The 57,671-nt window shown below is 60.1% G+C and carries 44 protein-coding genes (1 of these 44 running past the window's edge); 15 read left to right on the top strand and 29 right to left on the bottom strand.

The genetic code is table 11. The annotated features are described in order from the left end of the window. The 3 genes from AC0ZT5_RS33500 to AC0ZT5_RS33490 all read left to right on the top strand — a co-directional run. On the top strand, window positions 1-766 hold the 3' portion of the coding sequence (locus AC0ZT5_RS33500; RefSeq protein WP_477400004.1) for an ABC transporter substrate-binding protein. The gene continues 173 nt to the left of window position 1, outside the view; the window shows 766 of its 939 coding nt (coding positions 174-939); the start codon falls outside the window, past its left edge; it ends in the stop codon at window positions 764-766. A gap of 58 nt (window positions 767-824) precedes the next feature. Further along, window positions 825-1,526 carry a thermonuclease family protein gene (locus AC0ZT5_RS33495; protein WP_488499930.1) on the top strand — a complete coding sequence of 234 codons (702 nt, stop codon included), beginning with the start codon at window positions 825-827 and terminating at the stop codon, window positions 1,524-1,526. 221 nt (window positions 1,527-1,747) lie between these two features. Beyond that, window positions 1,748-2,500 (top strand): GGDEF domain-containing protein, encoded by a 753-nt coding sequence (locus AC0ZT5_RS33490; RefSeq protein WP_488499929.1) that lies wholly within the window; start codon window positions 1,748-1,750, stop codon window positions 2,498-2,500. Window positions 2,501-2,521: 21 nt separating this feature from the next. On the opposite strand, the gene AC0ZT5_RS33485 is transcribed toward AC0ZT5_RS33490, so the two are convergent. The 4 genes from AC0ZT5_RS33485 to AC0ZT5_RS33470 all read right to left on the bottom strand — a co-directional run bounded on the left by AC0ZT5_RS33485 (window position 2,522) and on the right by AC0ZT5_RS33470 (window position 11,711). Continuing rightward, window positions 2,522-3,871, bottom strand: coding sequence for an HlyD family type I secretion periplasmic adaptor subunit (locus tag AC0ZT5_RS33485; protein ID WP_488499928.1), 1,350 nt, complete (start codon window positions 3,869-3,871; stop codon window positions 2,522-2,524). Beyond that, the gene (locus AC0ZT5_RS33480) at window positions 3,868-5,577 is read right to left on the bottom strand and encodes a type I secretion system permease/ATPase (protein ID WP_488499927.1); all 1,710 of its coding nucleotides are present in this window, start codon (window positions 5,575-5,577) and stop codon (window positions 3,868-3,870) included. The genes AC0ZT5_RS33485 and AC0ZT5_RS33480 overlap by 4 nt, the downstream gene beginning before the upstream one ends. A gap of 175 nt (window positions 5,578-5,752) precedes the next feature. Continuing rightward, complete coding sequence (locus AC0ZT5_RS33475) at window positions 5,753-10,765, bottom strand: beta strand repeat-containing protein (RefSeq protein WP_488499926.1); 5,013 nt, start codon at window positions 10,763-10,765, stop codon at window positions 5,753-5,755. Between the two features lie 307 nt (window positions 10,766-11,072). After that, window positions 11,073-11,711, bottom strand: a complete 639-nt coding sequence (locus AC0ZT5_RS33470; RefSeq protein WP_488499925.1) for a response regulator transcription factor — start codon at window positions 11,709-11,711, stop codon at window positions 11,073-11,075. Between the two features lie 341 nt (window positions 11,712-12,052). Here AC0ZT5_RS33470 and AC0ZT5_RS33465 point away from each other — a divergent pair, with 341 nt between their 5' ends. After that, on the top strand, window positions 12,053-14,221 hold the full coding sequence (locus AC0ZT5_RS33465; protein WP_488499924.1) for a tetratricopeptide repeat protein: 2,169 nt from the start codon (window positions 12,053-12,055) through the stop codon (window positions 14,219-14,221). Between the two features lie 213 nt (window positions 14,222-14,434). After that, entirely contained in the window at window positions 14,435-14,914 is a 480-nt protein-coding gene (locus tag AC0ZT5_RS33460) for a helix-turn-helix domain-containing protein (protein ID WP_488499934.1), read from the top strand. On the opposite strand, the gene AC0ZT5_RS33455 is transcribed toward AC0ZT5_RS33460, so the two are convergent. The 3 genes from AC0ZT5_RS33455 to AC0ZT5_RS33445 all read right to left on the bottom strand — a co-directional run bounded on the left by AC0ZT5_RS33455 (window position 14,892) and on the right by AC0ZT5_RS33445 (window position 19,632). Continuing rightward, the gene (locus AC0ZT5_RS33455; protein WP_488499923.1) at window positions 14,892-16,175 is read right to left on the bottom strand and encodes an adenylate/guanylate cyclase domain-containing protein; all 1,284 of its coding nucleotides are present in this window, start codon (window positions 16,173-16,175) and stop codon (window positions 14,892-14,894) included. The genes AC0ZT5_RS33460 and AC0ZT5_RS33455 overlap by 23 nt on opposite strands. Before the next feature lie 66 nt (window positions 16,176-16,241). Beyond that, window positions 16,242-17,591, bottom strand: a complete 1,350-nt coding sequence (locus AC0ZT5_RS33450; protein ID WP_488499922.1) for a tetratricopeptide repeat protein — start codon at window positions 17,589-17,591, stop codon at window positions 16,242-16,244. 259 nt (window positions 17,592-17,850) lie between these two features. After that, entirely contained in the window at window positions 17,851-19,632 is a 1,782-nt protein-coding gene (locus AC0ZT5_RS33445; protein WP_488499921.1) for a B12-binding domain-containing radical SAM protein, read from the bottom strand. 959 nt (window positions 19,633-20,591) lie between these two features. Here AC0ZT5_RS33445 and AC0ZT5_RS33440 point away from each other — a divergent pair. Continuing rightward, window positions 20,592-21,746, top strand: coding sequence for a sulfite oxidase (locus AC0ZT5_RS33440; RefSeq protein ID WP_488499933.1), 1,155 nt, complete (start codon window positions 20,592-20,594; stop codon window positions 21,744-21,746). Between the two features lie 843 nt (window positions 21,747-22,589). Here AC0ZT5_RS33440 and AC0ZT5_RS33435 read toward each other — a convergent pair. Next, window positions 22,590-23,372: an alpha/beta fold hydrolase gene (locus tag AC0ZT5_RS33435; RefSeq protein ID WP_488499920.1), complete on the bottom strand. Its 783-nt coding sequence runs from the start codon at window positions 23,370-23,372 to the stop codon at window positions 22,590-22,592. A gap of 670 nt (window positions 23,373-24,042) precedes the next feature. Next, a complete protein-coding gene (locus tag AC0ZT5_RS33430; protein WP_488499919.1) occupies window positions 24,043-24,201 on the bottom strand; it encodes a hypothetical protein in 159 nt (52 codons plus the stop codon). Between the two features lie 475 nt (window positions 24,202-24,676). Between AC0ZT5_RS33430 and AC0ZT5_RS33425 the strand changes: the two genes are divergently transcribed. Further along, window positions 24,677-24,952 carry a hypothetical protein gene (locus AC0ZT5_RS33425; RefSeq protein ID WP_488499918.1) on the top strand — a complete coding sequence of 92 codons (276 nt, stop codon included), beginning with the start codon at window positions 24,677-24,679 and terminating at the stop codon, window positions 24,950-24,952. Between the two features lie 108 nt (window positions 24,953-25,060). Here AC0ZT5_RS33425 and AC0ZT5_RS33420 read toward each other — a convergent pair whose 3' ends face one another. The 3 genes from AC0ZT5_RS33420 to AC0ZT5_RS33410 all read right to left on the bottom strand — a co-directional run bounded on the left by AC0ZT5_RS33420 (window position 25,061) and on the right by AC0ZT5_RS33410 (window position 26,516). Further along, window positions 25,061-25,273 carry a Flp family type IVb pilin gene (locus AC0ZT5_RS33420; protein ID WP_488499917.1) on the bottom strand — a complete coding sequence of 71 codons (213 nt, stop codon included), beginning with the start codon at window positions 25,271-25,273 and terminating at the stop codon, window positions 25,061-25,063. A 318-nt stretch (window positions 25,274-25,591) separates the two neighbouring features. Further along, a complete protein-coding gene (locus AC0ZT5_RS33415; RefSeq protein WP_488499916.1) occupies window positions 25,592-26,041 on the bottom strand; it encodes a universal stress protein in 450 nt (149 codons plus the stop codon). 232 nt (window positions 26,042-26,273) lie between these two features. Next, on the bottom strand, window positions 26,274-26,516 hold the full coding sequence (locus tag AC0ZT5_RS33410) for a hypothetical protein (RefSeq protein WP_488499915.1): 243 nt from the start codon (window positions 26,514-26,516) through the stop codon (window positions 26,274-26,276). A 102-nt stretch (window positions 26,517-26,618) separates the two neighbouring features. On the opposite strand from AC0ZT5_RS33410, the gene AC0ZT5_RS33405 reads away from it, so the two are divergent. The 3 genes from AC0ZT5_RS33405 to AC0ZT5_RS33395 all read left to right on the top strand — a co-directional run bounded on the left by AC0ZT5_RS33405 (window position 26,619) and on the right by AC0ZT5_RS33395 (window position 29,679). Then, on the top strand, window positions 26,619-26,918 hold the full coding sequence (locus tag AC0ZT5_RS33405; RefSeq protein ID WP_488499914.1) for a hypothetical protein: 300 nt from the start codon (window positions 26,619-26,621) through the stop codon (window positions 26,916-26,918). Window positions 26,919-27,114: 196 nt separating this feature from the next. Continuing rightward, entirely contained in the window at window positions 27,115-28,593 is a 1,479-nt protein-coding gene (locus AC0ZT5_RS33400) for an EAL domain-containing protein (RefSeq protein ID WP_488499913.1), read from the top strand. 843 nt (window positions 28,594-29,436) lie between these two features. Next, a complete protein-coding gene (locus tag AC0ZT5_RS33395) occupies window positions 29,437-29,679 on the top strand; it encodes a hypothetical protein (RefSeq protein ID WP_488499912.1) in 243 nt (80 codons plus the stop codon). A gap of 413 nt (window positions 29,680-30,092) precedes the next feature. Here AC0ZT5_RS33395 and AC0ZT5_RS33390 read toward each other — a convergent pair whose 3' ends face one another. After that, window positions 30,093-31,004, bottom strand: a complete 912-nt coding sequence (locus AC0ZT5_RS33390; protein ID WP_488499911.1) for an ankyrin repeat domain-containing protein — start codon at window positions 31,002-31,004, stop codon at window positions 30,093-30,095. Window positions 31,005-31,634: 630 nt separating this feature from the next. On the opposite strand from AC0ZT5_RS33390, the gene AC0ZT5_RS33385 reads away from it, so the two are divergent. Together AC0ZT5_RS33385 and AC0ZT5_RS33380 are read left to right on the top strand one after the other, a co-directional pair. Next, the gene (locus AC0ZT5_RS33385) at window positions 31,635-33,401 is read left to right on the top strand and encodes an adenylate/guanylate cyclase domain-containing protein (RefSeq protein WP_488499910.1); all 1,767 of its coding nucleotides are present in this window, start codon (window positions 31,635-31,637) and stop codon (window positions 33,399-33,401) included. A gap of 350 nt (window positions 33,402-33,751) precedes the next feature. After that, a complete protein-coding gene (locus AC0ZT5_RS33380; protein ID WP_488499909.1) occupies window positions 33,752-34,165 on the top strand; it encodes a thermonuclease family protein in 414 nt (137 codons plus the stop codon). A gap of 120 nt (window positions 34,166-34,285) precedes the next feature. Here the strand turns inward: AC0ZT5_RS33380 and AC0ZT5_RS33375 are convergent, their stop codons facing one another. Further along, a complete protein-coding gene (locus AC0ZT5_RS33375) occupies window positions 34,286-34,783 on the bottom strand; it encodes a sulfocyanin-like copper-binding protein (RefSeq protein WP_488499908.1) in 498 nt (165 codons plus the stop codon). 308 nt (window positions 34,784-35,091) lie between these two features. After that, window positions 35,092-36,465 carry a glycosyl hydrolase gene (locus AC0ZT5_RS33370; RefSeq protein WP_488499907.1) on the bottom strand — a complete coding sequence of 458 codons (1,374 nt, stop codon included), beginning with the start codon at window positions 36,463-36,465 and terminating at the stop codon, window positions 35,092-35,094. Window positions 36,466-36,896: 431 nt separating this feature from the next. Between AC0ZT5_RS33370 and AC0ZT5_RS33365 the strand changes: the two genes are divergently transcribed. After that, window positions 36,897-38,027 (top strand): glycosyltransferase family 2 protein, encoded by a 1,131-nt coding sequence (locus AC0ZT5_RS33365; RefSeq protein WP_488499906.1) that lies wholly within the window; start codon window positions 36,897-36,899, stop codon window positions 38,025-38,027. Between the two features lie 609 nt (window positions 38,028-38,636). On the opposite strand, the gene AC0ZT5_RS33360 is transcribed toward AC0ZT5_RS33365, so the two are convergent. From AC0ZT5_RS33360 to AC0ZT5_RS33340, 5 genes are all read right to left on the bottom strand, one after another. Further along, window positions 38,637-40,274, bottom strand: a complete 1,638-nt coding sequence (locus AC0ZT5_RS33360; protein WP_488499905.1) for a hypothetical protein — start codon at window positions 40,272-40,274, stop codon at window positions 38,637-38,639. Between the two features lie 343 nt (window positions 40,275-40,617). Next, on the bottom strand, window positions 40,618-41,088 hold the full coding sequence (locus AC0ZT5_RS33355; RefSeq protein ID WP_488499904.1) for a hypothetical protein: 471 nt from the start codon (window positions 41,086-41,088) through the stop codon (window positions 40,618-40,620). Window positions 41,089-41,462: 374 nt separating this feature from the next. Then, complete coding sequence (locus tag AC0ZT5_RS33350; protein WP_488499903.1) at window positions 41,463-43,484, bottom strand: phage terminase large subunit family protein; 2,022 nt, start codon at window positions 43,482-43,484, stop codon at window positions 41,463-41,465. After that, window positions 43,462-44,025, bottom strand: a complete 564-nt coding sequence (locus AC0ZT5_RS33345; protein ID WP_488499902.1) for a hypothetical protein — start codon at window positions 44,023-44,025, stop codon at window positions 43,462-43,464. Before AC0ZT5_RS33345 ends, AC0ZT5_RS33350 begins: the two co-directional genes overlap by 23 nt. A 36-nt stretch (window positions 44,026-44,061) precedes the next feature. Beyond that, window positions 44,062-45,273, bottom strand: coding sequence for a site-specific DNA-methyltransferase (locus tag AC0ZT5_RS33340; protein ID WP_488499932.1), 1,212 nt, complete (start codon window positions 45,271-45,273; stop codon window positions 44,062-44,064). A gap of 602 nt (window positions 45,274-45,875) precedes the next feature. On the opposite strand from AC0ZT5_RS33340, the gene AC0ZT5_RS33335 reads away from it, so the two are divergent. Continuing rightward, window positions 45,876-47,558, top strand: coding sequence for an adenylate/guanylate cyclase domain-containing protein (locus AC0ZT5_RS33335; RefSeq protein ID WP_488499901.1), 1,683 nt, complete (start codon window positions 45,876-45,878; stop codon window positions 47,556-47,558). Window positions 47,559-47,607: 49 nt separating this feature from the next. On the opposite strand, the gene AC0ZT5_RS33330 is transcribed toward AC0ZT5_RS33335, so the two are convergent. Continuing rightward, a complete protein-coding gene (locus AC0ZT5_RS33330; RefSeq protein WP_488499900.1) occupies window positions 47,608-48,009 on the bottom strand; it encodes an SPW repeat domain-containing protein in 402 nt (133 codons plus the stop codon). Window positions 48,010-48,241: 232 nt separating this feature from the next. Here AC0ZT5_RS33330 and AC0ZT5_RS33325 point away from each other — a divergent pair, with 232 nt between their 5' ends. Continuing rightward, a complete protein-coding gene (locus AC0ZT5_RS33325) occupies window positions 48,242-49,189 on the top strand; it encodes an AraC family transcriptional regulator (RefSeq protein WP_488499899.1) in 948 nt (315 codons plus the stop codon). Window positions 49,190-49,626: 437 nt separating this feature from the next. Here the strand turns inward: AC0ZT5_RS33325 and AC0ZT5_RS33320 are convergent, their stop codons facing one another. From AC0ZT5_RS33320 to AC0ZT5_RS33285, 8 genes are all read right to left on the bottom strand, one after another. Continuing rightward, the gene (locus tag AC0ZT5_RS33320) at window positions 49,627-50,544 is read right to left on the bottom strand and encodes an NADP-dependent oxidoreductase (RefSeq protein ID WP_488499898.1); all 918 of its coding nucleotides are present in this window, start codon (window positions 50,542-50,544) and stop codon (window positions 49,627-49,629) included. 80 nt (window positions 50,545-50,624) lie between these two features. Continuing rightward, window positions 50,625-51,143, bottom strand: a complete 519-nt coding sequence (locus AC0ZT5_RS33315) for a DUF3788 domain-containing protein (protein ID WP_488499897.1) — start codon at window positions 51,141-51,143, stop codon at window positions 50,625-50,627. A gap of 76 nt (window positions 51,144-51,219) precedes the next feature. Then, the gene (locus AC0ZT5_RS33310; protein WP_488499896.1) at window positions 51,220-51,930 is read right to left on the bottom strand and encodes an FMN-dependent NADH-azoreductase; all 711 of its coding nucleotides are present in this window, start codon (window positions 51,928-51,930) and stop codon (window positions 51,220-51,222) included. 43 nt (window positions 51,931-51,973) lie between these two features. Then, a complete protein-coding gene (locus AC0ZT5_RS33305) occupies window positions 51,974-52,519 on the bottom strand; it encodes a carboxymuconolactone decarboxylase family protein (protein ID WP_488499895.1) in 546 nt (181 codons plus the stop codon). Between the two features lie 34 nt (window positions 52,520-52,553). Next, window positions 52,554-53,261: a nitroreductase family protein gene (locus AC0ZT5_RS33300; RefSeq protein WP_488499894.1), complete on the bottom strand. Its 708-nt coding sequence runs from the start codon at window positions 53,259-53,261 to the stop codon at window positions 52,554-52,556. A gap of 126 nt (window positions 53,262-53,387) precedes the next feature. Beyond that, window positions 53,388-54,344 (bottom strand): AraC family transcriptional regulator, encoded by a 957-nt coding sequence (locus AC0ZT5_RS33295; RefSeq protein WP_488499893.1) that lies wholly within the window; start codon window positions 54,342-54,344, stop codon window positions 53,388-53,390. A gap of 642 nt (window positions 54,345-54,986) precedes the next feature. Then, on the bottom strand, window positions 54,987-56,555 hold the full coding sequence (locus tag AC0ZT5_RS33290) for an adenylate/guanylate cyclase domain-containing protein (protein WP_488499892.1): 1,569 nt from the start codon (window positions 56,553-56,555) through the stop codon (window positions 54,987-54,989). Window positions 56,556-56,630: 75 nt separating this feature from the next. Beyond that, a protein-coding gene (locus AC0ZT5_RS33285; protein ID WP_488499891.1) for an IS630 family transposase occupies window positions 56,631-57,577 on the bottom strand; the annotation gives its coding sequence in 2 pieces (ribosomal slippage) (window positions 56,631-57,236 and window positions 57,239-57,577; 945 coding nt in all). Window positions 57,578-57,671: the final 94 nt, after the last annotated feature.

Below are 57,671 nucleotides of genomic sequence, written 5' to 3'. Positions count from 1 at the left end.
TGCCACGCTGTCAGGGTCGAAGCGTCCACCGGTGCTGGCGCTTGCCGACAATTTCGCAGGCGGCGCCGGGGTTTATGCCGTGCGCCTTAGCGAAGCCGACAGTGCCGCGGCGGGCGCTGCGGGGCTCGCTGCCAAAGGCGGCAAGAAGTTCGTGTTACTTGTCGCGGAAGGCTCAAACGCCAGCGCCGTGGAGAAGCGGGTCGCCAACGGCCTCAGCATCTATGGTGCGACGCTCGCGGTCACTGTCCCGTATTCGGCCAGCGACGGTGGCGCGAAGGCCGTCGACGAAATGGGCTCGCTCGTGGATACTCCCGACGCCGTGATCGTCGCCAATGGCGACGGCAGCCCATCGCCTATCCTTGCCGCCCTCAGATCAAAGGGCATTCCGGGAAAGGCGATTTCCGTCGTCGGAACCAACCGGTGGCTGGAGCACCCCATGGATCCGCTGTTTGAGGGGGCATATATCGCCACGCTCGATCAGCGCGAAACCGGACCGATCGCCGACCGCTTCAGGGCGACATACAACTACCCGGCCGACGTCAATGTGGCCTATGCTTATGATATGGTTGCGCTGACAGCAGGGGTTGCCAGTGCGGTCGGGCCCGACGGCTTCAGCAAGCAGGTTCTCGAAAATCCAAACGGGTTTCGTGGGTCGACAGGTCTGTTTCGGTTTCGGGCTGACGGATCCAGTGAACGATCGATGCCGTTTTACCAGATTCAAAAGGGCGCGCTCAAACTGGTTGCGAAATCAACGTCGGGTTTCTGATCGGCTTAGGGAACCCGGTCAATCTGATGGACAGACTGGCTGATGGGTAGACGGGCTGATGGTTAGATTGGGCCGCAGCCGCCTGGTGATTGCGCTGGGAAGCCTCTTGCTTCTGGCCGGGGTGTTGCTGATCATTCAGGCTGGGGCTTTGCTTTCAGTCGATCGGCCGGTCCTTGCCCCTTCGCAAAATAGCGGTACGCCACCGACCCGAGTGGCTGCATCCATCGTCGATGCATACCGACGAGAACCCACGCGCAAGATTGCTCAAGACCTCATCGCTCCACCACAGCTTAATCCTGTGGATCTTGAACGGGTCGGGCCCCGTCCGCCGCTGACGGACCTTGGTCTGGCTGTGCCCCCAAAGACACCGATGCCGGACGATTGGCGGGAGGTGCTGCTCTTTCGTCCGGCTGCCGCAACGTCCGCGATCTTCGAATCCATGGGCCGGACAGTAATCATCAGCGGGGTGCAGGGCATCGACCTCGACAGAACCTGTTCGTTTCACGATGTCACCTGGCCTTGCGGCGAGCGCGCACGTGCCGCCTTCAATTCCTGGGTTAGGGGACGCGCGCTGAAATGCTTCGTGCCGCCGGACGTCGAGCGTTTTGCAATCGCCGCCCCGTGCAGGCTGGGCAAGCAGGACGTCGGCGCCTGGCTTGTTTCCAATGGTTGGGCCACGGCGCTGCCGAGTGGCGTCTATGGCAAAGCGCAAGTGACTGCCCAGGGCACGGGGATGGGCATTTTCGGTCCGCCACAATAGGCTGCGAGACTCAAAGAACCGGAGCGCAGCGTTCGCCGAGTCCGCCGTTGATTGTTCAGCGGCCGGCGGCATTCCATTGATTAACCTTTACGGCGCAAATTTCCGGGGCAAGCCGGTTGCTTGAACAGTATAGGGTCTCATAGTTCAAATTGTATGCTTCTCGGAAACTGAAAATGCTGTACGCCGGCTCTATGCTGGCTGATCTGACAGGAGATTAGCCAATGGCACAAACCACAGCGACCGCCTCCGCGCAGGCATGGAGAAGCGCCGCATGGCTGACCTTTCTAGGAACAGCCGGGAGCCTCGGTCTTTCCCTGGGCTTCAACTATCTGCTCTTGTTCAGCGACGCGTTCACGCCGTTCGGGCGCAGCATGATGACAGCCGTGCTGCTGCCCGTGGTCATTGGTCTGCCGCTTTTCGTACTAATCGGCTGGCAGCAGATCCAAATCCGCAGCTGCCGTCAGGAACTCAACAGGTCCGGAACCTATGACAGGTTGACAGGCTGTCTGAACGGGCCAGTCTTCACGTCGATGGTCGAAAGAAGAGCAACAAGGCCATCGGCGCCGGGACCACGCTCGGGCGCCTTCCTGGTCATTCATTCGGAACATCTACGTTCCATCAACCTGCGCTTTGGCCTTGAATGGGGCGACGAGGCTTTGCGGCTCATAGCCACAACCATACAATCATCAGTGCGCGCGGATGATCTGGTTGGACGCATAGGGACTTCGATGTTCGGGGTTTTCCTCTCAGGCGCGACCGAAGCAGAAGCGAAGGAAATCGGCGAGCGTATCCGCACGCGTGTCGCGCAAGTCTATTTCGCACCAAAGGGAACCGAGGATGCCCTGACCATCAAGGTCGGCGGTGTGATGTTTGAGAAAGAGATGGAGTTCGCGGACATGTTCCAGTTCGCCGAACAGGGGGTGTCAGACACCCAGGATGACGCCGGGTTTGAATTGAAGCATCTCAACAGTTGACACCCTCCGGGCAGCCTAAGGCTATTTTTCCCGCATCGCGCGGCGGAAGTTCTGCGTGATCGGCTCGGCGAGGTAAGAAAGCACGGTGCGAGCACCGGTCCGGATCATCGCCTCGCTCGACATGCCGGGCAGCAGCTTGCGGCCCTCCAGCTTGGCGAGTTCACTCTTGTCGATCAACACGGTTGCGGCGAAATACGGTGCCCCGCTGCGCTCCTCCACCATGCGGTCAGCAGACACGATCTCCACGACCCCGTCGAGCGGCGGCAGGTTGTAGCGAGCGAAGGCCGGGAAGCTGACGCGCGCGGGCTGCCCGGGGGCGATCGTCTCGACATCTTCAGGTTTGACCATAGCCTCGACCACGAGTTGTTGTCCGAGCGGCACGACTGTCATCAATGTCTCGCCGGGTTTCACGACACCGCCCGTCGTGTGGACCTTCAGGTCCATGACGATGCCGTCAACCGGTGCGACGACATTGGTACGGGTCAGCACGTCCTTGGCGGAACGCTCCTGTTGCCTGAGGTCAAACAACTCCGCCTCGACCTTGCTCAACTCCTCGACGGCCTCGTTCAGCCGCACTGTGCCGAGGTTCAAGATTTGCATGTCGATCTCGGCCATGGCGCTTCTGGCACGAGCGATTGCCGCGGTGTTGGTCGCGCGCTGCCCCTCGATCTCCCGCTGTTGTCGTTTGAGCAACAGGTTCCGCTCGCGGGTGGTCAGCCCTTTCTTGAGCAACCCCTCGAGGTCTTTGCTTTCACCCCCGATCGCATCGATCTGCTTGTCCTCGGTGACAATGAGCTCCTTCAGTCCATTTATCTCTTCCTGGATCTGGTTATGGCGCTGGCTGAGCATTTCCCGCTCGTCCTTCAAGTTGTGGTGCTTCGCCGCGAAGACGTCACGCTGTGCGGCCACAGCGTCCCTTGCGGCGGTGGCGGGGTTTGCGAGCAACGCCGGATCGAACTCGATCTCCGCCTTGCCGTCCCGCTCAGCCCTGAGACGCGCGGCCAGTGCGTCACGCGTTGCTATCCGGTTCTGGATCAGGTCAAGCTGTGTCTTTGCCTGTGTGTCGTCGAGCCGGACGAGGACCTTGCCCGCCTTGACGATATCGCCGTTGGCAGCGTTCAGCTCTGCGATGATGCCGCCCTCGAGGTGCTGGATGAGCTTGCGGTCGCCGGCGACCTTGATAACGCCCGGCGCCACCGCGGCGCTGTCCAGCGGTGCCAGCGCCGCCCAGCCGCCGGCGACGCCGAAGAACAGGAACATGATCGCGAACCCGGTGCACGTCACGCCCGTGAGGCGCAGGGGTACCGGTTCCAGCAGAGACGGTGGCGGGACGGGCAACGGCACGACGTTCAATTCTGGGGAATGGCTCATGCTTCTTTGACCACTTCGAGGGTTGGCTGGACTGCCATTGGCATCTGGGTCACCTTGCGGGCGCGGTTGGCAAGTTCGTTGAAGACATAGTCGCGCGGGCCGAAGAGGTCTTGCTGGCCCCGGTTGAGGACCAGCACCTTGTCGACCTTCTCCAAAATGCTTGGCCGGTGCGAGATCAAGATCAGAGTCGTACCTGCCGCCTTGAGGCCACCGATGACTGTAGCCAGGGCTTGCTCGCCCTCGTGGTCGAGATTGGAGTTAGGCTCGTCAAGGACAAGGAACACTGGGTCGCCGTAGAGCGCCCGCGCCAGCCCGATGCGCTGGCGCTGCCCACCGGACAGTGCCGCGCCACCTTCACCAATCTCGGTGGCGTAGCCCTTCGGCAGTCCCTTGATCAGTTCGTGGACGCCGGCCAACTCCGCTGCCTTGATCACGTTGTTGAAAACCGCGGGGTTGAGCGACGCAAAACGAGCGATGTTCTCGGCGACGGTGCCGGCGAAGAGCTCGATATCCTGTGGCAGGTAGCCGACGTGCCGACCCCGGTCCTCAGCCGCCCACTCAACGACGCTCATGCCGTCAAGCAAGGCGCGACCGCCGGTCGGACGCCAAGTACCGGTCAACACTCGCGCGAGGCTCGTCTTGCCGGCCGCGCTCGGGCCAACCAACGCCATCGCTTCACCAGGCTTGAGTTGGAAGCTGATCCCTCGCAGGATCGGTTCGCCGCCTTGTCTGGCGAGCATAATGTTCTCGGCCTCAAACTTACCCTTCGGGCGCGGTAACGGCAGGGCCGGTGTGGCCTCCGGTCGCTGACCGGCCATTGCAACGAGACGCTTGTAAGCAGCCCGTGCCCCGATCGTCGCCTTCCACGTGCCGATCGCCTGTTCAACCGGGGCCAATGCGCGACCCATCAGGATTGAGGCGGCGATCATGATACCGGGTGAAGCCTCGTTCTTTAGCACCAGATAAGCGCCGAGGCCGAGTACCGCCATCTGCAGGGCCAGCCGGAAAGAGCGCGCGAGGGCCGAGATGACGCTGGATCGGTTACTGGCGCGAGATTGTCCGCTGTTTGCCTCGTCCTGCTGGACCTTCCAGCTCTCGAGCAGAGGATTCAACATGCCCATGGCCTGGACGACCTCGGCGTTGCGGATGGTTTGCTCGGCCTGCAGGTAAGCCCGCGTCTGGGCGATTGCGGCTTCCGCCAGCGGCTTGCGGGTCAGGTACTCGGTGAGCAACGCCAACGCGAACAGCACGATACCGCCGCAGGTTGCCAACCAGCCCAACCAAGGGTGCATGAGGAAGATAGCGCCTAAGAAGATCGGTGCCCAAGGCGCGTCGAGGATCGGGTAGATACTCGGGCTGGTGAAGAAATTCCGCACCTGGTCGAGGTCACGCAACGCGCGGGCGGTGATCTGACCGGGTGCCGAGGCGGCGTATTCAACCGATGCGGTCAGCAAAACCGGTGCCAAACGGGCGTTCAGCCACGTCCCGACATTAGCCAGAAGACGCGCGCGCACTACCTCCAATGCCGCCATTGTCACGAGTGCCGTTGCCGCCATCAGCGACAACGCGACCAACGTCTCCAAGCTGTGGCTGCCCAAAACGCGGTGGTAAACCTGGAGCATGTAGAACGCGCCGGTCAGCATCAGAATGTTGATGCCGGCGCTGAACCAGATAAGCGGCTTGACAGCGCGCTTGGCCTCTTTCATCACCGCCTGTAGGGCAGAGGGACGTGGGGGTTTCATCATGATATCTGCCCTGTGTGCGGGGTTGACGCCTTGGCTGGTGCAGGTAGACGCCTTTGATTGAGCCGGTTTTACGCAGGGCGCGCGATTATCTACACAGAGATATGGGAGGCGGTGTGAACCGCCTCCCGGAGTAGTGTCAGGCGACGACGTCGACCAGCAGGTGCTGGACGCCGGTCGTGTCCAGATCGCCGTCCTGGATGTTGATCGCGAAGTCAAGGTGCGCGCCGATCTGCCCGGAAGTCGTCTGGATGAAACCGATGTCCGTGATCTTGAGGACGTCGTTGTCCGTGGCGCCCCACGTTTGCAGCGGGCCGGTCACCGGGCTGTTACCCTCGATGCCGACGGTGTTCGGGTTGTCGGTCGCCTTGGTCAGGTCGATACCGGAACCTGTCAGCCCGTTGCTGGACTGCATGATCTGCATCCCCTGGATTGAGAAGTTCTCACCGGCGGCGGCGTTGTTGTAGTCACCTTTCTCGATGATCACGAGACCGTCATTCTGGTCGAGTGTGAACTCCGTGCTGTACGGGGACGGCACCGTGTTGCCCTTGAAGAAGTCCGCGTTATCCACGACGACCGACCGCGTCGTGTGGACGTCGTCGGCGGTAGATGCCGTACCCTTGTCGTCGATCAAGTCGAGAACCACGATGAGGTTCTCGGCGTTGCCGATGCCGTCGAACTTGATGGCGATAGCGTCCACCTTGTCCGTCGGCGTGGTCTTCTCGGTACCACCACCGGGGGCGTTCGGGTTCACGTCCCCTAGGATGTTCTCGTTGAAGAACCGGAGGGTGAGCAGTTCGCCCTTCTGGATCGTGTCACCGGCAACACCGTTGGTCGACTGCGTCGCGGAGACCCAATCCTCGAAGGCGCTGGTGACGAACTGACCGTTGTCGAACGTGGTGTCCCCGGCGTTCGGGTTACCGTCGCCCGTGCCGTTGAAGCCGAAAGGCGAGCCGGCTGGGTTCGAGTTCGCCGTGAACTGCACGTAGAACCCGTTGGAGTCTGCCGGGTTAGGACCGGTGTCGGCGTGATCCAACTCCGTCACCACGATCTGCGGGTGGCCAGTGTTGCCGGCGGGTGCTTTCGCCAATAGCTCCGAGGAGTGGAAGACGTTGAAACTGAACCCGTCAACCACGTCGTTCAGGGCGATGGAGTAGGTGCCGGCATTCGCACCCGTCTTGAAGAAGGTCAGGGTACCCCCGGCCGTCGCATCCTGCACACCCGCCGTGATCGGATCCTTGTCGTAATGGAACGAGAAGGCGAACACTGCAGTGGAGGTATCTTCCGAAGTGAGAGACGTCGAGATGTTGGTGATGTTCGGGTTGGCGGCGTTGTCGACCGTCCCGACCAGTGTCAGCCGTTGAACACCGTTGCCGGAGTTGCCGTCAGAATCCCCAAAGTCCGAGCCACCGGCCGTGTAGAACGCCGCCAAGTGATTGTCGGCGCCGATGTCGAACGAGAAGAGACCGGTAGCCGGGGTGTTCACGATGTTGTGCAAGGTCTCGTGCTGGATACCCGCAATAGCAGGATCACCGTCGAACCCTTGGATACCGGAAGCGATCGGATCTTGATCAACGATCGTCGGGCCGTCGTCCTGGAACTGGACGGCGTCGCCGATGCCGGTCGAGCTGGTCGCCGTGTCGCCGTCGCCATCGGTGACCGTCACCACCGCCAGCAGTGCGCTGTCGGTGATCGATACCGAATCATCGGGATTGGTGGCGTCCGGATGGAGCAGCGAGGCGTACTGCGCCACGCTGACGACGCCGCTGGTGCTGTTGATGGCGACGGCGAACGCCGCCGCGCCGGCGGCGTTGTCGATGCGACCGACGACAAGACTGCCTTCCTTGAACAGGAAGATGCTATGTCCGTCGGTCGTGTCAAGGCCGGAATCCACGCCCGCCGCGGACACCGCCAGCGAGAAGGCCGTTGTGCCGCCCTCCTGATCGGCGCCAAACGAGCTTCCGGTCGAGCTCACCACCGCTGTCGCATCCTGGGCGAAGCCGGTTGGGCTGAGGTCGGTGCTGACATTGCTGACGCCGCTGAACAACGCGCTAACCGCCGCGGCAGTAGTGTCGTCGGCATCGGCCTGGACGCCCGCGGTTTCGTCATGCGCCACCGTCGCCGCGCCTTGGACGATCCCCGCCGTCGGGCCGTCGTCCTGGAACTGGACGGCATCGCCGATGCCGGTCGAGCTGGTCGCCTTGTCGCCGTCGCCGTCGGTCACCGTCACCACCGCTTGCAAGGCGCTGTCAGTGATCGACACCGAATCATCGGGATTGGTGGCGTCCGGGTGCTTCAGCGAGGCGTACTGCGCCACGCTGACGACGCCGCTGGTGCTGTTGACGGCGACCGCGAAGGCCGCCGCCCCCGCCGCCGAACCGATGCGGCCGACCACCAGGTCACCTTCCTTGAACAGGAAGATGCTGGTGCCGTTGGTCGTGTCGAGGCCAGAATCCACGCCCGCCGCGGACACCGCCAGCGAGAAGGCCGTTGTGCCGCCCTCCTGATCGGCGCCAAACGAGCTTCCGGTCGAGCTCACCACCGCTGTCGCATCCTGGGCGAAGCCGGTCGGGCTGAGATCGGTGCTGACATTGCTGACGCCGCTGAACAACGCGCTAACCGCCGCGGCAGTAGTGTCGTCGGCATCGGCCTGGACGCCCGCGGTTTCGTCATGCGCCACCGTCGCAGCGCCCTGCACGATCGCCGCCGTCGGTCCGTCGTCCTGGAACTGGACGGCATCGCCGATGCCGGTCGAGCTGGTCGCCTTGTCGCCGTCGCCATCGGTGACCGTCACCACCGCTTGCAAGGCGCTGTCAGTGATCGACACCGAATCATCGGGATTGGTGGCGTCCGGGTGCTTCAGCGAGGCGTACTGCGCCACGCTGACGACGCCGCTGGTGCTGTTGATGGCGACCGCGAAGGCCGCCGCCCCCGCCGCCGAACCGATGCGGCCGACCACCAGGTCGCCTTCCTTGAACAGGAAGATGCTGGTGCCGTCGGTCGTGTCGAGGCCGGAATCCACGCCCGCCGCGGACACCGCCAGCGAGAACGCCGTTGTTCCGCCCTCCTGATCGGCGCCGAACGAGCTTCCGGTCGAGCTCACCACCGCTGTCGCGTCCTGGGCGAAGCCGGACGGGCTGAGATCGGTGCTGACATTGCTGATGCCGGCGAACAACGCGCTAACCGCCGCGGCAGTGGTGTCGTCGGCATCGGCCTGGACGCCCGCCGTCTCGTCATGCGCCACCGTCGCCGCGCCTTGGACGATCCCCGCCGTCGGGCCGTCGTCCTGGAACTGGACGGCGTCGCCGATGCCGGTCGAGCTGGTCGCCTTGTCGCCGTCGCCGTCGGTCACCGTCACCACCGCTTGCAAGGCGCTGTCAGTGATCGACACCGAATCATCGGGATTGGTGGCGTCCGGGTGCTTCAGCGAGGCGTACTGCGCCACGCTGACGACGCCGCTGGTGCTGTTGATGGCGACCGCGAAGGCCGCCGCCCCCGCCGCCGAACCGATGCGGCCGACCACCAGGTCACCTTCCTTGAACAGGAAGATGCTGGTGCCGTTGGTCGTGTCGAGGCCGGAATCCACCCCTGCGGCGGACACCGCCAGCGAGAAGGCCGTCGAGCCAGCGCCATCTGTACCCGTAGAGCTTCCGGTCGAGTTCACCACAGCGGTCGCGTCCTGGGCGAAGCCGGACGGGCTGAGGTCGGTGCTGACATTGGCAACGCCGGCGAACAACGCGCTAACCGCCGCGGCAGTGGTGTCGTCGGCATCCGCCTGGACGCCCGCGGTCTCGTCATGCGCCACCGTCGGAGCGCCCTGCACGATCGCCGCCGTCGGTCCATCATCCTCGATCACGATCTGCTGACCGACCGACGTCGAGGCAGAGCCGGCTCTATCGATGCTGAAGCCGCCGATGTCGAAAGTGTTGTTGTCGTTGCTGGGATCGCCATCCGCGTTGCTGATGTTTTCGATCAGCACGCGGTCGTGGGTTCCACTTGTGGTCCACCGCACCTGGTCGCCGGTGCTCAGGCCGGTGATCGTCAAGGTGCCGTCGGCGTTGACCGTGGCGACCGGAGTAAATTGCGTATTTCCTGACTTGACGACGACGTTGACGACCGAGCCCGAGGTGATGTTGACGTGCGTGTCGTTGGTGAGCCCGTCGACGAAACCCACCCCCGGTTCGGAGGCGGTGTTGAAGGCAGAGATCTTGACGGTGACGGGCCCGATGCCCGGATTGGTCTGGTTGACGGTGAAGGACGCGCTGCTCGCATTGACGACGTCCGTGAAGTCGATGTTGGCTTCCACGTCGGCCTCGTTCTGGTCCAGATTTGGCACCAGGAAGTTCGTGTTCGCGCCCGTGACGTAGGTGATGAACGCGCCCTCATTGGGGTTGATCGCGTTGCCGTTGACGCCGAAGGAGGTGGTGCTGCCGGCCTGGCTGATATTGAGCACATCCTTGGTCGTGATGTTTCCGCCCTGCGATTGATTGAGCGGGTCCTTCCCGATCACCACGATCTGGGTGGAGGTCGGATCACCAAAAGTCATGAACAGGTTGCTGCCGGAGGGCGCCCCGGTGAAGCTGAAGTTGAGCGACTCGGTCGCCGCGAGCTTGAGGGTGGTGCCGAGATCGACAGCGTCATCTGGGTCGGCGGTGTCGCCATGGAAGATCGGCACGTAGGTGACGATGTTGAAGGTCACCTGGTCGCTGGTCGCGCCGGCATTGATTACGTCCTGCTTGAAGATGACGAAGGCAATCGCATCGGCACTGCCGTTGCCATCGCTGTCATATCTGCCGATCACGGTGTCGTTTGCACCAGCGTAGAGCAGAATATCCTTGCCGCCGACGGTATTGAGCCCGCTGTCGTCGCCGTCGAGGACACCGCCGCTGCTGTCGGTGAACGTGGTGCCGGTGAGCTGAGAGCCGCCCGTGGCGTTGACAGTGACCGAGTTCGTCTTGGTCGCGACGCCGATGCTGTCCGGGAACGTGTGGTCGGTCAGCCCGAGAGTCGTCTCGAGATAGGTCCGGAACGCAAGGGGCAGGGATGAGTACGCTACATCGGTGTCAGTAAAGCCGTCGCCGCTGTCGCCGGTTTGCAGCCCAGTGGTCTGGTCGTTGACGGCCTCGTCGTTGAGAATAAAGCTGATGGTCATTGCTGTGCTCCCCTATCACGTGATGGGGGCCCAGCCCCCAGATGCCGATGCACCCACCCCAGCGCATCCCCTGGCCCATTGAATCTGCGGCCTTCAATCCTTCAATTTGCCGCCAATGAAGTGGGCGCGTCCATTCCCGGTTCGATAGGGTTATGATGAATGTCCGTACCTGATCGAACGATATATATCCTTCGATAGATCAGGTCGGCGCAGGCGGGGCAGGCGATCGCTCTGGCATCGAGGCCGATACGTCAGGTGGCTTTGCGGTCTGTTGCCGCACCGTGTCGATGCCAGCAGAAAGCAGTGATCAGAGCAGGCCGGTTCCTGGACGCTCGGCAGCCTTGCCATGCGCCACCCAGGCCAGTTCAGCCCGGCCGTCGAGATGCAGCTTCTCGTAGACATGATGCAGGTGCATCTTCACCGTGCCTTCGGATACATGCAGTCGTTGCGCGATCGTCTTGTTGCGCAAGCCGCGCGAGACGAGATCGGCGATTTCGGTCTCCCGCCCGGTGAGCCTGGACGTCGGCTGGTGCTGCGGTTCTGGCATCAGCAGTTGCTGGACGATCTTGTTGTCGATCCATTTCTTGCCTGCCGCCACCGCATTCACGCATTCGAGAAGATAGCGATGGCTGATCCCGTCCAGAAGCAGGCCGTCGCCGTCGAGCGCCTGGATCTCCTTGATGTCGAGCCTGCCGTTCGGCTGCACGATGAAGATTATGCCGAGAGCGCTGTCGCAGGCCTTCAGTCGGGAGGAAATACCGGCCATGCGCGGGTCCGCAATATCCAGGCCGACGATGACGATATCGGGCCGATGGCGCTCCACATTGGGGACAATGTCGACAGGGCGGCGGCACTGGGCGACGACATCGTGCCCAGCCTTCCGCAGAACCCATTCCAGACCGGCGAGATACACCCCCCGCGGGTCCGCGACAACCAAGGTCGACATGCGAACACCGTCCGGAAAAAACGCAACCAACTTACCCAAATACCCGTAAATCAGGAAACCAGAGCTTAGGCACGTTGTCAAGTAAACACTAATATACCTTCGGCTATAATAGAGATCCGAGGCTGTCAGCCGATCGTCGCGGACATGGCCACGGGCCATAGACCAGGCTGATGGTGCGGCAAGTGCATTCCGACGACGATGGGGTCCGAGGCCGTGGACGCTATGCTCGCAACCGCTGACACAACTCCCCATGAGTTCGCAGCGCAGTTTATGTCTGGAGAGGTCGGTCGTTTCAATTCAGTATGACCAGGTCTATACTCCATGGGGGACAGGCCAGATCGATGGACCGCAAGCTTTCCGCCATTCTCGCCGCCGATGTTGTGGGCTATTCCACCCAGATGGAACGCGACGAGGCCGGCACGTTCGAGCGCCTTCGTGCTGGACGCAAGGAACTGTTCGAGCCCGAGATTGCCCGCCACCACGGCCACATCTTCAAGCTGTTAGGCGATGGACTGCTGGCCGAATTCGGCAGCGTCGTCGACGCGGTCGAATGTGCCGTGTCGTTGCAGCGCGGCCTGGTGGAACGCAACGCCGCCGTTTCCGAAGACCATTGGATTCGCGTCAGGATCGGGATCAATCTCGGCGAGGTGATTGTCGAGGGCGAGGACCGGTATGGCGAGGGCGTCAACGTCGCTGCCAGGCTTCAACAGCTAGCGGAACCTGGCGGCATCTGCGTCTCAGGAAAGGTCACCAAAGAGGTCGAGAAGAAGTTGGCTTTCGGCTTTGAGCCGATGGGCGAACAGAAGCTGAAGAACATCGCCGAACTGGTTCAGGCATACCGGGTGCTGCTCGGTCCCGCAGTGGCGGGAAAGCCTAGGGATGATGTCAATCGACACCCACGTTTCTGGCGCAATCTGGCCGTCTCTGTTGGGGTCTTTGTGGTCGCGGTCGGCCTTGCAGCAGCCTGGTGGCGACCTTGGGAGCCGACGATTCGGCCCGTCGCTTTGGAGGCCAGCGCGAAGGCCGACGCCCGGCCGTCCCTCGTCGTGCTTCCATTTGACAATCTCAGCGACGACAAGGCGCAAGGCTATCTGGCAGACGGTTTCACCGAAGACCTGACCACAGAACTTGCACGCATACCGGGCCTGTTCGTCGTGTCGCGAAACGCGGCTTCCGCCTACAAGGGCAAGGAGACTAAACCCGCAGAGATCGCCGCAGCGCTTGGCGTCCGGTACATACTGGAGGGCTCTATACGTCGGGTCGGCGACGACATGCGTATCAACGCTCAATTGGTCGACGGCTCGACCACCGGTCATCTCTGGGCGGAACGTTTCGACGGCCAGTGGGCGGATGTCTTTGCGCTGCAGGACAAGGTCGTCGCCAGCATCGCAGGCGCGCTCAAGCTCCGTCTCGTCAGCGCCCAAGGTAAGGCAGACTTCGCGGGAGGCACGCGCAATCCCGCAGCTTACGAAGCTTACCTCCAAGGCATGGAAATCTACAATCGTCGCAATACTCCAGACGAGTTTGCACAGGCGGTGAAGTTTTTCCAGCAGGCGCTGGAACTCGATCCGAACTTCGGCGCGGCGGCCGCCTCGCTCGCATGGGCCTATTGGGACATGGACGGGCCGCGGGGTAAAGCGTTAGTCGTTTCGGACATCGGTGCGCTGTACAACGTCTACAAGTATCTGGGGGAGGCGGCCAAGCATCCTTCGCCGTCCTACTATCAGCTCGTCGCCAGTTTGCTGGTTCGCGAGCACCGGTCCGACGAGGCAGTCGCGGTTATGTTCAAGGCCGTGGCGCTCGACCCGAGCGATCCCCTGAATTATGTCGGGCTGGCAGAAGCCCTGAGTTTCAATGGCAGGCCGAACGAGGCGCGCGACTATCTCGACGCGGCCAACCGTGTCGACCCAGTCGGCAATGACCATCGGCAATACCAGACTGGGCTGGCTGCATTTGGCCAGGGTCGTTTCGAGGAAGCCGTAGACTACCTTGAAAGGATCGATCTCCAATCGCCCGATCCATGGCCGAAATTCTACGGCCTGCAGGTGTTGGTTTCGGCCTACGCACATCTCGGGCGCAGTGACCAGGTCGCCGCCTATAGCGACAGGCTAAGGAACGTCATGTTGGAACGAAAGGATGGAGGGGCAAATCAGCTGGTCACGCAGAGGTATTTTGTGTTCAAGAACCCTGCTGACATCGGGCGCCTGCTGGACGGCCTGGACAAGGCCGGTGTGCCGGAGTTTCCGGAACAGCTCGATTTGGATGCGAAGGACCGGCTTACCGGTTCGCAGATCAGGTCGTTCATCCTCGGTCGTGACCTGCGCGGGGGAGGCGCATGGATAGACAAAGGAACCAGTTGGGTGCAGGAGAACTTCCTGTGCGACGCTATTCCGAAAGTTCATACAACCTGCGGCGCGATCTTCCGCAATCCTGCCGGTACGCCGGAGCGACACAACGAGTACACGGCAGTCTTCCGTTTCGATCGTTTTGAGTTTTCGGCCGTCAAATAGGACCGCCCGGGACCTGCCGGCGAATATCAGAGCGGTTCGCGATTTGCTCCTACAGGCCAAAGGTCGCGTTCAAGTCAACCCTGTGCCTGCAATGGCATCGTTCGTCGGCATCGTTCGTCCGGCGCGTTGGAAGCGATGTTAGTGTGCATGCGAGGCATAATGAAAACGGGAAGGTCTCATGAGTTTCGTTGATATGGACCTCAATTGCTCAGAGTGTTCGATGTTATGATGCGTGAAAGGAGCGTAACGCGCGCAGCCAGCGAATTAGGCAGAACTCAATCAGCTGTAAGTCATTCCCTATCAAAGCTTCGGTATCTCTTGAAGGATAAACTGTTTACGAGAGATGGTGGCGAGATGCGGCCAACTCCTCGGGCAGTGGGAGCGGACGGGGTCGCGTTGGGTTGCGCGGGCATGGCCGAGTTTGCATCCGCCCTCCAGCGCAAGCACGATATTCCCGTGGTGGACGGAGTCGGCGCTGCAGTCGGTCTTGCAGAGACCCTGATACGCAGCGGCCTCGCGCCTTCCAAACGTGGCGTGTGGGCCATGCCGGCGCGCGAAGGGGCTGGACAGGTTCGAATGACCGGGAGCGAGTCCTTGCAAGGTGTGCGTCCAACGGGGAAAATGACCGCGTGCTCAACGCCTATGTCAAAGGCATGGCCCCCAGCCGCGTTCAGGCACCTGACCTCCCGTTGAGAAAAAAGAGCGGCATCGGCCCCTTTCCCTTGACGTCGACTATGCCGCGCTCCTCGAAGCGATAGCGCCCGCCTAGGAGGCTCATGACCTCCGACGTGATTTGGATGCGCCCCGGCAGTCCCAAGGACTCCATCCGCGCGGCCACGTTGATAGTATCTCCCCAAACGTCGTAAAATGGCTTTCTGCGCCCGATCACACCGGCGATCGCTGGTCCGGCATGGAAGCCTATGCGCACCGACACGTCCTCCCCGAACTCCTCGGTCAACCTTTCTGCTGCCTTAATCATGTCGAGCGCCATGTCCGCAACAGCGGACGTGTGATCGCCGCCGCTTACCGGCAGCCCTCCGGCCACCATGTAGGAATCGCCGATCGTCTTGATCTTCTCGAGACCGTGCTTTTCCGCGAGAGCATCGAACTCGCCGAACACGCGCTCAAGGAACCTGACGGTAGCGTCCGGCTTGCGGGTCGCCGTGCGCGGCGTAAAGTCGACGACGTCAGCGAAAAGCACAGTGATCAAGTCGAACTCGTCTGCGATGACGCGGTCAGGCTGGGCCTTCAGCCTGGCCGCGATCGGACGCGGCAACAGGCTCTGGAGAAGCATCTCCGAACGCGCATGCTCGCGTTCCAGCGCGGCCTCGGCGCGCTCCGTCGCACGGAATGACGCGAACGTGAACAGCGCGAGAACCGTTTGAAGCGCGGCCATCACGAGTATGAAAATGCTGTCGTTGTAGTCGAGGTCCAGCGGTTCCCTGAACGGGATGCGCAGTTGGGGCAGCAGAGGCCTTTCCACTACGGCGTACATGGGAACGGTAAACTCGACCGTCAGGAAAACGGCGAGGCACGCAACGCTGACGGCCGCCATCCCCCACGGTCGCCGCGTTCCGTACAGGACCGGCATCACGGGGCCAATGCTCAGCAGGAAATAATGCAGCCCGGCGTACCTTCCGATCTGAATCGGAAGAGCGGTCGCAAAAACGAAAACGATGAGTACGAACAGGCTGGCAGCAAGCCCGTAGTGACGCTTGGTCAGCAGTGCCACAATAGCGAACGCGACCGCTAACGACAGCTCCCAAACACGGAAGCGCAGCATGGCGCCGTAGGGATTGAAGCTGGTCTCGTGAATGAAGAAGAGCAGGGCAATGAGCGACGTGCCTGCCGAAACGATGGCCAGCACCTGCGCACGTCTGGCAGAAAGCGAATCTCCACGGTCAGGAAGAAGGCCGGCTAGCTTGGCAAGCAAGGCTCGGAGCGGCGCGAGCATAGCGGCTCCGTGAGCTGCTGGCCTACTAATTTTCCCCCACTCCTGCAAACGGTGCCAGGTCGCCATCTATCGAAAGCTCATCTTCCTTAGCCAGACAGCGATTTCGGCCTTGTCCTCGGGCATCGCGCGGCCGGTTCTGTAGAGCCAGTCGAGATTGCCCTGCGACCATTGGTTGCCCGCCTTAATGGCCTTGCGATACCACTCGGCCGCTGCGGCGTTGTCGAGCGGCACGCCAAATCCGCTTTCGTACATCCAGCCGATATCGTTCATCGCCAGCAGGCTCCCATTGGCCGCCGCCTTGCGGTACCAGAACTGCGCCTTGTCGTAGTCGATTTCGGTGTTCACCCCATTCAGGTAGCGCCGCCCCAGTTCCGCCTGAGCGTCCGTGTAGTCTTGCTCCGCCGCCTTGGTTAGCCAGTAGATGGCCTTGCTATCGTCCTGGGGCACTCCGTTGCCGTCGGAATAGATGAGGCCAAGGTCGAACTGCGCGACGTCGTAGCCTTGCTCCGCCGCTTTGACCAACCACTGCGCGCCTGTCTCCTGGTCAGACTCGACGCCCACGCCTCGATAGTACGTGACAGCCAACCTGTGCTGCCCCACAGGGTCGCCCTGGGCGGACGACTTCCTGAACCAGACGAACGCCTGCGCTTCATCTTTGGGCAGCCATTCCCCCTCCTGCAAAATGTCTCCGAGGTCCGCTTGCGCTCTGGAATTCCCGCCCTCGGCTGCTTTCCGCAGCCATTCCATGGCTTTCGGTACGTTCTTGGAGGTACCCGCGCCGTGGAAATAAGCCAGGCTTACATTCTGTTGGCCGTCGCGGTCCCCGAGTTCCGCAGACTTCGAGAACCATGTGAAGGCTGTCGGCTGATCTTTGGCGACGCCTCGTCCTTCGCGGTACATCCAACCCACGCCATTCTCGGCTTCGGCAACACCCTGTTCTGCCATGGCCTTCATGAGGCGGAAGGCACCCGCCTCATCCTTCTCCATGCCGATACCTTCGAACCGAGCCCAGACAAGCTCGGTGCGAGCGGTGGAACTCCCTCCGTCCGCCGCCTTTGTCATCCAATGCAGGTAGAGCGCTTCGTCCTTCGGCGTACCCAGGCCGTTGAGATAACAATTGGCGAGATTCTGTTGTCCGTAAAGATACCCCTTCTCGGCAGACTGCCGAAACAGCTCGATCGCTTTCGCAAAATCCTGCTCGACGCCAAGTCCGTATCGATAGGAATGCCCCAAACGGTTCAATGCTGCGGGATCGCCCTGTTTGGCCAGGGGTTCAATGAGCCCGTCCGCACCAGCGTAGTCGCCGCTATCCCAAAGCGTCTCGGCATCCTCTAGCGGTCCGGCAGGGCCGCTGAAGGAAAGCAAGCTAGCTACCATCGCGAGTCCAAAAGCAAGGAACAGCTTCGCAGTCTTCATCTTGCGAAATCCCCTTCGGGCCGAAGGATCTTAGAATATTTGCAAAAGAACCGGAAAGGCCAAAGAGAATGGCGGCCTCGACTTGGGGATGGTCGCTTCTCGCACCGAGATGCGGAGGTTTGCGAGGCGCGCTGGCGTATCAACTTCGAAGCCACATGCAACCTGTCCTCGATCCCCTCGAAATATCGCCCTGGCTCGCCATGCCCTACAGCAAAAGGCGATCCGGCGGGTCATCGACGTTCCTCACCAAGCCTTGCTGTCAGGCGGCATGACGGCCCCTCGTCAATCCCGCGACCTTCTTGGTGTGCGTTACTGCTGCGTCGCCGCCAGTCGTCTTTGTGAAAAGATCAAGTGTCTCGTCGCCGTCATCACCGACCGGCATGAGCGCCTGATCCATGTAATCCTTTGATGCAGAATTTCGCGAGATCGCACGTGCCGCTACCATAAGACGCACAATTGTGTTGGCGAGCACGGCGTGTTTCCGAAGAGTTTCCCATACGAATCGAGGCCAGAAGTACCAAGGGTTTTCGCGGGGCATGCCGGGGCGCCGCTCCGACGGCCGCTTGAGACGCAGAAGACCGGTTTGCAACGGATGCACCTTCTCGAGAGGGACTACGGTTGCGAACGTCACGAGGAGCTTGACCAGACTGCCGAGTGGAACGCCAGTCGCGACCGCACGGCGCAACAGCGTACGCATATGCTTGGGCGTGTAGTAGAGCGACCATGCTTCCTGGTAGATGCTCTCCCATTCCTGGCGGGTCATTCTCGGATGTGCTGTGCAGACATGCTCAAGGTCGTAGACGTTGAGATCGGAGTCCATCTCGATCCGCTTCCTCCAAAGGCTCTGATGGTCCTCCGATCCCGGCAGCGGCGTCAGGTTAAAAAACTCTATTATGTCGAGAGGGAGCTCTTCCTGTATGATCGCGATATCGCGTCTGATCGTCTCGGGCGTGTCCGACGGAAAGCCGAGAATATAGCCCGCCAAAGTCATGATGCCCTGTGCCTTCCAGGCGAGCAGCATCTTACGGTATTCGGTAATCTTGTTCTGCCGCTTTTTGGCCGCAGCGAGATTGTCCGGATTGACGTTCTCCAAGCCAATGAAGACGCGCGTAACACCAGCTCGCTTCGCCTTCTCCACGAAGTTCTCGATCTTGTGGCACAGCGTGTCCACTTGGATCATGAGGCCGAGAGGGATGCCGTCCTTCTCACGCAACGAGATAAGGCGGTCGAAAATCGCTTCCCATTCCCTGTTGCGCGCGAAATTGTCGTCAGTGATGAAGAACTTGTGGACCCCCTGCGTCCAGTTCATCCGCACCAGCTTCTCCACATCATCTGCGGAGCGGAAGCGTGATTTTCGACCTTGCACGTTGATGATGGTGCAGAACGAGCATTGATAGGGGCAGCCGCGACCCGCATCGAAACTCGTGCTGAGGCCCATAGTGTGTTCGACGTACTGTTTGGGAAGGAACGGTACCGGCGAGCCCTCAATGCCGGGCATGTCCTTCAGGAAATCGTATAGCGGTGCCAGCTGTCCTGATGCAGCGTCGCGCAGTACCGCTTCGAATCTGCCTTCGGCCTCGCCTGCAAACATGGAAATGCCCATTTCTCGACAAGCGTCGAGTTCGACCGCGCGCCCGTCCAGCATGGCCAGGCATCCCGAGACATGGAAGCCGCCCATCGCGACGGCCATTTTCGCGTCGCGGAAGGGTCGAGCAATATCGAGCGCGCGGGGATACTGATTGGACTGGACGCCAATCAGAGCGATCATTCCGAAATTGTCGTGCTGCCGGAGCTTCGCCAACAGCGCCGGAATATCGACCCGCGTGTTGGTCTCGTCGATCGCCATGATGTCGATGGCAACGTCTGAACCGAGGATTTCGCGATCCGCACAATCGGCGGCGATGCCATAGACAGCGGCGAGCGAATTCGACGGGATCATCGCTCGCCACCAGCGAATAACGTATCCGTCGTCGTCGTAGTGCGATGGCTTTATCAGGATGAGCTGGAAGCGTCGGCCCCCAGCTTTTGGAGAAGCGGACAAAACACATATCCTCACGTTCAAATCCGAAAGTAACACACAGGATTACGCCTGTCGCGTTGCGAGGGTCACAATTACTAAGGGGCGGGCCGATGTTGCCGCTTCAACTCACAGGTGAAGAGGGCGCAGGCCGTGTCGCACCACGGCGCAATCTCCACCGAAGAGCCAGCACCTAATGCAGGCCCAACATAAGGACAGTGTTGCGCTTGGCCTTCGTGCCATCTTGCCTAAGTACGGATCCAGCAAGCGTCTTTACACCTTTCAAGGTTGCCTTGGCTGTGGTCATGACCTTCCCGGTAACTGGGGAATTCTTGCTGCCAGATGGTTTTTTCGAAGCCGTTGGCTTCGCTGATGCCGTTGCTTTCGCCTTGGGTGCAGCAAGCTTTGCCTTGATATTGCTGTTGCCAAAACCTGGGGATTTTTGGACCTACTCCCCAGCTTCGGAGAAAGATGGGCATTCGGAGAGCCGTTTGGGCGGGAACGTTGTTTCCGCTCCGCCCGGCTTTCGGCCACACATCCCGCAAACGCTGGGCCTTCGGGAACGCATGGGCGCATCGGAGAATTGTTTGGAATTTGAGGATGGTAGAGGGAGAGCAACTGAGATCCAACCTTCTCCAACTCGCACTGGTTCCGCGCAAGCTGGCGTCCGCATCATTGTCTTCGCTTTTGAAACCAGGTGCTACCGAGCTCCGACTTTTTGCAGGACCGGGAATCCAGCAGGAATACCGCAAAGCCACTATCCCGTCCAAGTTGTGGACACTTCAATTTCAAAGGCGCACTCTCCAGGGACGAAACCCAAGCAGAGTTTCGTCCAATGCCTCACATGCTTGAGAAGCCTCGCTGATCGCATGACCTGTCCGGACATCCGGATGGGCAGTCGTTCAATATGCGCCTGTCCGTGATCAGGCTACGGCCCAAAAGGCATGCTGCAGCCCGTTCCGGATCAACTGGAGGGAAACAGCATGCCTCATCTTCAACGCAGAGAACTTATTCAAGGGAGCGTGGCTCTTGCCGCAATCGCCGCCCTTCATGCCTCGCGGGCTTACGCTTTTCCGACACGGCCCGGCGAGGAAGTCGTCAAATGGCTCGATCAACTGCCACCGAACCCGGTGCCAGAGGTCATCAAGAATCAGATTGTCTGGGAGGACCTCAATTCGTGGGTGACACCCAATGACAAGTTCTTTTCAATCGCGCATTTCAACAGGCCGGTCATCGACGCAGGCACGTGGAAGCTCGAAATCGCCGGCCTGGTCAAAAAGCCGATGGCCCTGACGCTTGTCGATATCAAGGCCCGGCCGCGCGAGGAAGTCACCTTCACAATCGAATGTTCGGGCAATACCGGCCTGCCGTTTTTCAACGGCGGAATCGGCAATGCCCGCTGGGCGGGTACGCCGCTCGCCCCGATCCTGAAGGAGGCCGGGGTCCTCGACAGCGGCATCGAGGTCGTCTTCTGGGGCACAGACGAAGGCGAGATCAAACGAGCCGACGAGGTCACGTTCAAGCAGAATTTCGCGCGCAGCATGTCGCTGGCCGACGCCATGGATCCAAAGAACATCCTTTGCTACGAAATGAACGGAACTTCCTTGCCGGCCGACAACGGGTTCCCGCTGCGGCTGATAGCGCCGGGCTGGTACGGGATCGCGAACGCGAAATGGCTCAAGCGCATCGAGGTGCGCGACCAGCGATTCGAGAGCCGGTTCATGGGACGCGACTACGTCACGGTCCGCGAGGAAGACCATAATGGCGAGACCGTGTGGGCGGAAACCTCCGTCGGACGGGCACGCCTCAAATCGGCGCCGGCCCGGGTGACCCATATCGGCAGCGATTACCGGATCGTCGGAGCCGCTTGGGGTGCGCCGATCGACCGGGTCGAGGTGAAGATCGACGATGGCCCGTGGATGCCGGCGACCATTGACGGCACCGAAGAGGCGGAGTTCGCCTGGAAGATGTGGTCTCTGGACTGGCCCAAGCCGTCCGCCGGGGAGCACGCAGTCACCTCGCGCGCGATCGATAAGAGCGGCAACATTCAGCCGGCCATGAGCGATCCGTGGATTGCCAAAAAACACACCTATTGGGAGAGCAACGGACAGGTGACCCGCCGTATTCAGGTCAGTTGACGGCTCGGCGCCGTGAGCGAAGCCGCCTGGAAAGCTGTTTGGCGACGGGATTGAATGCGACCCCGTTGCGCCCGTGGGCATAACCAATTTGCAGTGGTTGAAAACACGGCAGGCGGTAAGGTCGCAGAAATGAATGGTCAGGTCGGCCCGCAGGAGTAGAGTCGCAAAACCACCGTCAGCCTTCGGGCGTCGATGTCATTGAAATTGCTGGAAATCCATGGCTGGGGGTGGAACGATCTACCCCCCCAGCTTCGGAGAATATTGGCCTATCAGAGAGCGATTTGGTCGGTGTTGCCGAGTGTAGATCCGCAGCTATTGACTACAGACCGCGCCATCGCTGGGCGCCATGGGCGCGTTCTTCGCCACAGAGAAATGTTCGTTTGTGTGGACTGGTAGCGGGAGAGCGCTACCGCCTTTCCCCCACTCATCGAACTGCCGGTTCCCGCTTCGCTGCTACGGTTGATCGCAGCCAGTCGATCTAACTGCGCCTGGGGCTCAATGTCTCGGGCGCCGAAGGCAGAGATCGTCCTCGACCCGCGGTCGGACTTTCGAGCGCCAGAACTGCGATCTCGGTCTCGATGGAGTCTGACAGGCGTCACACGCTGCATCTGATGGAATAAGGCGTCAAGCAGCCGACCCTCCAAATCCGAGCGCATTATCCGCTCGAAAAGGTCGGCCTACCAATGCTCCTGCGTGGGGGGTGGCATATTAACTCAACATTGATGCGTGCATCAGCACGCGGGCTGGCCCGCGTGGCTGGATTGGAACGTAACCGGAGCGATCGGCAGTGAGGCTGCTGATCTGCTCGTGGTGTCGAGGTGTACTCGAACGGTTCAGTCGCACCTATTGTGCAGTTGCCGCGCTCTCGATCATCTGCGCGACGGCCGCGGGGTTCGATACCATCACCACGTGCGAAGCCCCTTTGATGACTACCGTTTGCTTGGAGTGCGCCCGTTCCGCCATGAACCCCAGAGCCTGCGGCGGAATATTCAAGTCCTTGTCGCCATAGATGAACCACGACGGAATCTTTTTCCAGGCGGCATCACCTGATCCCTCTTTGAGAGCAGTTTCGGTGACCGGCCGTTGCGCCGCAGCCATCAAGGTTGCATCTGGTTCCGGAACATCCGCCGCGAATTGATCATGGAACTTGTCCTGCTGAATGTAGAGATCAATCCCGCCACTCGACAGCGTCACCGGCGGAGCTAGTTTGTCACCGAGCGTGCTTCCGGGAAACTTGCCAGTAAGTCCGAGCGCGGATTCTCCCGTATCGGGCGCAAATGCAGCGACGTAGACCAGCGCTTTGACATTCGCATTGCCGTTAGCGGCGTTGGTAATGACACTACCGCCGTAGGAATGTCCAACCAGGACGACGGGGGATTTGATGCCGGCCAGAATGTTCGAGACGTACTGCGCATCACCTTTGACGCTACGGAGAGGATTCGCGGCGCCTACGACAGGGTAGCCATCCTTCTCGAGAATCTTGACGACACCGTTCCAACTCGACGAGTCCGCGAATGCGCCGTGCACCAGGACGATGGTGGGCTTGGCCTGCTGCGCAACTGCACTACTCACGATGGCCCCAAATACGGCGCCAGCGATTGCCAATCCGGCAAGAAATGTCTTCATCCGATATCTCCTTCAGAGATCTCAGTGCCTGGTTGTGAGAGCGATTCGCCTGGGCCTGAGAACGTGTTCAGTGCATAAACTTCGCGCCCAAGCAGGAGCAGCCTTACGGAAGAACGTCAAGCGAGTAGGGAACCAGGGCCACACGCGCGAGCCGCATTTCAGCCGATCAATTCCGTACGAAAGCAGTTTGAAGACACTCGCGACCTTGCGGATGTTTCGGTCCAACACGGCCAGATTGCCCGGATGGGCGGGTTGGCCCACGCAGCAAGACAGTATATGCTGCACACACACACGCAGCGAATGGAAAAGAGCCTGTTTGGGCGTTGTGGGAAGATGCCTTCGGCTACGGACGGGCGATCAAGGTCGGAGGCACAATCTAGGTGTCTGGCGAACTCAGCCACGACGACAAGCGGACCCTGATCGCGCCCGACTTGATCGAAACCGTCGCCGTGTTTCGAGATCCATCAGGGATCGGCGGGAAGTCGAAATCGCTGAGCCGCTAACAGCACTCTTGGGCGAGGGCGCTTTGCCCACGGCGTCAAATGGGTTGCGGAATGGTGGTAGAGGGAAGGGCACTGGAAACCAACCTTCTCCACGGAGCGGCGCCATGACGGCAACATGAAACGTGCCTCAGATACGTTGCTGACGACCGACCTAGTCGGAGCCGCACTTAGGTCGGCTCCCCAAACTCCGCCTCGTTCCTTGCCGATGGGCGTCTCTCGTAGTCGACAGGCGGCAACAGCATGACCTCCGCATCGGCACGGCCGTATTCCCTGCCGATTCGAATCGCCGCATAGATCGCACCGAGGCGGATCAACAGTCTAAGCATCATAATTCTCCTTCAACGGAGAAACCACGCGGCAGGCAGATAGTTCCGTATGCCGGAGCCATGGAGACCGGTGATCGTTCATCTGGTTGGTACACCGGGGAAGGACGCAGAAATGGTCGTCAAGAAATCAAGCGGCGCGAGCCGGGTAGTAAAGGGCCAGGAGCTAGAGGTTCAACACCTCACTGAAGTTACGGACTTGTCGCCCAAACAGGCGCGCGGCCTGCTCCGCAAGCACGGCGCGGACTGGCCGAAGTTGAAGGACGAAGCCGAGGATTTGCAAACCCGACCGGCAACAATAGCGGCTGGAACGGCTACACGCTTCGCGTTCGCGTCAATGCCGCGGCCTTGGCCAACGGCGGCGGGTCAAAGGTTCGCGTACCTTGAAGGCGGGTAGCTCCGGCGGCTTCACCATCGATGCTTGCTAGCCGGCGCTTCGGTCGGGGACGATTACGACTTCGAAACGACGCCGACACAGTTGACGTTCAACACCGGCAGTGCTGGCGCCACGGTGACAACCGGCAATTCGATCGTCTCTGACGAGATCACCTATTCCCTCAACGCCGCCAAGAATGTCATCGTCGCAATGCATTTCAGCGCCACGTCCGCCGTCGGAATCGACAACGGCGCCACCAACTGGCAGGGCTACTACAAGAGCGGCGTGAGCGAGGCGGCTACCGTCAACGTCACTGGCTATTCGGCTGGCACTGGCAGCGTCAGTTATGGCCTCGCGAAGATCGAATCGTTCGTATGAAAAAAGGGCCGGCGCTACGAACGTCGACCCTTCCTGGAGGGGGCAAAACCTCCAAAGAGTAAGTCCCCAACCCATCTATCGCAAGCGCGCCGGGTTCAGGGCGCGCTGTTACGGAGTGCAATCGCCGCCGGTGCCGCCACCAGCCGTGACACCCTTGGTGTTAAGGTTGTGGCAGAGACCGGTGAACTGATCACCAACCCAGCCGCCGATCGCCAGGATTGCGAGCAGCGAAACGGCGGCGATGATGCCGACGAGAATGGAGTATTCGACCATCGCGGCGCCGGATTCGTCGTCGCGAAACTGCATGATGAACTTCTTCATGTGATTACCCCTGTTACACCCTTACCCTGGACAGAGGTGCCCCTGTAGGTGCTCATTCCCCAGTCCCGGCATTAAATCTGTTCCTGCTAATATACGGAGTCAAAGGGATTTTAACGGATCGTTAACCGCGAAGACTTCGGCGCCTACTTTTCGCACAAGGGTAACTACGTGATTTGTCACGGAATTTCGGCCGCTTAACCATGGCCTCATCAATCGACGGACGCTATCCGGAGGATATATCCCGTTATTTCAACCCGCCCGCGAAGGCATGCGGCAGGAGCGCATTGGGAGTTGGCAAACGGCAACACGCGACCAACTCTACGAACGGTGAACAAGCACAGGGATGTTGCTGTGTGTCAGCACCTTGAGCGTTACGCTTCCGAGCAGCACCGCCGATATCCCACTTCGCCTATGTGATGACATGACGATGAGATCGCAGCCCCTGGCTTCAGCCGTTTCGATGATAGCTGCGAAGCAATGCTCATGCTTGATGTGGACAGTCTCGAAGGACACCTGACTGGCTGCCGCGACGGCTGCGGCGGAAGCGAGATACTCCTCCGGCGTTCCATGCAAAAGCTTATGAACGAATTCGGCCGCCCCAGGGATCTCGACGACCGGCGTGGGGTCGGATGCGATCGAATGCAACGGCGCTTCCACCGTAAGAATAGTTACTTGTGCGTTCAGGGCCGCGGCGAGGCCAACGCCGTGCGCAACGGCATTCTCGGATCTTTCCGAGCCATCGGTGGGGATCAGGATATGATGATACATCTTGTGCCACACGGATCGAATGCAATGTCCCCAAAGTCGGGCGACAGCCAATTATGCCACATCATTCGCGCGGATCGTAGCTTGCGCCGACCATCATGCCGCCATGTCCGCGCGGTCGAGGACGACGAAGAACTAACCCGATCATTCGATTTGGAATCCTTCGCTCTGGTCTTCGCGGAAGTCCAGCTGCGACGTCTGGGGCTTGATAGGTTCGTGCGGCTGTAGGGTAGATTCACCGCTCTGCATTTTTGCGCGCCAGATCGGCATAAATCTCTGTTCGGTCGCCATTGTGCCTTTCGATCAGCGCCAACGCTTCCGGCCGTGTCATTTTGCCAATCTTCATCAGAAACTCGAACTCATGCTTCGGTATCGATGAGGCGAGACGGTCTAGCTGCACCCGCCTGGTTTCGCTTCTGTTTGCCATAGGAACCTCCGTCAATCGGTTGTTTCGATCGCTGCTGGGGGTCTGACGCATAGAGCAAGCCGGGATGTGGGATTTGGTTCCAGCCTCTTGCCATCAACGATCGGTGCGAGGAATATAGTCCTCGTTGCGGCGACCCCTTCAACGGAGATCGCCATGCCTCAAAAGACACTCGCCGATACCCTCGCAGCCCGCGAAAGCGTCTACGTCAATTGCGGGCATCCGATGTGCGCCAAGTCGACCAAGCTCGACATCCAGGCGCTGATCGATAGGCTCGGCCCCGATCACGGCGCGATGCACCAAGATCTGGTCGGGCTGTTCGCCTGCGCCAGATGCAAGGCTGCCGGCCGCGATCGGCGCCCGGTGTTTTTCACGGTCATTCCCGACTACGAAGGCCAACTACGGGAGCGGAACCGTGACTGGAAACCGACGTTCGAGAGGAAGCCACCGGGTTGACGGAACATTCGCAAAGGGGCTGGATCGCTGAATTTAGCTATTTGTTTTCTGTATTCTTAAGCTTGTTGGTGCAGACTTACGGCGGAGGTCGGTATCGATGCACCCAAGAAGCGTCATTTTTGTCGCCGTGGGACTTGGATTACTCGGTACCGCGGTCCCGATAGCCGGCGCGGTCTACCTCTCGTGGCAAGCAGCCGTGGCAGATGACACGGAGCGGCTGAGCCAACTCGCCGATCAGGCGATCGATAGAACAGTTTTCATGTTCAATCAGGCGACCGAGGTGCTTCATACGATAAGCGCCTCCGGCTACGTCCCGTGCTCCTCCGACCATATCGCCGAGATGCGCCGCCTTACCATGAACGCACGAGCCGTGGACGAGATCGGATATTTCGAAGCGGGCAAACTTCGGTGCACGTCCTGGGGGCCGACAACAGTCGACGTCGCCCTGGAGCCTGGAACCTTCAGGACGAAAGGTGATATCGAGGTCACGACAGACATGAGTCCACGTGTCACCCGTGGCAAACGGATGATGGCTATCCAACTCGGCAGCTACAACGTGCTGGTCGACCCGATGCGTATGTTCGATGTCATCGGCGACCCACAGGTGAAGCTGGCGGTGGCTCATGAGAGCGGAAACCTTGTTGTCGCCGATGATGACGCGGGCAGGAACCTTTTCGATCAGGCGCGCCAATCTTCATTTGACGATGACTTCATCATAGCCCGCGCAAAGCACGGCGAATGGCAAGCTGCGGCCGCGCTACCCCGCGCCCAGACGCGGCGGCATCTTTGGCGCGAACTCCTGTTTATGTTGCCTATCGGCGCAGGTATGGCGGCGATCATAGTGGGGATTGTCGTCTATTTCTCACGCAAGCGCTTGTCCCCCGAAGGTGAACTCGCACTCGCAGTCGCGAATAGGGAATTTGTAGTCCAATACCAGCCAATTCTGGAACTCAAGACTGGCGCCTGCACCGGTGCCGAAGCATTGGTCCGGTGGCGCCGTCCCGACGGCTCAATGGTGCGGCCAGATCTCTTCATTCCGCTCGCCGAAGAGACAGGCCTGATTCTGCCGATCACCGATCAGGTCATCGCCAATGTCATCGCCGATCTTGGCGCCGCACTGACAGAAAACCGTGACCTCCATATCGCGATCAACTTTGCCGCTGTGGATATGAAGACGGGGCGCGTTCTTGATGTGCTGCAGTCCGCACTGGTCGGGACAGGAATCGAACCGTCCCAGATTTGGCTCGAGGCAACCGAGAGGGGATGTCTCGATTTGAAGCCTACAGTTCATACGATCACCCGCGCCAGAGCGCTTGGTCACGCAGTGGCGATCGACGATTTCGGCACGGGCTATTCAAGCCTGCAGTACCTTGCCAAGCTTCCCCTCGACGCCCTGAAGATCGACAAATCGTTCGTTGATACGATCGGCAAAGACACGGCTACGAGCGCGGTAACGCTACACATTATCGAAATGGCGAAAGCGCTCAACCTGCTGATTGTGGCCGAAGGTATAGAGACCAAGGAACAACTCGACTATCTGGTCGAGCACCAGGTTGGCTTCGGACAGGGCTGGCTCTTTTCGAAACCAGTTTCTGCCCTCGATTTTATGGACTACTTCAACCGCAGGAAGCCTCGTCGCACTGCCGTGGCGACCTTGGTCCAATCGGCGGCCTAATCGGAGGCCCTCAGCTAGGTAAAAGCTTGCGGCTGTGAGCAAAAGAACGCCCGGTCGATCCGGGCAATAGGAGGAGCGATGCCGCGTGATTTGGTGCGCTGGTAGAGATAGCGGTGCGAAAATCGTTCGCCGCAACCAACCCCTCCGCCGCTCGTTGACCCTATGCTGGTTGATCCCAGCACTCCATACCTTGCCCAATGCCGAAAGGTGGCGGGCTTTTTCGTGTGCTAGGAACCTGTTGCAGAGAGCGAAGTTTTGATCCTGCTCGGCGGTCACTCCCCGAGCGCCACCCCACTTCCCGCCATCGTTTCCCGGTGGCGGGATCTTTATGTATTTTAGTTGCAACTAATGTTTCCGCAGAAAGTTGCCTCTCTGCCAGCTAATGTCCCTCTGCTGGCGTCTTCGGAGCCCGTCACCTTTTACCCAAGGTGGCGGGCTTTTGCGTTTCAGGTGCTCAGTTTACCCCGGAGTTCGCGGAAGACTTGGCACCAAAAGCGACAGTCCGATCTGCGACCGCAAACCGGCGTTTGCGCTGATGGCGGATCGTGCGACCGGGAGATATGTCGGTTCGGCTTCATCAACGCTCGCAGCGCCATCCGAGACCGGTTGTGGAAACGCGTCCAGGAACACGCCGGGCCGCCACCGAAGGGCATGAAGCGGCCGGCGACACAATGGGTCAAGCCGAGGATCATCGGGCGCGTAAAGCACTTGCGCGGCGAGGAAGATCTGCGGCACGCCTCGCTGCAAGATTTCAGGGAAGAATGAGCAAAAGCCCTTGCCGGCCAGAAGGCGAGGATTATATTCCTCTCCGTTGCGGCGACCCCTTCAAAGGAGTTCGCTACTATGGCCAGATCCAAACCTTCCAAGCAGGTTTCACAGGCTCAAATTGATCGCTTCCTGACGGCGGCGGAGGCGCTTCACATCAGCATCGTCAAGCCACTGATATCGCCTAGCTGCGATCACTACCGCTCAACGCGGATCCTACATGAGGTGCTGTTGAAGGCGGTGCGGGAAGTGACCGGGAAGGAAGTCGAGTTTATCCCGTGGAACACTACCGGACCGGTGCGGCCTCCTACGGCTGGGTAGCTTGTGGGACCTCAGTCTTAGTACCGCCAATAGGCACGAGAGAGTCCAAGACGGCGGCTGCGAGAGCAGCGCCTTTCCATTGAAGCGTCTGGCGAAAAGACGACCCCGAATAGGCTATCAAATGCGCGATGACCAATCGGGCGCGTCCGCTTGAATGAACAGATAAATGCCGACCATGAGCAACACGGCCAGGACCACCAGCGCAACCCAGAGCGCGAGTTTCGTTTTGTTCATAGGCGATAGGTAAGCGGCAGCGCCAGAACCACAATATCCTACGGCTTAGCAGCAGCGCGCAATTGGACCTAAGTCTTGGTTGAGCAGTAGCTAATATGCCGATAACTCGATGGTGAAGTCCGACAACTAGCGCCTTCCTGGACTTCAATCCCGTACAAACCGGGCGCCGGCCAGGCAGATTACGGCAGCGGAACCGGCGAGCCAGCGAGCGTTCGCAGATAGGCGATCACGTTCAGCCGGTCGGCTTCATCGGGCACGCCGCGGAATTCCATGTTGACGCCGGGCGTGGTCAGCGTCGGACCAGCGAGGAAGGTGTTGAGATCCTCGTAGGTCCAAGACCCATCCCAGGCCAGCAGGGTCTTGGAGTAGCGGTCGAACTTCGTTGAGGCCTTGTCGCGTCCGACGACGTCCCACAGGTTCGGCCCTACGGTAGAATTGTCCTTTGGCCGTACGACATGGCAGGGGGCGCAGGTGGAGGCAAAGAACGTCGCGCCCTTTGCAGGGTCGCCGGCCGCCAGCTTGGCGGAAATGGGCTCCGGTTTCAGGATGACGACGCCATGGGCCTTGAGGTAGGCGGCGATGTCGGCATGGTCGTCGTGCCTGGCAAGGTGGTAGGGCGTGATGATGCTCGGCCGCTGGGCGGGGTCACCTTGGATCCAGATGGCATTGACGTCGGCGCCGGCCTCGACCAGCACCTTGACGCAGTCGAGACAGCCGTTGGCGACGGCGAGGGTCAGCATCGGCTCGCCCCGCGTCGTGCCATTGGCGTCTGCGCCATGCGCCAGCAGCAGCCGGATCATGTCGGCGGCGTCCTTCAGCACGGCAACCGTCATCGGCATGCCGAGCGCCGACTCCTTGTTGACATCGGCGCCGCGCTTGATCAGTAGTTCCGCGGCCTCCGCGTGGCCGCTGCGCACAGCCAGGAAGAGCGGCGTGGCGCCCTTCTCCTGCTCCTCAATATTGGCGCCGGCATCAAGCGCCGACGCAATTGCATTTAGATCGCCGCTCTTGGCCGCATCATGAAGCGGACCGGCCTGGGTGGTTGAGAGCGCCCCCAGACAAATGAGCAAGCTGCCGATCAGACCACGCATGCGGCTGTCCCTCCGCCGATACGGATCGAAAAGACTACACCCGATCATCGCTCACGGCCAGCGGCTTCGTTAAGCGTTAGCTAATATAGATGAGCCCGCGTCATCCAATTGATGGGTTGGAAGCCCAACATGGGTCGGTGCTACTTTGATGCGTGGCGCGGCTTAAAACCTCTTCGCCATTGCGCGCCGGCTGAAGGAGGTCCCCCCTTAGCTATTAGTCTGCCGGCACTTCCCCCGGACGAGGGCAGGCCCAGGGAGGGCGGCGCCGTGGCGACCGGACCCGGCAACAGTGGACTCGATCGTTCCAGCACCGCCGCAAAGTTATGGCGCGGAACCGCTGCAATGGCGGGCGAAGATCTTCATGAAGCTGAGGAACGTGCTGCTGCCAGCAAGTACGAGGCAGGGCCATGTCGCGGCGTGGGGAGCATGGTGGCTCGCAAACACCGGCCACGGATAAAACGCCGCTGTCGGGCGTTTGTCGGGGCGACAACGGCAATTGTTAGCTGATCGCACGCCAGGGTCGCTGTCTCCGGCGTCCAGGGCGAACCACGCGCGCCAAAAACCTGCTCGACCGTCTTGAGGCAAGTTTCTGGCAGACATTTGCGCCGTGTTGTAGACTGGTTAGGGGTGATGGGAACGAAGAGGTTGGTCGGCGTGGTTGGGACTGCTGCGCAGCGCCGTTTGGCTGCCATCCTAGTGGCCGACGTGGTTGGTTACTCCCGCCTCATGGAGGCGGATGAGCTCGGCACTTTTGATGTGATCAAGGAACGGCGAAGGGAGATCGTGGTGCCGGCCGTTCGAGAGCACGCAGGTCGAATTGTCAAGTTCATGGGCGACGGAATCCTGGCCGAATTTGCTAGCGCAGTAAATGCGGTGAGTTGTGCACTTGACCTTCAGCTCCGCATGGCCAAGGCAAATGAAACGCTAGCAGACGCTAACCGGATCAGATTGCGGATAGGCATTAACCTAGGCGACATCATAGAGGACGAGTCGGATGTCTACGGTGACGGTGTTAACATCGCCGCTCGGCTTGAAACCCTGTCCGAGCCGGGAGGTATTTGCATTTCGGGCCAAATGTACGACGCGATTCAAGGAAAGCTCGAGATTTCAATCGAGGATATTGGAGAAAGCTCCCTCAAGAATATATCTCGGACTATTCGCGCCTATCGCATCAGGCCCAGCGACGCAGAAGGAGTCCAAGAAGCCCAATTTTTAAGGGGCAACGAGCGTACGACGGTGGCGGTATTGCCGTTCGCAAATATGTCTGGCGACCCAGCACAAGACTATTTCTCGGATGGAATAACCGAGGACATAATCACGGAGCTTTCCCACTATCAACATCTGTCGGTGATTGCACGTAACACGACAGCTCTGTTTAAGGATCGGTCCGTAAACGTGGCGGAGATAGGCCGCAAGCTTCGGGCTGATTTTGTGATCGAGGGAAGCATTCGGCAGGCCGGCAACAGGGTCCGTGCTACAGTTCAACTCATTGACGTTCAAACCGGGACTCATGCGTTCGCAGAAAAATTCGATCGGAAAATTGACGACATATTTCAAGTTCAGGACGAGATCGTTGATGCTATTCTTGGTCGGCTTTTTTTCAATCTGGATGAAGCAGCAAGCAAAGCTCGTCAGCGAAATCCGACGACAAGCACCACGGCTTATAGTTTGTGGTTGCGCGGCAGGCAGGCTTCGAGAAATGGCGATGAGGAGGATGCTATAAGCTGCCTGAATCAGGCGATCAAAATTGATCCTCAATATGCGAGAGCGTTGGCCCTGTTGAGTGACCTCTATGGCTATAGACGATTCAGCGGATCCGCACGTGACACTCATATGAAAAACGCCGAACTATCTCGCGGATACGCTGAAAGAGCTATCGCTGCCGACAAGACAGACGCCTATGTGCTTGAACAGGTAGCAGCTGCGTACCTAATGCTCGGTGATGGAGACAATGCAAGACGATACTCTGATAGTGCAAGTTTAATCAATCCGCGTGACATCTCCACGGCCGTCACACGCGCACTAGTTCTCGCCTTCGCAGGCGAACGCAATCGCGCACGGGAAATAATTGAACGTGTACATCAAGCTGAGCCACGCGCACCGCCGGGATGGACGGTTCTCTTGGCAGACGTACAGTATCTAATGCGTGACTTTGAAGGAGCCCTTAAGACCTACAAAACAGTTAACGGCGCACCTTTCTATGTAAGATTGCTTCAGTTGATGTGCCTTTCCCAACTGGGGAGGATCGATGAGGCAAAAGCAATTCTAGGCGAGGCACCGACAGGTTTCGATATTCCGGCATTCGCCCGCAATTGTGCAGGCATGTGCGCGCTGGCCGAAGACCGTGAACTGTGGCTCGAGGGGTTTCGCAAAGCCGGTGTGGATGTTTACGGCTAAAGCGGAGGACGAACGTTCAGCGCGGAATTTCCCGCGTTGCCGTTCCATAGCGCAGAACGGCGCTAGAAAGGGCAATTCGGCAGGTGACCTGCCCCTGAACTGTCATCCAGCTGCGATTAGAGTCCGGCCCTTGATCGAACCAAACCGGCTTGACGGAACATTAGCAATCTCTAACTATTTTTGCTTGCGGCAAGTGATGCTCACCCCATCACTGCCTTAAGATCGGGATCTTTCACCGGCTACCGATCGGCCCGCGCCTACCGCAAGTGGCGCGGGCTCTCAGCAGGGGAAGCGGATGACCGATGTGTAGGTTGACCCTCGCTCTCGCCTTCTTGCTCACGTGTGGCACCGTGTCCGCAGCAGAGCATTGGTTTGCTCATGACGGCGACACGCTGTGGCATGACAAGAAACGAGTTCAGTTGCTTGGTATCGATGCCCCCGAACTTTCGCAGGCGTGTTTTGATGCCGCTGACAAGATCTGGCCCTGCGGCAGGTATGCGCGTGACCACATTCGCCATCTCATTGCCTCCGGGGATGTATCCTGCACCATCGAAGGCAAGGACCGCTATGACAACGAAGTCGGCGTCTGCTTCGTGGGAGGCATCGATCTGGGACGCGACCTGGTGAAACACGGATTGGCGGTGGTCGACAAACAAGCGCCTCGATACCTTGCCGAAGAACGCGAAGCCCGCATTGCCAAACGTAACTTGTGGGCAGGGAACTTTATGGATCCCGGCGAATATAGACGGGGTGGACGCCAATAGCTGCCCATCGCCCCAGTGCGCTGACATATACGCTCCTCCAAGGCACGGGCTATGGCCAAGGAGATCGGCGTCAAGGCGCAGATCGAGGAGATCACGACTCAGGTGAAGAGGCGCTCATTCTTATGGTTCGACTGTGAATTCGGTCCACATGCCAGCTCCATAGTGACCCGGCACGTTGCAGATAAGCAGGTATTTTCCAGCCTTCAGATCGACGGTCAATGTGCCTGATTTGCCGGGATCGAGTTCCGACACCTCGCCCTTATCTCCGGACTTGTCTTCGTCGACCCGGTTCTCGGCCTCAAGGTAAGGAAGCAGCTTGCCGGGCGCGGCAAGGTACATCACGATCATTTCGTGGATCGTGTCCTTGGAGTCATTGATCACTTCGAAGGTAACCTCGCCGGCCTTCACCGCACCCGGGGAAGCCTTGATCCCCATGGTCGCCTTGGCGAGATCAATGCCCGGCGCCGCATAAACGAGACCCATCGGCATCTCCGTACTCGCGCCCTTGTCCCACAGGGAGACCTGGACAATCGCAGCAGCCTTGACGGCGCCGGCACTGCCGGCCATGAGCATTGCGGCAGCAAGCCCGAGCACTGCTCTCCTCGATATGGATTTCATGACAATCTCCTCAGGACGGCAGCAGGAGCGCTCCAACATCCCAGCCACTATCCCTGCTCCCGGCTGACCCCCACCGTCCTTGCGCTAAATCAAAACACGCGCCGGCGCGGCATCACAAGGCCGAACGCCTACGCGACAAGCCTGTAAGAACCTGCATAGTAAGCGTGTTCGACAGGCCGCATTGGCGCACGGTGGTGACCACTAAGGACAGGGCGAAGGCTTTGGCCATTGCGAAGGAGATCGGGGAGAACTTCCAGAAACAGAATTCTGCTACCGCCGCTGACACAATCCTCAGGCAGACGGCTCCATCATTGCATGCGGGGTGAAAGTGCGATGATAATCGGATGGTCACTGAGCGTAATTTCGACCGAACGCACGTTGCTCAGTGTTCCGACAGGCTCAACGCCAATTGTTGGATCGTAGGTTCTTACCAACGCGCGCGTCTCGCCAAAATGGACCGTCACACGATCTTGACCGCTCAACCGTTCGCCCCACACAATAAGTTGGAACGTGCCGTCGCTGTGCTGGAGAAGTAGATCGTGAACGGTCTCGGGTTGGCCTGCGATCGTGAAGTCGAGTTGGCCGGGTTTGGCGAGGGTACCTTTGTCCGCCAAAATCGTCGTAAGGTTGTGAAGGTAGATCGCGGCCAAGCGGCGTGAATAATCAGCCTTATAGAAGCCGAAAGATTGGTTGCCGTCTTCGTCGGTACGGTCCCGCAACAGATAGACCGATGTATAGGCGTAGCCGCGCTTATACTGCGCGAGGTACAAGCTCATCAAATTCAAGCCGTGCATTTGCTCCGTGACCGGACCTCCGATCGTGGTCCCGGTCTCGGTCGTGACACGCGGCAGCGTATTGAGTTGCTCCTGGGTGTAACCCCGAAACCCTCTCGCCCACGTGACGCCGAAGTTGCCGAAAAGCCCGTCCACTTTGGATGCCGCGGTTGGATCAGCAGCGTGCCACGTCTTGTTGTCCGCTGGATACGGCGAATGTGAGTGATAGATGTAGTTGTGCACATTGGCGTAGTCGGCATACGTTGTGCCGTCCGGCATCTTGGTTCGGGCGCCGGGTGGGATCGTAAGGAACTGAAGGCCAACGTTGTCTCGCTGCGCGCCGGGTTCGGAGATCGACCAGACAGGATACGTCGCAAGCACCGGATCACTTTTGACAGCCTGGTAAAGATCGCGCTGAAGCTTTGCGACCGCCATCCATGAAGGCTCCCCACCGCCGCCTTTCTCGCCCAGATAGGTGACACCCCAGTTGTTCGGCTCGTTGTCGCCCTCGAACGCGAGTAGCGCGCCAGCTTCAGCAAGCACCTTACCTGTTTCGACCAACCTCTTCACATCAGTCCCACCACTGACCAATCCCCAACTCAGGCGCACGCCGGTTTCGCGATGTAGATCTAGAAAGGTTTGGATGGTTGTGGGGCCCTTGTCGCTCAGACCTTCTATTCCCGCCCTTACCCATCGAAAGCCGCAATAGCGAACCATTTCGACAGTCCTAGCCAAAGGCTGGCCTCGATCGGGGAATGTGGTAACGACGCCGATGCTATTGAGAAAGTCGTTCGTCGCAACGGCGGTTTTGGGCGCTGCAAATGAATGGCGAGGTGATATGGACACCACAGCCAGTGCCACCCATGCGCCGACGAGGGAGCGAAGCATTTTGGAAGGGGTGATCATCATCGCCTGGGACTCCAACCCTCTCTAACCCACATCTCGCCATGGCGCATCGCCCGCCTTGGCGAGCGATCAATTCGCGGCCGCATACTCGGAAACCTAAGACTATTTCATCACACGGGGCCAACCTAGACCAGACCATATGAGGACAGGCAAATAGCGACCGAGACGACGTGCGATCAGTTAGCAATGGCTGTCGCCCCGACAAACGGCCTGACAACGGCGTTTGATATGTGGCCGGTGCCTTGCACAGCGCCATGCCCCCCCTAGCTCCAGCGATGGTTGTGGAGGCCGCGACTGCCCGATATAGAGGTCACGCCTTTTGAGGGAATACTCCGCCACGTCGGCTAAGCCACACGGCTGAGCCTCTTCAAATGCCTTACTTGTTTTTCGAATGCCGCAAACCCTATCGTTCTCATTTGCGAGGGGTGCGCGCCATGCTCCATGTCCCGCTTTCAGAAAGAAACGCCACAGCGCCCGTGGTGGCGGACGTGTCGATCATCATCCCGACATTCAACGAACGGGACAACGTGGAGCAACTCCTTGATCTGATAGAGACGGCATTGCCCGACATCGAGTGGGAAGCCGTCTTCGTCGACGACGATTCAACTGATGGAACCGCAGACTTGGTAAGGCGCATCTGCCGAACGGATTCGCGTGTCCGGGTGGTTCAGCGGCTCGGACGCCGTGGTCTGTCATCGGCCGTTGTGGAAGGTATTTTGAGCACGTCGGCGCCATATGTGGCCGTCATCGACGCCGACCTTCAGCATGACGAGCGCTTGTTGGGACCGATGCTGGAGGCCCTCGAGGCCGAGAGGTGTGACCTCGTGGTAGGCTCGCGCTACTTGCGTGAGGGTGACATGGGCGAATGGGCAGAATCGCGGCAAGCCGTCAGCCGCATCGCCACGACCCTGTCGCAGGTGATCCTCAAGATCCCGCTGACCGACCCGATGAGCGGCTTCTTCATGATACGGCGAGATGCGTTCGACCGCGCCGTTCGCAATCTATCGAACCAAGGGTACAAGATTCTTCTAGATATCGTCGCCTCGTCCCCAACGCCACCGCGGACGACAGAGCTACCCTATATGTTTCGCGAACGGCAGCACGGCGAAAGCAAACTCGACGCGCTGGTCGTCCTCGAATACGTCAACCTTCTGCTCGACAAGCTCGTCGGACGCTGGGTTCCCGTGAGATTTGTGATGTTTGCCGCCATCGGGGGGCTCGGCGTCGTGGTGCACATGGCGACGCTCTCGACGCTGATGTTGACCGGCGGCACGACGTTCCTGTGGGCTCAGTCAATCGCCACGATCATCGCGATGACGTTCAATTTCTTCGTCAACAATACTCTTACCTATCGAGACAAGCAGTTGAAGGGCATTAGCCCCCTCCTGCTCGGCCTCCTCAGCTTCTATCTGGTCTGTTCAGTGGGGGCGGTCGCAAACGTTGGCATCGCCCAGGTCATTTTCACCAGGGATAACAGTTGGTGGCTCGCCGGCATGGCCGGCATCCTCGTCGGGGCTGTGTGGAACTATGCTCTGAGCTCGATCTTTACGTGGAGGACGAAGTAGGCGGTCGGCACCAAGCTCATCTAAATGCCGCTGGGACCAGCCCCGATCTGACGTGCACGGCCCAGGCCTCTATCACTTCCGACACTACTCGAGATAGTCGGTCCGCCCAAAAGCGCTTCGACAGCTAGAGCATAATCCCGAAAAGTGGAATCCGGTTTTCGGAAAAGATCATGCTCGAACAAAAGACAGGGCCCCATCCCGATGCCCTGGTTGTCGAAGTCGGAATTGACGGCGATGGTGCACCGGGTGCTTGTCGGGGAACTGCACGTCGAACAGATATTCGTTGCGCTCATGGGCCGACGGCGCAGCGCTTTCGCCCGCAATCGCCGAGTCTCGCCGAAATTGACCGAGAACTGCGTTTCCTTGCCCTCTTCCGAGCGGGCGACGATGCGAGCACGGCATGCTTGCCGGCGAGCTTTTCCAAGCCCCTGGCCGACATCGAAGGCGACGAACCGCAGGCGCTCGAGCGGATGTGCAGGAACGAGCCGGTGTCGTCCTGCATCACCTCGACCTTGGCGTCGGAGGGCGCTGCAACATGGGTCGGGTCGGACGGCAAAACACGCGACTCGGCCGTTTCGCCTTGTTTTTCCGCGAGCGGACAGACGCGGCTCACCCGCACAATCCCGAAGCACACTCCGCCCGGTCTCTTTGCTGCACGTTGCAGCTCCATACGTCATAATACTGGCCCTGATGGGACAGTTTGTAGTTCCGTTGGAAGAGGCTCCGGACCGTATCGTCAAAAAGTGGTTGGCCGTAGCCAGATCCATCGAACTCGCCACCGCTCCGCGCCAGGATCCAGCGCGGCACGCCGCAATTCTCGAATAGCGGATAAATGACCGCGACCGTCAGTCCGGCACCACGCTGGTCGGCATAGTTGACATAGTCGAAGCGAGCGACCTGCCCCAGGAATGCCTTCTGGACCCGATAATACTCGTCACGAGAGTCGCCCGGGCCAAGCCCATGGCCCATTTCGGCACCCGGAAACGTTAGAAAGAACCCGCGCAATTCGGCGAGCTTCGCTCGCTCTTCGGGCGCCGCAAGGACCCGCTTGCCCATTTGCAGCCAGCTGTATGCCCAAATCGGCAGCACACAAACCAAGAGGACACTCAAGATCGCCCACTGAAGGTGCGTGGCGTGCATACGCTTCTGCCGGGCAGTGCCCCCCCAAAGACGAGCAGTCAGGTAGAGAGACAGCGGGGCAAACGGCATCATGTACGGTGGTCCGCCGCCCGGCTTGCTAGACAACAAGGCCACCAGAGCCATCGATACCACCAGGGAGATGGCCATCACACGGCCTTGAAACGAACTCTGGGTGCGGAAAAGAAGCGCTGCCGGCGGGGCAAGCAACAAACATCCGTAGAGACAGGATTGAAATATTGCGAGGGCATCCACGCCTTGCATCGGCATCATGAGGATATTCCGAAGGTAATTCTGGAAGTCGACAGACGGGATCAAGAACGGAAGGCCGATTGCCACCAACATCAATGCGCCGCCAGCCGCGACTGCAGCGGCGAGGCGCATCGACCATGTCGACGCCACCAACGCGGCGAGCGCGATCGGGATGAGATAGATCGCTCCGAACAATTTCAGGTTCACCGCCAAGCCGGCGAGAAGCCCAAGCCACATGAGGCAGGTCTCCGGCCTGATGCGATCGTACAGCAGGAGGCCGAGCGCAACGAGCGCGATAAGCATCGCGTCGGGCCGGTTCCAGAACCAGTAGTGGAGCTGGAATGCGAGGAGGACGACCATCAATGCGCACGTCGTCAACGCATACGAGGCCGACACATGACGACGAACAGTCAGATAAAGCAGACACAAGGCAGCCAGCGCGAAGAGAATGCCGACGAGCTTCGACATCAGGATGCTGGGGTGCCAGGCCATGGCAACTGCCTGGACGATGAACACGTAGGGACCATAGTTGCTGCCGACGATGGCATGACCGCCACGCCAGTCGGAGTAGACAGTCCCCCCATTCAGCAGATTGCCACCGAGCAGCGGCATGACGGGTTCGCCGTAGTCGGCGAAGTTGGGCGAGGCGAGGTAGAGGGCGAAGTGGGCTAGCGCCAACCCGATTGGCACCGCCGGGAATAGATACCAGACCCGCCTCGACCGCTGCGAGTCGTCAGCCCATTCGGCCCCGTCAGCCGGCATCGGCGATTGCCAATACACCAAGCCAAGGACGACAATGGCAATAAGGTAGGAAAATCCCCTGTAGAGCCAATAGAGTGAGGAAAGCTGCTGGACCATCAGTCCATCCCCCCGTGATCGCGGATCAGACTATTTTGCCGTCGCGTATTTCTCACTGAGATAACGGGCGAGGCGACCAAGATGCGCCGCATCCCGAAAACGCGACAGATCGAGAAATTCCGAGAACAGTTCGATCTTGCCGCCGGTGGCTTCGATCAGCCGCTGCCTAACGCTTTCGCCGCCGATACAGACGGGGCGTAGCAGCAGGCCGCTTGCAGGGCCAATATGCGCTAGCGCTAATACAATGACAATCCCAGCCAGGCTCTTCCGACGACATGCCTTGAGCCCGCTCCTGGCACTGTCGAAATCGACAATCGCGGATTTGTGAAGGTTCGGGTCGATGTCACGTGCAGGTCGTCAATGAGCCTTGCTTGATCAATTTCGGCCACTCTGGACCGAGCGTGGTCCTAGCATCGACACCATTGGCGCCAGCCAGGTCACTAGCCTTGAACATCTTTATGGCGAAAGCTTGGGAATGGTGACCCGAATAGATCGTTGGCCCGGGATGATAGGTGGTTGTCGCATTCAGCATTCCGCCGTTGATAGTGCCCATTGTCGTGGACGTCCCCGGCATCTGCGTAGTAGTGACCGTGTTTTGAGCTGCAGCATCGTAGATGATGTATTTGTCGAACCCGGATTTGATCGTCTCAATGGCGGCTTCTCTGACGGCGACTTTCTCGGCGCCTACACCACCACAAACAGGCGCTGCACGGGCGGTCACGATGGCGGTATTACCTGACGTCTGAACAACGCTGGTCCCTGCGCACCCGGAAGCGATGAACGCAGTACTACAAAGTGCAAATACGACCTTCACGAATTTCCCCCTCTTGCCGAGCACACCCAATACGCTTTCTAGCCCCTAGCGGCCACTCGCTAATCACAATGCTTGTGAAAATATTCAGCCGACCGGATCTGAAAACAGATGCGCACGCCTTTTCATTGTTTGAGCACCTTGCCATCCTCCGCAACTCTTGGGGGTCTGGCTGAGCCAGATGGTATAGCTGAAATGTGCGACGCCCCGCGCCTGTTTATTGCGTGCCAGGCTTCTTATGGTCCAATCGTAGTAGATTGGCGCGCGAGAACGTTACGGACGTTAACCTGCCACCGCGCATTTCGCGCTATGCGCACGCCGCGATTGTTCAAGGCGATTGCCAAGCCAGACTGGTAAGGCGAGATACCTCGTTGATGTCACTCCATCCAGCGGCTCAGGCGAACCCGCCTTGTCCTGCGCGTGAGGTGCCGGCTTTGCGAACTCGTTGTTTGAGCGTTCGAGCCTAAGTTCAATGACGGCGGCGTGGGTGCGGCTGGCGTCGTCGGCTCCAGGGCAGCAACATTCCTCCCGTACTGCGCCTCGAGGTCGCGCCAGGTCGATTCCGGCCAACGGTCGGCACCGATGATCCAGGCTGCGGCGCGGGCATAGACACGGCAGTCGAGAGCTTCGTTGCGTTCGCGAAGCTTCTGCCATTCCAGGCGTGAGAAGCCGCGCCTGGTGCGCACCGTGACCAGCTGCTCAGCGACGAACTGCTTGCACCACTCGCTGTCCACCCAGGAGGGGAGATGGACAGTTCCTGGCGCGTGTCTGGCCCCAGCCTCCAGCTCCTCGTCTGTGGGCCGGGGCAGGCGAAGGAAGCGATAGGTCTCGGCCTTGAAGGTGGAGCCAGCGACGGTCCACAGCTTTGCACCGCGCCGCAGGCGCTTGCCGTGCGAGGTCGCATCAACAAAGGTGGGGCCAGTGACGGGGCTTGCCCGATTGAAGTTTTCGACGCCCTTGACCGGAGCGACATGGGCCGAGCCCGCTCTGCGCGCCCAGGCATAGACGGCCGGCGCCTCGTAGCCGGTGTCGATCGCTAGCCGCAAGATCCGCATCGTCTTGCCGGACGCGCTTTGCCAGCTGCGGCCGAGCACCTCGTCGAGCGCCTTCCAGCAGGCTTCGTCTCCGGGGCCTCCGTCCAGCACGACATGTTCGACCAGCCAGCTTTCCAGACCGCGGCCCCATGCCCAGACGTCGACCTCAATGCGGTCCTTCTGGATGTCGGCGCCGGCGGTGAGGAACAGGCCACCGGCAGGAACGCTGCCTGCTTGCCATTGCTCGCGCCGGTCATGCAGGCGCTGCCAATCCGGCGCCTCGCCGGTCTCGACCCAGGTCTCGCCGAGAACGGTGTTGCGAAAGGCTTTAAGCGACTCGTCCGACCCTTGGGCCGCCTCGAAGGCGCGAGCGATCGCTTGCCACGAGAGCCAGCCGGCCGGTGAATAGAGAGCCGAAAGGTGGAAGCCTGCCGTGGCAGGATCGGCTGCAGTTGCGCTCGCACGCCATTCCCCTTCCTGCAGCATGGCAGTCTTGCTGTGCTCGCCGATCGTGACGTCACACGCCTCGCAGTGATAACAGGCGGTCTCGGGCTTGCCCTTGTCCCAGCGCAGCCGCTCGAACTTCAGCCACTGCATGACGCCGCATTCGGGGCAGGGGATATGGTAGCGGCGCTGGTCGGACGCCTCATACTCCCGCTCGATGCGCGATAGTCCGCGAATGGTTGGGGTCGAGGCCAAAAACACCTTCCTGCGATGCGAGAAGGTCAGCGAGCGTGCTTCTGCAAGGGTAACAGGATCGCCCTCGTCGTCGGCGGAGGCGGGATAGGCATCGACCTCGTCGAGGAAGATATAGCGCGCCGGCGTCGAGCGCAGACCGACTGCCGAGTTCGCACCGGTCATGATCAGGATGCCACCGTTGAACTCCTTCGACAGCATCGTGTTGCCGGCATCGCGCGAGCGGGCCGGCTTCACCCGGTCGCGCAGGGCAGGGCTCTCCTCGATCAGCGGATCGATGCGATGACGCGAGTTGCGCTTGGCAAGCTCGACTGTCGGCTGCACGGCCAGCATCGGTCCCGGCGCCTCGTGGATGATGAAGCCGATCCAGTTGTTGCCGGCCTCCGTTGCGCCGACCTGGGCGGCCTTCATGAACACGACCCGCTGCACCGGAGAGCCGGGCGACAAGGCGTCCATGATCTCGCGCATGTATGGCGTGCGGCTGGTTCGGTAGCGGCCGGGCTCGGCGGAAGCTCTTGCCGCCAGCATGCGGTGCCGGTCGGCCCATCCCGATACCGTCATGAACGGGTCTGGGCGCCGGCCCTCGCGCCAGGAGGACTTCAGTTCATCAACGCCTTCGAAGTGGAACAGGCCTTCTTCCAGAACCTCATCGGAAGTCAGTGCGGACATCGGCCAGTTCCCCCAGATGAGCTCTCACCTGGCTCTCGAGAAGCTGGTGCATGACGGCGGCATCGACGCCCAGTTCGGCCGAAAGGATCGCCGCGACGCGTCCGGGCCAGTTCACCCAGGCGTCGCGTTCCTCCCGCGCCAGCCGGAACAGCAGGGTCTTGGCGCGATCGAGCGAAACAAGCTCGCCCTTCAGCTTCTGAAGCTTCAGCCGGCGCTCCTGCGCCTTCAACACCTCGTTGGCTGTCTTTGCCTGCAGGAAAGTGGTCGAGCCTCCCACGACGGGCGCCGAAAGCCCCTGTTCGCGCAACGTCTCGCCAACGGCCGACAGCGCCTCCTCGGGCACGGCCTTCAGTTTGGTCCGGGGCAGGGAGCGCCTCTGCTTTGAAGGATCGGTCAGAGCTGCCCGGCGCGCGTCGGACTCTGCTCGATTAATCGAGCCATCCTCAAACAGCACCAGCCGACCGGCAATCCTGGCCTTCTGTATGGCGCCGCGGGAGACTCCGGCATGGGCGGCATACTGGCGCTCGCTCATCCCCTGCATGGTGGCCTCTCTTGCTTATGCCTGGCCAAACGAAGGTCAGGCCGCGGATCGGCCGCAATGAACGTCGGCGACGTCGAGACCAGTGCCCTCAAGAATCGCCTTGCCGCCCGTGAAGTTCTGCCATCTCTCTACCGCGACATCGCAGTAGCGAGGATCGAGCTCCATCGCGAAGCAGGAACGGCCGGTGGTCTCGGCGGCAATGATGGTGGTGCCGCTGCCGGAGAAGGGCTCATAGACCGACGAACCCTTGGCGCTGTTGTTCAGCATCGGCCGCCTCATGCATTCGACCGGCTTCTGCGTCCCGTGGACCGTGGCGTCGTCTTCACCCTGGTCGCCGTTGCCGATCATCCAGATGGTGGTCTGGTCGCGCGCTCCCTGCCAGTGCCCGGTCGCCCCCTCCCTGACCGCGTACCAGCACGGCTCATGCTGCCAGTGATAATGGCCACGGCTCAGCACCAGGCGGGGCTTGGCCCAGATGATCTGGGAGCGGATGCCGAAGCCGGAAGCAACCAGGCTGTCGGCCACCGTCGAGGCATGAACACCGGCATGCCAGACATAAGCCACATCACCGGGAAACAGCGACCATGCCTCGCGCCAGTCCGCACGGTCATCGTTGGCGACCTTGCCGGTGCGGCTGGTGGTCGACACGCCAGCTTCCTTCCGCCAGGAAGGATCATAGTTCACCCCGAACGGTGGATCGGTGATCATGAGATGCGGCACGGCACCCGAGAGCAGCCGTTCCACATCCCCAGCGACCGTCGCATCGCCGCACAGCAGACGGTGCCTTCCAAGCACCCATAGGTCGCCGGGGCGGGTGACCGGATCGACCGGAGGTTCAGGAATCTCATCCTCACCCGCAGCGCCTTCGGTCTCGTCGCGAAGCTCGCCTATCAGCCGGTCGAGTTCCGCCTCGTCGAGCCCGGTGAGGCTCAAGTCGAAGCCGTCGCCATTCAGCGCGTGAAGCTCCTGAGAGAGCAGGGCATCATCCCACCCGCCCAGTTCCGTCAGCTTGTTGTCGGCAATGCGGTAAGCCCGCCGCTGCGCTTCGCTCAGATGATCGAGGATGATCACCGGCACCTCTGGCAGGCCCAGTTCCCCCGCAGCCAGGATGCGGCCATGCCCGGCGATCACCTCGCCTTCGGCGGACACCAGCACCGGCACCGTCCAGCCGAACTCCGCCATGCTGCCTGCGATCTTAGCCACCTGATCCGGCGCATGCGTCTTGGCGTTCCCGGCATACGGCCTCAGCCGCTCGATCGGCTAGTGCTCGATGGCTTCCGGTGCGAACTGGACAGGCATGCGGTCTCCTCGAAGATGATGTGGCTTCCGGACCCTCTGCTGGATCCTGCGGTAGACTCCATCTGGATCCGGACTGGACCCCGGAGTCCAACAGAGGCCAGCGGCAGTTTCAACTCTGTACGCTTGATCAAAGGCTTACGCGGACGGGCTGTAGACTGGACTCCGGGTCGCTTCCCAAAAAAATATGCCTGACGCTGGCGATCCTCAGCGCTGCGCCCCCCTGCATGGCTTCACCGCCCCGGAAGGACCCGTTGCGTCCCTCAGGTTGCCCCGCCCTTGTCAATAAAGAGAGTCTAGCAGAGACGCCAACCATTTGGAATCATGACATTGTTTCGCGCCAGTTCCTTTGTTTGCGCAGGTTTTCGCTCGCAGTTCCAGGCAGGCGACAAACAGTGCTGATCGCGCCATCCGGCCGACACCTTCAAGAGCAAACCGCCATGTCCAGGATTTTCCCCAACCAGACATGAATGGACCCACAGCGGAAAATCAGGCGGATCGACTCCTCCTCGGGATGTAAATACAATTTGCCGCAGTGAGAGCACCCCTCTGCGATGTCCGAAGAACGCGTTCAACGCCGCCTTGCTGCCATTCTGGCCATCTATAGCCGCCTCACGGAGCGCGACGAGGTAGGTACCTTGGCTACGCTCAAATCTCGGCGTCGAGAGATCCTTCAGCCAATGATCTCCAAACATCACGGTCGCATCATCAAACTGATCGGAGATGGCGCGCTAATAGAGTTCGGAAGCGCAGTCAACGCCGTAGACTGCGCTGTCGAATTGCAGAAAGCTATGGATATCGCGAATGCAGATGTGGCCGGGGACCGACGCATTGTATTGCGTGCAGGAATTAATCTCGGCGATGTGATGGTGGAGGGTAGCGATCTCTACGGCGAGGGAGTCAACGTCGCGGCTCGGCTCGAGAGTCTGTCGGAGCCCGGGGGATTGTGCATCTCGGGAAGTGTCTTCGAGCAGATCAACGGCAAGCTGCCACATTCATTCGTTTCGTTGGGCCCGCAGACTCTCAAAAACATCGATCGACCGATCCAAATCTATCGGCTCGCGGGCAAGGATGGAGCCGCAGCGGTAGTCTCCGCCATTGAACTTTCTCTTCCCGTCAAGCCGTCAATAGTCGTCCTCCCCTTTGTGAATATGAGTGCTGACGCCGAGCAGGCGTATTTCGTCGATGGATTGACGGAGGATCTGATTACGGACCTCTCCAAAGTGCCTGAGCTCTTCGTCATCGCCCGGAACTCGTCCTTTGCCTATAAGGGCAGATCGGTAGACACCCGCCAGATCGCTCGCGAACTGGGGGTGAAATATGTACTGGAGGGTAGCGCCCGACGGGTGGCGGACCGTGTGCGGATCAATGCCCAGCTCATCGATGCACCCGCCGGTGGGCACATCTGGGCGGATCGCTTCGACCGGGACCTTGCCGATATCTTCGCGGCACAAGACGAAGTCGTCGGAAAGATTGTGGAGGGGCTCGCCGGCAAGTTGGCCGCGGCAAACCTGAAGGAACGTTATCGGCCAACGAACCTGGGGGCCTATGATCTCTATCTACGGGGGCGGGCTGAATGGGCACACTCCACGGAGGCGGGCGTTGCGGCCATTCCCTTGTTCGAGCGGGCCATCGCGCTCGATCCCAACTACGCGGATGCCTATCGCTGGTTGGCGATCAGTCAGTGCGAGGCCTGGGTCTTTAGGAACTATCCGATGAATCCCCTTCGTCAACAGTCTATGGCGTCGGCAAGAAAGGCGATTGAACTCGATCCCGAAAATTCTGGCACGCATTGGGTGCTCGCGTTCATACTTCTCCTTGAGCGCCAATGGGATGAGTCTGCCAAAGAGTACGAGATTTCGCTGCGGCTCAACCCGAACGATGCCGATGCTTGGGCAAACTTCGGGGACCTGAAGACCTATGAAGGTCGCGGAGTAGAGGCCATTGCCTGCATAGAGAAGGCATTGCGCCTGAATCCGCGCCCGCCGAGCTGGTATTTCTGGTTACTCGGAGGTGCCCAATCCGCTGCCGGTAGGTATGAGGAAGCAGTGAAGACTCTGAGGAATGATGCAACATATCGAACCGAATCCAGGGTTAATTTGGTGTCGATCCTGGCGCGGCTCGGCAGGTTAGAGGAAGCGCGTGAAGAGGCCACGACGGGCCGGAAGCGGAATAGCGGCTTCCGGCGCGCAAGAAGCGATTGCGGACATTCAATGCTCGCCCTCCCCGAGTTCTGACGGACGAACATCGGCAACGTCTTGACCCTCGACGCCGGCATCGCCGCCTTCAACCCGCTGTGCGCCTGTCCAATCCCGAACGCGTCCCGACTGGCTCCTCAGGCGCGTAAAAGACTGACGTCGTGAGCAGGACAGCGGCAGCGAGGACCCAGTAGTACCAGGCGTCGAACCCGGAGAATTTGAAGGCAAACGGGGCGATGACAAACACCACGCCGACGGCGCGATCGACCCACAGGTGAAGCCAGTAGGGAATGATGCGGACGAGCCCGGTGGGATGATCGGTCAGGGCGGCCAAGAGTAACGCCGCGACACCGGCAACAACCGAGAGCCACATTGCGCCTGGTCCGTTCTGGCCGAGCTTCAGCACGAACGGCGCTGCGATCAAGACGATCGCGACGGGATAATCGATTAGGTAGGCGTGGATAGACTTGGTGATGAAGCGGAACGACATCGGTGACTCCTACGTCCTTGGTTGCTCGATACGGCGCACGCCACTATTGGCGGCCACGGCCTCGCTCTGGTTATGAGTGAGGTCAGGACGATCTGGCAAGATCGACGCAATGAATGCGAACCAGAGGCATAGTCTTTCGGATGATCTGCATCATTCAAGCCTGTTTCGCTTGACAGACGATCGACGAACATGTCGTTTTGAACGAAGACGAGCAGGGAGGCGCCGCGCGCCCATGGACGTTCTAAGCGACATTTTCGAGACGCTGTCGCTCCGGGGCAGCTTTTACTTCCGCACGGAATTCTCAGCCCCCTGGGCCGTCGCGGTACCCGCCTTCGCACGCGCGGCACGCTTTCACCTCGTGATCGAGGGACGGTGCCATATCCGGTTGGCCTCAGGCGCAGACATCGTCCTCAACACCGGCGACCTGTTGATGATCCCGCACGGACAGGCACACGTCCTGGCAGACGCGCCGGGCCGCGACGCACCGCCCCTCGAGACGGTCCTGGAGCAGGCCGGATACAACGGGGAGGGTGTACTGGTTTGTAGCGGGGGCGACCCCTCCGCCACGACCCGAATGGTCTGCGGACACTTCAACTTCATCGAGAAGGCTGACCATCCTCTGATTCAGGCGTTCCCGGAATACTTTCTGATTACGCCGGTCACGCGCGCCAAGAATCCCTGGCTCGATGAAATGCTGCGCTTGATCGTGCGCCGCGTGTTTTCGGAGGGGCCTGGCGCGATCGCGACGATCCTCAGGCTGTCAGAGATCATCTTTATCGAGACGATCCGCGCGAGTGGTGAGCAGTCGCCAGCGTTGAGGCAGATTCTGTCCGCATTCCAGGATCCGCAGATCGGCAAGGCGATTCAAACGATCCATCGGCGCAGCGAGCAGAATTGGACTGTCGCCTCGCTTGCCCTGGAGGTCGGAATGTCGCGAACGCAGTTCGCCGAACGTTTCAAGGAGATGATCGGCGACGGTCCGTTGGGCTATCTGACGAATTGGCGCCTGCAGCGGGCACAGGCTCTGCTAACCCAGTCCCGGCTCAGCGTTCGAGAGGTAGCACGGCGCAGCGGCTACGCGTCCGCTGCCGCTTTCACCCGCGCCTTCCGGCAAAAGTTCGGCGAGCCGCCAACGGCGCAGCGCGAGGCTCGGGTCGCGACAAGGGCCGGATCAGAATAGTTGGCCCTCACCGATCGGGCAGGACAGGTCTTCACTGTTAATCGGCATGGGGTCCGGGCGCCGATCGGCGCGAGTAAGTCACTGGATTCACGGGAATCTAAGGGCTCACAGTGCTGAGCTGGTTCAAAGCCAATCGCGGCCCTGACCTCGACCTGAATTTTGGCGATTACCTGCGGCAGATTCTTGCCCGGCAGACTGAAGATGTTGCGAGCAGCCTCCAATGCGATCTAGTCTGGGTCGTTCACCATGCCTTCCTGATTGAGCCGCCGGGCGATCTTCGGGGCCGCGTTGTCTCGCCGCGCCCGGAACGTCGAATAAGCCCAGCCGCCGCACTCTCACTAAGCGTGAAAGCGCCTTCTGCTTCCCATGTCCTCGTTGCTTGCCTAGTGTAAATGTTAATCGAGGAGAGAGGAACCGCCCTCTCTTCCCAAGAGTCCTCACGGACGGACGCGGATAACCGTCTTCCCCGTGCGTCGCTCCGTCGAGTTGAAGGTCGCAACAGCGTCGTCGAGGGTCGAGACCTTGCCGATATTCGTCCGCAGTCGTCCATCCCGGATCCGCTGAACTATCTCAAAAAGCTGGGCTCGATCAGCCTCGACGACGAAGTCAACCGTCAGGCCATCTGCAGGTCGAATATCCGTTGGTCCGACGACGGTCACAAGCGTTCCGCCGGCCCGGACCAGCGTTGCGGACCGTTTCTGGATATCGCCGCCGATGACATCGAGCACCAGATCGACTGCGCCGACGTCTTCCAGGGTGTCGTTCCCGAGGTCGACGAATTCATTTGCGCCGAAGTCGAGCGCCTTCTGGCGGTCAGCGGCGCGTCCGGTGCCGATGACATAGGCTCCGGCCTCCCTTGCAAGCTGCGCCACCATCGAACCGACGGCACCGGCCGCGCCATGCGCGAGAACGCTCTGCCCCGCCTGAAGGCGGCCATGCTGGAACAGCCCCTGCCACGCGGTCAGGCCCGAGATCGGCAGGCTCGCGCCGACCGTAAAGTCGACATCGCCCGGCAGCGGCGTGAGGTTGCGTGCCTCCATGGCTACATACTCCGCGAGCGTGCCGTCGCGATGCCAATCCGCAAGGCCGAACACCCGCTGCCCGACCGACAGCCCCGTCGTGCCGTAACCCAGTGCGGTGACCACTCCGGCCAGCTCATGGCCGAGGATCGACGGCGTCCGGTCACGGAAGGCTCGATCGGCCCAGGTCGAAGGCCAATCCAGTTCGGTGTTGACGAATCCCGCTGCATGAACCTGTACGACGACGTCGTTTATTGCCGCCTGCGGCTCCGGCCGCTCCACCAGCTTCATCCCGGCCGTTCCTGCAGCCTGGTCCGTCACTACGATCGCTTTCATGGGAATTGTCTCCTCAGTGATTTGTTGGTTCAAGGTAAATTGCAAGCGTGGAAGGTCTTTTCGATCTCTCACGCAGTTAGCTATCGGCTCGACGCCTTCCGCGACGACCTTGATGTCGAATTGCTGCGTGATGCCGACGAGACATCTGGCGGGCGCTTCATAGTCAGAAGCTCCGTCACTTCATGCAGATCATCTGCCGATGAGATGGCAATCGTCAGCCATTTTCCGTCGATGTATATTTTGGCTTCATCGTAGAGCTTGACCAATTGCGATCGCCAGACATAACGCCGCTTCTCAAACTTCTCTCGTTCCGCCCCGCCCATGACCACCACGGCCGAAAGTCGCCGGTATTCCGGCACCAACGTGGTGAACGCCTTGGTTTTCTTGTAGCGCAAGGACCAACCGCGGTTCTTGCCACCGTAGAGCCAGTCTGGCGTAAAAACTCCAGGGTAGGATTCATCGATCCAGTTCCGCAGCTCAGCCCAGTGCTCGAACGCCTCTGGCCCGATCCATTCGCGGACGGCGCCGTCATCGGGTGGTGCTGATTTGTCGGTGATCCTTTCGCCGATTTGGGGAAGCGTATTAGCAGGTAAAATCATCAGAAAGACCTCTTGTTCACGGTCCGGCGGAGGCCGGAGGGTTATGATGCGGGCTTGCGGAGCTTGCAGCGCGCCCTCAGAAAACTGCTAGCGTGACGCTCCCAAGAGCAGGGCGGACATCGCGATACGATCTGCCGGTGCTTGCGAGTACTGCGGGCCAAGTACCGAGGCCCTGAAGCTCTCGCACGGCCGTCAGATCGATCGCCGCCAAGGCCTTCCCCCTCGCCAATTCGGCTTTGTCCCGGTCGAGGAACGCAGTGGCCTGCAGGGGGAGAAATTGCACGGTCTTCAGTCCAATCGAGCCAAATGCCAGCGTCAGATACGGCGTGAGAAAATCGGGTTGGTTGGCTCGCTCGCCGGAAAAGACGCCACCGGAAGCGACGCCGATAAACACCGGACGGTCCCGAAGCATTCCCACCTTACCGGCGGGCGTCGACTTCATCGTGCGACCGACGCGCAAGATCTGGTCGATCCACGCTTTGAGGACCGAGGGAATGGTGAAGTTGTGCATGGGTGTTCCGATGACGATCACATCGGCCGCTTCGACTTCCTGGATAAGCGCCTCGGAACAATCCAGAGCGCCCTTCGGCGGGGCCGCCAAGGTAGCAGGCGACGACAGCGCAACCGCGTAGTCAGCCAAGGTGTGGGGCAACGGATCGGCCCCCAAATCGCGCCGAGTAATGCTCGCCCCGGGCGCAACCTCGAAGAGCCTTTCGACGATCGCCGCCGAAAGCTGGCGGCTATGCGATTCTTGTCGCGGACTAACATCAATATGGAGGATATTCATGTGATTGTTCCTATGGCTTTACGAGGTTGCGACAGAACCGAGCTCAGATCGAGCCGGCCGGCGCAACGGCGGGAAAGTCCTTCTCGTGATCGAACACGTTGTTGAAGAAGTTCGTCAGCGAGTACATGGCCACAAGCGCGACGATCTCGATGATGTTCGCATCGGTGTAGTCAACTTCGCGGACAGCTTTCAGATCGGCGTCACTGACGTGCCCTCGGGTCTCGATGACCTTGCGCGCAAACTGGACGGCCGCGTCTCGCTTCGGGTCCTTGGCATGACCCTTTCGGGCCAGAATGATGTCATCGGCCGGCAGCTTGGCCATATGTTCGGCCGTGAAGCTGTGAACCGTTAGGCAATAGTTGCAACCGTTCACTTCGGAGACGGCGAGGCCGATGCTGTCGCGTGTCTTCACGTCCAGCGCTTTGCTCAGGGATCCGAGCAGGGTGGCCCAGGAGTTGAACGCGATCGGGCTCTGCGCGAAAGCTGCCATCATATTTGGGGTGAACCCGATGTTCCTGGTGAACGCATCGAGAGTCGGTTTGGATTCGGCCGGCACCTGTTCCGGCTTGAGAGCGGCAGTTCTTGCCATCATAGTCTCCATAAGATCCTGAGTTGATTAGTGATTATGCAAAGTCCAGGACATCAGCCACCGGCATGCGCGGCTTCTGCGGCCAGTTGCCAACTCGCTCCGGCCCGACGGTCAACAGCATGACCGGCACTTCGCCTTCGGCCAGATCGAACTCGCTGTGCACCGCCTCGGCGTCGAAACCGATCATCGGCGTCGAACCCAGGCCGAGTGAGCGGGCCGCGTAGATGATCGCTGCGGCGCCAAAGGTCGCGGAGCGCACGGCTTCGTCGCGCTGGCGCTGCGGCTGGTTGTCATACAGACCGCGAGCGGGGATTTCCCATTCCGGCACCAGGTGCGCCGGCATGATGCCGGCTTCCACCACGGGCGCCAGACGGTCGGGGACGGTGCTGGCATCGGCCAGTTGGCCAATGATGATGAAGGTCACCGCGGCATCGGTGATCGCGGGCTGATTCCAGGCGATCGGACGCAGCCGTGCTTTGGCTTCAGGCGAGCGTACGGCGATGAAGCGCCAGTTCTGCAGGTGGAAGGATGTCGGCGCGGACGTGCCGATACGCACCAGGTCGCGGATCTGGTCGTCGCTCAGCGTGGCAGTAGGGTCGTAATACTTGGCGGCACTTCGGCTCAGAATGGTTTCGATGACGGCGTTCGTCGCGAAAGCGTTTTCGCTCGTCCCGGTCTTCTCGAAGATTTCGGCGGCTACGCGGGTTGCGGGTCCGGTGGTGGCGAGGCTGATGCAGTTCATTGGATGGCTCCGTTATCAAGTGATTACGGAGCCTAATTTACGAGGACGAGTGATAATTTCGAGACTGGATCAGCTCAATATGATGCGTGAAAGGATCAAACTGGCGCGTGTCCCTGGCCGCGCGTTTTACTCGCCCTTGTGCGCCAGTCGCCGCCACTCCCCCGGCGTAATCCCTATCCTTTCGGTGAAGACATGCCGGAATGCCGAAACGGATTGATACCCAACGGTCTCGGCCACAGCTTCCGTGCTAATCGCCGGTTTTCTGAGCTCGTTGGCGGCCAGACTCATACGCAGATCAGTCAAGAAGTCGAGGGCAGAGCGACCCAACTTGTCCTGAAACTGGCGCATGAAAGTGGCACGTGACATGCCGCACAAATCGGCCAGTTCGGGCAGTTTCCAAGGCCGTGCCGGATTGGCGAACATCGCGGCCATGGCTGGAGCAAGGCGCGGATGGCCGGCCAAGGCCAACAAGCCTTCGGGAGCTTTCCCGGATTGGCTCGCCGCGCGCAGTACCAGTGTGAACAGGGCCGAAGAAAGCGCGTTGAGAATGGCCCGTCCTCCGGCTCTGTCCCCGGCGGACTCCATTCGCATCAGCCTCACCAGACTGGCCAGTTGGTTGGAGGCGGAGCCGATGTCTTCTTCCGTATGGCCGCCTATTGCCCGCGCCACCAGATTTGTGGGCAGGTAGTTGCGGATCAGCCGATCATGGGGCGGCGCGATAGAAAATCGCCCACACAGCAGATCCAGTTGCTCACCCTGGCCGTCGTTCTCGCTCAGCATCCATCCGGCAGAGCCCACGCTTTCGTGCGTTCGGATTGGTGTTTGCCCGCTACCGTCGTGCAGTACATGCGCCGCGCCGTGAGGCAGCAGCACAATATCTCCGCTCACCAGCTCCCGCGCCGTTTTCGACTCCGGATCCTCGAAAATGGCCCGGCCCTTAATTATGACGTGGTAGGGAATTTCGTTCGCGGCAGCCTTGCTCCAGGCAAGGCGCCACGGTGCGCCGTAGGCGCAGCGGACCTCGAGCTGGCCGGTAACGGTGATGATTTGCAGGAGATGACTAAGCCAGTCCACTTCAGACATTGGACCTCGAAAACCGGAAATGGTGAAACATCTTAACGTATTTGTGCATTGGTTCTACTCGTCGCCCACGTTTCTAAACCCGGCTCCGTACCGGATCTAGATCGTGAGCGAGCCAGCGAGCGCCATGATCGGAACAGGTGCCTGTATCAGACACCGCCATAAAGTTCGGCTATTGGGAGCGGTCGGCACGTTGATAGGCCGCCGCTCCGCGCATCGACAGCTTTCAGGAAATCGCCGAGGTGACTTGAATGACCGAAATGGGGCGGTGGGTTCAATCGTTCGTCGCAACACCTTTAATCTGGGATGATGAGGAGGTGTGTGATGATGACGTCGCGAATCTGGTTTACTTCAGCGCAGAAGACGTCCCTCCTTTATAGCCCGCAGCATCGATGCGCGGCTGTCCCACTGTCTAGGGCGCGGGACAGTGGGACAGCTTGTCGTCGTGACGGATCAGCTGCTGGTCTTCCTTCGGGTGTGTTCTTAAGCCGGAAAGCAAGCGCGAGTGCTATACAACTCGCCCCGGCAAAGCTTGTGAACGTGCCGATCAGCCAGACCAGCGCCAGAAAGCGTTGCGTGAGCGCGTCCGGAACGGGCCGAGAGAGTAGCCATGTCATGGCAAAAACGCCCCCCTTGCCATGCCGCCTAATCTGGCAAGCCCGCCAGACGCCAGCCATTAACAAAGAGCTGCGCAGTGCTCATATCTCTAAAGGGCGAGTTCGCCGCCGTCTCACCGATCCTCCAATTTGGATTACCCGCAAGATAAAGACGGGCTTCCTCCCGTGCCTCAGGCACGCGGCCGGCAAGGGCAAGAGCACCGATCAGGTTCTCCCTTGAACCGGTCCCATATGTTTCCTCCCGGCTCAAGGTCGCAACAGCTTCTTCGTAATGGCCGGCGGCAAATTGCGCCATTCCCAGAATCCAAAGATACCCATGGTGTGGGCGGGGATTTAGACGAAGTACCTCGGCACAAGCTGTCAAGGCGTCCTGCGGTTTACCTAAGTAGATGAGAAGCTCAGCCTTCCATATACCAGCATTTACATTGTTAGGATTGAGTCGAATTGCGATATCAAATAGCGTTATTGCTTCATCCCAGTTGCGCTCATAGAGTTGAACATAGCCCAGGGCGCTACGAGCGCCTGAATCATTGGGGTCGATTTCCACGGCTCGTTGCGCGTGTACCAAAGCATTTCCGCGATCGGGTATCTGTGATTCCCACCAAACAACCCAGCCAAACAACAGCGCAAGGGCAAGATTGCTGTGCCCTTCACAATAGTTTGGATCAAGCGCAACGGCACGTTCCAAAGCTGAGCGCGCCTCGCCGTTGGCATTTTTGGACAAAGTCCATTTTTCCCGTGATCGGACACAGAGATCATAGGCTTCGAGATTTGACGGCCTGGAACGGGCAGAAATATTGTTCGCACCAATCTTGCCGGAAATCGCCTCAACAACACGGCGCGTGACCTCGTCCTGAACTTCAAAGATGTCGGCGATTTCGCGGTCGAAGCGCTCGGCCCAGATGTGATTGCCGCCTTCCGCCGCATTGATTAGCTGCACATTGACGCGCAACCGCTTGTCGGATCGTCGGGCGCTGCCCTCGAGAACATATTTGACGCCCAGATCGCGAGCGATCTGACGGACGTCGGTGGGCTTGCCCTTGTAAGCGAAGGTAGAGTTGCGGGCGATGACGAAGAAGCCGGACACATTCGACAGATCGGTGATGATGTCCTCCGTCAGCCCGTCGGTGAAAAATTCCTGCTCGGCATCGCCACTCATGTTGACGAAGGGCAGCACGGCAATCGAAGGCTTGTCCGGCAGCGCGAGCGGCTGCGAAAGCTTGTCCAGCACAAGGTGCTCAGCCGGTGCCGCGGGCTTGACCTTGGTGGGAACGCCGACCCGTAGCGAGTAAACCCGGACCGGCTCGGCGATGTTCTTGAGCTGGACCTCACCGCGATCGTTGATCGCGATATCGAGCCTTGACTTTACCTGCCAATAGGCTTGCTCGGAAAGACAGATATTGCCAGGTTCGCAGATGCCTTCCAGGCGTGCGGCGATATTGACGCCATCGCCCATCAGGTCGCCATCGCGTTCTTGCACGACGTCGCCCAAGTGAATGCCGATCCGGAACTCGATGCGGCGATCATCCGGCACCCCGGCATTGCGCTCAAGCATGGCGTTCTGCACTTCGATCGCGCAGCGCACTGCTTCCACCACGCTGCTGAACTCGACGAGGCTCCCGTCGCCTGTGCGCTTGACGACGCGACCACGATGAACTAGAGCGGGATGAATCTAGGTTGGGGCATAGCCTGCTTCGATAAAGTAATTTCTGCATTCGATTGAAGTTACGGTGCCGAGGATTTGGCCGATGGCGTCACAGAGGGTTTCGACGGTACGCTTGGCAGCCTTGCGCAGCCAATGCTTGAGCTTTGCAAAGAGCTTCTCGATCGGGTTGAGGTCGGGCGAGTATTTCGGCAGCAAGAACAGCCTGGCGCCGGCCGCGCGGATGGCGCGGCGCACGGCCTTGCCCTTGTGCGAACCGAGATTGTCCATGATGACGATGTCGCCGGGTTCGAGGGTGGGAACCAGAACCTTGTCGACATAGAGCTGGAAACGCTCACCGTTGATCGGTCCGTCGATGAGCCATGGTGCATCGACGCGATCATGGCGTAGCGCCGCCAGGAAGGTCATAGTCTTCCAATGGCCGTGCGGCACCTTGGCTTTGATCCTTTGGCCGCGTGGCGCCCATCCCCTGAGCGGCGCCATGTTGGTCTTGGTCCATGTCTCGTCGATGAACACCAGGCGGGAAGCATCGATGCGGTCCTGATACTTGGCCCACTGTGCCCGCCGGTGCGCTACATCCGGGCGATCCTGTTCAGCCGCGATCAGCGTCTTTTTTTGTGACTGAGCTTCTCGGCGTGGACGAACTCCCACACCGACCGGTAATCCACCTTCAGGCCGCGCTCGCCAAGTTCGCCCACAAGACCGCGCAGTGTGAAATCAGCAGCCCGGCAGCGCACCAGCAGCCAGTCCCGATGCTCTCCGGCAATCTTCTTTGGCCTGTGCCCACCCATCTTGCCGGGCGCAAGGCTGCTCGTCTCGCGCAAGCGGCTTACCCAGCGGATGACGGTGCTGATCCCAACCTCAAAGCGCACTGCAGCCTGCCGCCGCGACAGGCCCTCCCGCTCAACCGACGCAACAACCCGTTCGCGAAGATCCATCGAATAAGGCTTGCCCATCCTGGCTGGCCTCCTTGCCCAGCAAGAAGGTTGAATCAGATTTGCTCGCCTAAGGGAATCCGTCGTCGATTCAGCCCCAACTCATCCCGCTCTA

This window comes from Mesorhizobium sp. CNPSo 4670 (genome assembly GCF_057784235.1).
This window is presented reverse-complemented; position numbering and strand designations above follow the sequence as displayed.

Coding starts and splice junctions, on each gene's coding strand:
- AC0ZT5_RS33495 (WP_488499930.1), top strand. CDS start 825: ATGGTTAGATTGGGCCGCAGCCGCCTGGTGATTGCGCTGGGAAGCCTC.
- AC0ZT5_RS33490 (WP_488499929.1), top strand. CDS start 1,748: ATGGCACAAACCACAGCGACCGCCTCCGCGCAGGCATGGAGAAGCGCC.
- AC0ZT5_RS33485 (WP_488499928.1), bottom strand. CDS start 3,871: ATGAGCCATTCCCCAGAATTGAACGTCGTGCCGTTGCCCGTCCCGCCA.
- AC0ZT5_RS33480 (WP_488499927.1), bottom strand. CDS start 5,577: ATGAAAGAGGCCAAGCGCGCTGTCAAGCCGCTTATCTGGTTCAGCGCC.
- AC0ZT5_RS33475 (WP_488499926.1), bottom strand. CDS start 10,765: ATGACCATCAGCTTTATTCTCAACGACGAGGCCGTCAACGACCAGACC.
- AC0ZT5_RS33470 (WP_488499925.1), bottom strand. CDS start 11,711: ATGTCGACCTTGGTTGTCGCGGACCCGCGGGGGGTGTATCTCGCCGGT.
- AC0ZT5_RS33465 (WP_488499924.1), top strand. CDS start 12,053: ATGGACCGCAAGCTTTCCGCCATTCTCGCCGCCGATGTTGTGGGCTAT.
- AC0ZT5_RS33455 (WP_488499923.1), bottom strand. CDS start 16,175: ATGCTCGCGCCGCTCCGAGCCTTGCTTGCCAAGCTAGCCGGCCTTCTT.
- AC0ZT5_RS33450 (WP_488499922.1), bottom strand. CDS start 17,591: ATGAAGACTGCGAAGCTGTTCCTTGCTTTTGGACTCGCGATGGTAGCT.
- AC0ZT5_RS33440 (WP_488499933.1), top strand. CDS start 20,592: ATGCCTCATCTTCAACGCAGAGAACTTATTCAAGGGAGCGTGGCTCTT.
- AC0ZT5_RS33435 (WP_488499920.1), bottom strand. CDS start 23,372: ATGAAGACATTTCTTGCCGGATTGGCAATCGCTGGCGCCGTATTTGGG.
- AC0ZT5_RS33430 (WP_488499919.1), bottom strand. CDS start 24,201: ATGCTTAGACTGTTGATCCGCCTCGGTGCGATCTATGCGGCGATTCGA.
- AC0ZT5_RS33420 (WP_488499917.1), bottom strand. CDS start 25,273: ATGAAGAAGTTCATCATGCAGTTTCGCGACGACGAATCCGGCGCCGCG.
- AC0ZT5_RS33415 (WP_488499916.1), bottom strand. CDS start 26,041: ATGTATCATCATATCCTGATCCCCACCGATGGCTCGGAAAGATCCGAG.
- AC0ZT5_RS33410 (WP_488499915.1), bottom strand. CDS start 26,516: ATGCGTCAGACCCCCAGCAGCGATCGAAACAACCGATTGACGGAGGTT.
- AC0ZT5_RS33405 (WP_488499914.1), top strand. CDS start 26,619: ATGCCTCAAAAGACACTCGCCGATACCCTCGCAGCCCGCGAAAGCGTC.
- AC0ZT5_RS33395 (WP_488499912.1), top strand. CDS start 29,437: ATGGCCAGATCCAAACCTTCCAAGCAGGTTTCACAGGCTCAAATTGAT.
- AC0ZT5_RS33390 (WP_488499911.1), bottom strand. CDS start 31,004: ATGCGTGGTCTGATCGGCAGCTTGCTCATTTGTCTGGGGGCGCTCTCA.
- AC0ZT5_RS33385 (WP_488499910.1), top strand. CDS start 31,635: ATGGGAACGAAGAGGTTGGTCGGCGTGGTTGGGACTGCTGCGCAGCGC.
- AC0ZT5_RS33375 (WP_488499908.1), bottom strand. CDS start 34,783: ATGAAATCCATATCGAGGAGAGCAGTGCTCGGGCTTGCTGCCGCAATG.
- AC0ZT5_RS33370 (WP_488499907.1), bottom strand. CDS start 36,465: ATGATGATCACCCCTTCCAAAATGCTTCGCTCCCTCGTCGGCGCATGG.
- AC0ZT5_RS33365 (WP_488499906.1), top strand. CDS start 36,897: ATGCTCCATGTCCCGCTTTCAGAAAGAAACGCCACAGCGCCCGTGGTG.
- AC0ZT5_RS33360 (WP_488499905.1), bottom strand. CDS start 40,274: ATGGTCCAGCAGCTTTCCTCACTCTATTGGCTCTACAGGGGATTTTCC.
- AC0ZT5_RS33350 (WP_488499903.1), bottom strand. CDS start 43,484: ATGTCCGCACTGACTTCCGATGAGGTTCTGGAAGAAGGCCTGTTCCAC.
- AC0ZT5_RS33345 (WP_488499902.1), bottom strand. CDS start 44,025: ATGCAGGGGATGAGCGAGCGCCAGTATGCCGCCCATGCCGGAGTCTCC.
- AC0ZT5_RS33335 (WP_488499901.1), top strand. CDS start 45,876: ATGTCCGAAGAACGCGTTCAACGCCGCCTTGCTGCCATTCTGGCCATC.
- AC0ZT5_RS33330 (WP_488499900.1), bottom strand. CDS start 48,009: ATGTCGTTCCGCTTCATCACCAAGTCTATCCACGCCTACCTAATCGAT.
- AC0ZT5_RS33325 (WP_488499899.1), top strand. CDS start 48,242: ATGGACGTTCTAAGCGACATTTTCGAGACGCTGTCGCTCCGGGGCAGC.
- AC0ZT5_RS33320 (WP_488499898.1), bottom strand. CDS start 50,544: ATGAAAGCGATCGTAGTGACGGACCAGGCTGCAGGAACGGCCGGGATG.
- AC0ZT5_RS33315 (WP_488499897.1), bottom strand. CDS start 51,143: ATGATTTTACCTGCTAATACGCTTCCCCAAATCGGCGAAAGGATCACC.
- AC0ZT5_RS33310 (WP_488499896.1), bottom strand. CDS start 51,930: ATGAATATCCTCCATATTGATGTTAGTCCGCGACAAGAATCGCATAGC.
- AC0ZT5_RS33305 (WP_488499895.1), bottom strand. CDS start 52,519: ATGGCAAGAACTGCCGCTCTCAAGCCGGAACAGGTGCCGGCCGAATCC.
- AC0ZT5_RS33300 (WP_488499894.1), bottom strand. CDS start 53,261: ATGAACTGCATCAGCCTCGCCACCACCGGACCCGCAACCCGCGTAGCC.
- AC0ZT5_RS33295 (WP_488499893.1), bottom strand. CDS start 54,344: ATGTCTGAAGTGGACTGGCTTAGTCATCTCCTGCAAATCATCACCGTT.